The sequence below is a fragment of the Streptomyces sp. NPDC057253 genome (genome assembly GCF_042669125.1).
Lineage (GTDB): Bacteria > Actinomycetota > Actinomycetes > Streptomycetales > Streptomycetaceae > Streptomyces.
On the sequence record NZ_JBHUXV010000050.1, the window covers coordinates 1 to 56,187 of the forward strand.

General features: G+C 71.2%; 50 protein-coding genes and 1 pseudogene (1 of these 51 only partly in view). 21 read left to right on the top strand and 30 right to left on the bottom strand.

The window, feature by feature from the left end; all coding sequences use genetic code 11:
* Positions 1-93: 93 nt before the first annotated feature.
* Both ACFULQ_RS25780 and aspS read right to left on the bottom strand, forming a co-directional pair.
* Positions 94-1,056, bottom strand: a complete 963-nt coding sequence (locus tag ACFULQ_RS25780) for an intradiol ring-cleavage dioxygenase (RefSeq protein ID WP_383547664.1) — start codon at positions 1,054-1,056, stop codon at positions 94-96.
* A gap of 114 nt (positions 1,057-1,170) precedes the next feature.
* Positions 1,171-2,934: an aspartate--tRNA ligase gene (gene aspS, locus ACFULQ_RS25785; RefSeq protein WP_383547666.1), complete on the bottom strand. Its 1,764-nt coding sequence runs from the start codon at positions 2,932-2,934 to the stop codon at positions 1,171-1,173.
* 144 nt (positions 2,935-3,078) lie between these two features.
* Between aspS and ACFULQ_RS25790 the strand changes: the two genes are divergently transcribed.
* Both ACFULQ_RS25790 and ACFULQ_RS25795 read left to right on the top strand, forming a co-directional pair.
* The gene (locus tag ACFULQ_RS25790; RefSeq protein ID WP_383547669.1) at positions 3,079-5,235 is read left to right on the top strand and encodes a SpoIIE family protein phosphatase; all 2,157 of its coding nucleotides are present in this window, start codon (positions 3,079-3,081) and stop codon (positions 5,233-5,235) included.
* 139 nt (positions 5,236-5,374) lie between these two features.
* Positions 5,375-6,109 (top strand): hypothetical protein, encoded by a 735-nt coding sequence (locus ACFULQ_RS25795; protein ID WP_383547671.1) that lies wholly within the window; start codon positions 5,375-5,377, stop codon positions 6,107-6,109.
* A gap of 35 nt (positions 6,110-6,144) precedes the next feature.
* On the opposite strand, the gene ACFULQ_RS25800 is transcribed toward ACFULQ_RS25795, so the two are convergent.
* The 3 genes from ACFULQ_RS25800 to ACFULQ_RS25810 all read right to left on the bottom strand — a co-directional run bounded on the left by ACFULQ_RS25800 (position 6,145) and on the right by ACFULQ_RS25810 (position 9,908).
* Entirely contained in the window at positions 6,145-7,116 is a 972-nt protein-coding gene (locus tag ACFULQ_RS25800) for a pirin family protein (RefSeq protein WP_383547673.1), read from the bottom strand.
* Positions 7,117-7,230: 114 nt separating this feature from the next.
* Entirely contained in the window at positions 7,231-9,177 is a 1,947-nt protein-coding gene (locus tag ACFULQ_RS25805; RefSeq protein ID WP_383547676.1) for a YncE family protein, read from the bottom strand.
* Positions 9,178-9,431: 254 nt separating this feature from the next.
* A complete protein-coding gene (locus ACFULQ_RS25810; RefSeq protein ID WP_330265677.1) occupies positions 9,432-9,908 on the bottom strand; it encodes an SseB family protein in 477 nt (158 codons plus the stop codon).
* Positions 9,909-10,027: 119 nt separating this feature from the next.
* Between ACFULQ_RS25810 and ACFULQ_RS25815 the strand changes: the two genes are divergently transcribed.
* The 6 genes from ACFULQ_RS25815 to ACFULQ_RS25840 all read left to right on the top strand — a co-directional run bounded on the left by ACFULQ_RS25815 (position 10,028) and on the right by ACFULQ_RS25840 (position 16,079).
* Positions 10,028-10,852: an intradiol ring-cleavage dioxygenase gene (locus ACFULQ_RS25815; protein ID WP_383547679.1), complete on the top strand. Its 825-nt coding sequence runs from the start codon at positions 10,028-10,030 to the stop codon at positions 10,850-10,852.
* Between the two features lie 129 nt (positions 10,853-10,981).
* The gene (locus ACFULQ_RS25820) at positions 10,982-12,808 is read left to right on the top strand and encodes an acyl-CoA dehydrogenase (RefSeq protein ID WP_383547681.1); all 1,827 of its coding nucleotides are present in this window, start codon (positions 10,982-10,984) and stop codon (positions 12,806-12,808) included.
* Between the two features lie 110 nt (positions 12,809-12,918).
* Positions 12,919-14,214: a M18 family aminopeptidase gene (locus ACFULQ_RS25825; protein ID WP_383547684.1), complete on the top strand. Its 1,296-nt coding sequence runs from the start codon at positions 12,919-12,921 to the stop codon at positions 14,212-14,214.
* A gap of 110 nt (positions 14,215-14,324) precedes the next feature.
* Positions 14,325-14,573 carry a DUF6458 family protein gene (locus tag ACFULQ_RS25830; RefSeq protein WP_123761997.1) on the top strand — a complete coding sequence of 83 codons (249 nt, stop codon included), beginning with the start codon at positions 14,325-14,327 and terminating at the stop codon, positions 14,571-14,573.
* Positions 14,574-14,861: 288 nt separating this feature from the next.
* Complete coding sequence (locus ACFULQ_RS25835; protein WP_383547803.1) at positions 14,862-15,902, top strand: glycosyltransferase; 1,041 nt, start codon at positions 14,862-14,864, stop codon at positions 15,900-15,902.
* A gap of 18 nt (positions 15,903-15,920) precedes the next feature.
* The gene (locus ACFULQ_RS25840) at positions 15,921-16,079 is read left to right on the top strand and encodes a hypothetical protein (RefSeq protein WP_383547688.1); all 159 of its coding nucleotides are present in this window, start codon (positions 15,921-15,923) and stop codon (positions 16,077-16,079) included.
* 93 nt (positions 16,080-16,172) lie between these two features.
* Here ACFULQ_RS25840 and ACFULQ_RS25845 read toward each other — a convergent pair whose 3' ends face one another.
* A complete protein-coding gene (locus tag ACFULQ_RS25845; protein WP_383547691.1) occupies positions 16,173-16,565 on the bottom strand; it encodes a cupin domain-containing protein in 393 nt (130 codons plus the stop codon).
* Between the two features lie 52 nt (positions 16,566-16,617).
* Here ACFULQ_RS25845 and ACFULQ_RS25850 point away from each other — a divergent pair, with 52 nt between their 5' ends.
* Together ACFULQ_RS25850 and ACFULQ_RS25855 are read left to right on the top strand one after the other, a co-directional pair.
* Entirely contained in the window at positions 16,618-17,601 is a 984-nt protein-coding gene (locus ACFULQ_RS25850; protein WP_383547693.1) for a GlxA family transcriptional regulator, read from the top strand.
* The gene (locus ACFULQ_RS25855) at positions 17,598-18,095 is read left to right on the top strand and encodes an LURP-one-related/scramblase family protein (protein WP_383547696.1); all 498 of its coding nucleotides are present in this window, start codon (positions 17,598-17,600) and stop codon (positions 18,093-18,095) included. The genes ACFULQ_RS25850 and ACFULQ_RS25855 overlap by 4 nt, the downstream gene beginning before the upstream one ends.
* 37 nt (positions 18,096-18,132) lie before the next feature.
* Here ACFULQ_RS25855 and ACFULQ_RS25860 read toward each other — a convergent pair whose 3' ends face one another.
* Positions 18,133-18,906, bottom strand: a complete 774-nt coding sequence (locus ACFULQ_RS25860; protein ID WP_383547699.1) for a carbon-nitrogen family hydrolase — start codon at positions 18,904-18,906, stop codon at positions 18,133-18,135.
* 186 nt (positions 18,907-19,092) lie between these two features.
* Between ACFULQ_RS25860 and ACFULQ_RS25865 the strand changes: the two genes are divergently transcribed.
* Entirely contained in the window at positions 19,093-19,917 is an 825-nt protein-coding gene (locus tag ACFULQ_RS25865) for a maleylpyruvate isomerase family mycothiol-dependent enzyme (RefSeq protein ID WP_383547702.1), read from the top strand.
* A gap of 184 nt (positions 19,918-20,101) precedes the next feature.
* Here the strand turns inward: ACFULQ_RS25865 and ACFULQ_RS25870 are convergent, their stop codons facing one another.
* Both ACFULQ_RS25870 and ACFULQ_RS25875 read right to left on the bottom strand, forming a co-directional pair.
* Complete coding sequence (locus tag ACFULQ_RS25870; protein WP_383547704.1) at positions 20,102-21,400, bottom strand: nitrate/nitrite transporter; 1,299 nt, start codon at positions 21,398-21,400, stop codon at positions 20,102-20,104.
* Positions 21,397-22,047, bottom strand: a complete 651-nt coding sequence (locus tag ACFULQ_RS25875) for a GntR family transcriptional regulator (protein ID WP_383547708.1) — start codon at positions 22,045-22,047, stop codon at positions 21,397-21,399. The genes ACFULQ_RS25870 and ACFULQ_RS25875 overlap by 4 nt, the downstream gene beginning before the upstream one ends.
* A 211-nt stretch (positions 22,048-22,258) precedes the next feature.
* Here ACFULQ_RS25875 and ACFULQ_RS25880 point away from each other — a divergent pair, with 211 nt between their 5' ends.
* Together ACFULQ_RS25880 and ACFULQ_RS25885 are read left to right on the top strand one after the other, a co-directional pair.
* Positions 22,259-23,158: a D-alanyl-D-alanine carboxypeptidase family protein gene (locus ACFULQ_RS25880; protein ID WP_383547710.1), complete on the top strand. Its 900-nt coding sequence runs from the start codon at positions 22,259-22,261 to the stop codon at positions 23,156-23,158.
* A 213-nt stretch (positions 23,159-23,371) separates the two neighbouring features.
* Positions 23,372-24,272: pseudogene (locus tag ACFULQ_RS25885) on the top strand (BRO family protein).
* A gap of 88 nt (positions 24,273-24,360) precedes the next feature.
* Here the strand turns inward: ACFULQ_RS25885 and ACFULQ_RS25890 are convergent.
* From ACFULQ_RS25890 to pdhA (ACFULQ_RS25900), 3 genes are read right to left on the bottom strand one after another with little or no spacing between them, the layout of a single operon-like run.
* A complete protein-coding gene (locus ACFULQ_RS25890) occupies positions 24,361-25,779 on the bottom strand; it encodes a dihydrolipoamide acetyltransferase family protein (RefSeq protein ID WP_383547712.1) in 1,419 nt (472 codons plus the stop codon).
* Between the two features lie 10 nt (positions 25,780-25,789).
* Positions 25,790-26,770, bottom strand: coding sequence for an alpha-ketoacid dehydrogenase subunit beta (locus ACFULQ_RS25895; protein WP_383547715.1), 981 nt, complete (start codon positions 26,768-26,770; stop codon positions 25,790-25,792).
* A 2-nt stretch (positions 26,771-26,772) separates the two neighbouring features.
* The gene (pdhA, locus tag ACFULQ_RS25900) at positions 26,773-27,921 is read right to left on the bottom strand and encodes a pyruvate dehydrogenase (acetyl-transferring) E1 component subunit alpha (RefSeq protein WP_383547718.1); all 1,149 of its coding nucleotides are present in this window, start codon (positions 27,919-27,921) and stop codon (positions 26,773-26,775) included.
* 500 nt (positions 27,922-28,421) lie between these two features.
* On the opposite strand from pdhA (ACFULQ_RS25900), the gene ACFULQ_RS25905 reads away from it, so the two are divergent.
* Positions 28,422-29,441 (top strand): phosphotransferase, encoded by a 1,020-nt coding sequence (locus ACFULQ_RS25905; RefSeq protein WP_383547721.1) that lies wholly within the window; start codon positions 28,422-28,424, stop codon positions 29,439-29,441.
* Positions 29,442-29,538: 97 nt separating this feature from the next.
* Here ACFULQ_RS25905 and ACFULQ_RS25910 read toward each other — a convergent pair whose 3' ends face one another.
* Both ACFULQ_RS25910 and ACFULQ_RS25915 read right to left on the bottom strand, forming a co-directional pair.
* Positions 29,539-31,101, bottom strand: coding sequence for a protein kinase (locus ACFULQ_RS25910; RefSeq protein WP_383547724.1), 1,563 nt, complete (start codon positions 31,099-31,101; stop codon positions 29,539-29,541).
* A 440-nt stretch (positions 31,102-31,541) separates the two neighbouring features.
* On the bottom strand, positions 31,542-32,084 hold the full coding sequence (locus ACFULQ_RS25915) for a bacterial proteasome activator family protein (RefSeq protein ID WP_383547727.1): 543 nt from the start codon (positions 32,082-32,084) through the stop codon (positions 31,542-31,544).
* A gap of 136 nt (positions 32,085-32,220) precedes the next feature.
* Here ACFULQ_RS25915 and ACFULQ_RS25920 point away from each other — a divergent pair, with 136 nt between their 5' ends.
* Positions 32,221-33,021: a hypothetical protein gene (locus ACFULQ_RS25920; RefSeq protein ID WP_383547730.1), complete on the top strand. Its 801-nt coding sequence runs from the start codon at positions 32,221-32,223 to the stop codon at positions 33,019-33,021.
* Here ACFULQ_RS25920 and ACFULQ_RS25925 read toward each other — a convergent pair.
* A complete protein-coding gene (locus ACFULQ_RS25925; RefSeq protein WP_383547733.1) occupies positions 33,018-33,998 on the bottom strand; it encodes an NAD(P)H-quinone oxidoreductase in 981 nt (326 codons plus the stop codon). The genes ACFULQ_RS25920 and ACFULQ_RS25925 overlap by 4 nt on opposite strands.
* A 171-nt stretch (positions 33,999-34,169) precedes the next feature.
* On the opposite strand from ACFULQ_RS25925, the gene ACFULQ_RS25930 reads away from it, so the two are divergent.
* Together ACFULQ_RS25930 and ACFULQ_RS25935 are read left to right on the top strand one after the other, a co-directional pair.
* On the top strand, positions 34,170-35,165 hold the full coding sequence (locus ACFULQ_RS25930) for an ATP-binding cassette domain-containing protein (RefSeq protein ID WP_383547736.1): 996 nt from the start codon (positions 34,170-34,172) through the stop codon (positions 35,163-35,165).
* The gene (locus ACFULQ_RS25935; protein WP_383547739.1) at positions 35,162-36,010 is read left to right on the top strand and encodes an ABC transporter permease; all 849 of its coding nucleotides are present in this window, start codon (positions 35,162-35,164) and stop codon (positions 36,008-36,010) included. The genes ACFULQ_RS25930 and ACFULQ_RS25935 overlap by 4 nt, the downstream gene beginning before the upstream one ends.
* A gap of 27 nt (positions 36,011-36,037) precedes the next feature.
* Here the strand turns inward: ACFULQ_RS25935 and ACFULQ_RS25940 are convergent, their stop codons facing one another.
* From ACFULQ_RS25940 to pdhA (ACFULQ_RS25965), 6 genes are all read right to left on the bottom strand, one after another.
* A complete protein-coding gene (locus ACFULQ_RS25940) occupies positions 36,038-37,144 on the bottom strand; it encodes a potassium channel family protein (protein ID WP_383547741.1) in 1,107 nt (368 codons plus the stop codon).
* On the bottom strand, positions 37,141-38,586 hold the full coding sequence (locus ACFULQ_RS25945; protein ID WP_383547744.1) for a molybdopterin molybdotransferase MoeA: 1,446 nt from the start codon (positions 38,584-38,586) through the stop codon (positions 37,141-37,143). Before ACFULQ_RS25945 ends, ACFULQ_RS25940 begins: the two co-directional genes overlap by 4 nt.
* A complete protein-coding gene (locus tag ACFULQ_RS25950) occupies positions 38,583-39,527 on the bottom strand; it encodes an NTP transferase domain-containing protein (protein WP_383547746.1) in 945 nt (314 codons plus the stop codon). Before ACFULQ_RS25950 ends, ACFULQ_RS25945 begins: the two co-directional genes overlap by 4 nt.
* A gap of 107 nt (positions 39,528-39,634) precedes the next feature.
* Positions 39,635-40,969, bottom strand: a complete 1,335-nt coding sequence (locus ACFULQ_RS25955) for a dihydrolipoamide acetyltransferase family protein (protein WP_383547749.1) — start codon at positions 40,967-40,969, stop codon at positions 39,635-39,637.
* Positions 40,969-41,973: an alpha-ketoacid dehydrogenase subunit beta gene (locus ACFULQ_RS25960; RefSeq protein ID WP_383547752.1), complete on the bottom strand. Its 1,005-nt coding sequence runs from the start codon at positions 41,971-41,973 to the stop codon at positions 40,969-40,971. Before ACFULQ_RS25960 ends, ACFULQ_RS25955 begins: the two co-directional genes overlap by 1 nt.
* Positions 41,970-43,115, bottom strand: coding sequence for a pyruvate dehydrogenase (acetyl-transferring) E1 component subunit alpha (pdhA, locus tag ACFULQ_RS25965; protein ID WP_383547755.1), 1,146 nt, complete (start codon positions 43,113-43,115; stop codon positions 41,970-41,972). Before pdhA (ACFULQ_RS25965) ends, ACFULQ_RS25960 begins: the two co-directional genes overlap by 4 nt.
* Before the next feature lie 190 nt (positions 43,116-43,305).
* Between pdhA (ACFULQ_RS25965) and ACFULQ_RS25970 the strand changes: the two genes are divergently transcribed.
* Positions 43,306-43,791, top strand: a complete 486-nt coding sequence (locus ACFULQ_RS25970) for an Lrp/AsnC family transcriptional regulator (protein WP_383547806.1) — start codon at positions 43,306-43,308, stop codon at positions 43,789-43,791.
* 2 nt (positions 43,792-43,793) lie between these two features.
* Here ACFULQ_RS25970 and ACFULQ_RS25975 read toward each other — a convergent pair whose 3' ends face one another.
* Positions 43,794-44,384 (bottom strand): TetR/AcrR family transcriptional regulator, encoded by a 591-nt coding sequence (locus tag ACFULQ_RS25975; RefSeq protein ID WP_383547758.1) that lies wholly within the window; start codon positions 44,382-44,384, stop codon positions 43,794-43,796.
* Positions 44,381-45,898 carry a 3-hydroxyacyl-CoA dehydrogenase gene (locus tag ACFULQ_RS25980; protein WP_383547761.1) on the bottom strand — a complete coding sequence of 506 codons (1,518 nt, stop codon included), beginning with the start codon at positions 45,896-45,898 and terminating at the stop codon, positions 44,381-44,383. Before ACFULQ_RS25980 ends, ACFULQ_RS25975 begins: the two co-directional genes overlap by 4 nt.
* Positions 45,899-46,058: 160 nt before the next feature.
* On the opposite strand from ACFULQ_RS25980, the gene paaN reads away from it, so the two are divergent.
* On the top strand, positions 46,059-47,750 hold the full coding sequence (gene paaN, locus ACFULQ_RS25985) for a phenylacetic acid degradation protein PaaN (RefSeq protein ID WP_383547764.1): 1,692 nt from the start codon (positions 46,059-46,061) through the stop codon (positions 47,748-47,750).
* Here paaN and ACFULQ_RS25990 read toward each other — a convergent pair.
* From ACFULQ_RS25990 to ACFULQ_RS26000, 3 genes are read right to left on the bottom strand one after another with little or no spacing between them, the layout of a single operon-like run.
* On the bottom strand, positions 47,747-48,493 hold the full coding sequence (locus tag ACFULQ_RS25990; protein ID WP_383547767.1) for a TrmH family RNA methyltransferase: 747 nt from the start codon (positions 48,491-48,493) through the stop codon (positions 47,747-47,749). The genes paaN and ACFULQ_RS25990 overlap by 4 nt on opposite strands.
* Positions 48,490-49,764, bottom strand: coding sequence for an HTTM domain-containing protein (locus ACFULQ_RS25995; RefSeq protein ID WP_383547770.1), 1,275 nt, complete (start codon positions 49,762-49,764; stop codon positions 48,490-48,492). The genes ACFULQ_RS25990 and ACFULQ_RS25995 overlap by 4 nt, the downstream gene beginning before the upstream one ends.
* A complete protein-coding gene (locus ACFULQ_RS26000; protein WP_383547773.1) occupies positions 49,761-50,837 on the bottom strand; it encodes a DUF5819 family protein in 1,077 nt (358 codons plus the stop codon). Before ACFULQ_RS26000 ends, ACFULQ_RS25995 begins: the two co-directional genes overlap by 4 nt.
* A gap of 321 nt (positions 50,838-51,158) precedes the next feature.
* On the opposite strand from ACFULQ_RS26000, the gene ACFULQ_RS26005 reads away from it, so the two are divergent.
* Complete coding sequence (locus ACFULQ_RS26005; RefSeq protein WP_383547776.1) at positions 51,159-52,301, top strand: acyl-CoA dehydrogenase family protein; 1,143 nt, start codon at positions 51,159-51,161, stop codon at positions 52,299-52,301.
* A 70-nt stretch (positions 52,302-52,371) separates the two neighbouring features.
* Complete coding sequence (locus ACFULQ_RS26010; protein WP_383547778.1) at positions 52,372-52,554, top strand: hypothetical protein; 183 nt, start codon at positions 52,372-52,374, stop codon at positions 52,552-52,554.
* A 224-nt stretch (positions 52,555-52,778) separates the two neighbouring features.
* Here ACFULQ_RS26010 and ACFULQ_RS26015 read toward each other — a convergent pair whose 3' ends face one another.
* The 4 genes from ACFULQ_RS26015 to ACFULQ_RS26030 form a co-directional block, all read right to left on the bottom strand.
* The gene (locus tag ACFULQ_RS26015) at positions 52,779-53,108 is read right to left on the bottom strand and encodes a rhodanese-like domain-containing protein (RefSeq protein WP_383547809.1); all 330 of its coding nucleotides are present in this window, start codon (positions 53,106-53,108) and stop codon (positions 52,779-52,781) included.
* Positions 53,109-53,164: 56 nt separating this feature from the next.
* A complete protein-coding gene (locus tag ACFULQ_RS26020) occupies positions 53,165-53,980 on the bottom strand; it encodes a J domain-containing protein (RefSeq protein ID WP_383547781.1) in 816 nt (271 codons plus the stop codon).
* A gap of 152 nt (positions 53,981-54,132) precedes the next feature.
* On the bottom strand, positions 54,133-55,584 hold the full coding sequence (locus ACFULQ_RS26025) for a DUF2252 domain-containing protein (protein ID WP_383547784.1): 1,452 nt from the start codon (positions 55,582-55,584) through the stop codon (positions 54,133-54,135).
* 166 nt (positions 55,585-55,750) lie between these two features.
* Positions 55,751-56,187, bottom strand: the 3' portion of a protein-coding gene (locus tag ACFULQ_RS26030; protein WP_383547787.1) for a phospholipase. Its footprint extends 16 nt past the window's final position; 437 of the gene's 453 nt are visible here — the last part of the coding sequence; its start codon lies off the right edge, out of view; the stop codon is at positions 55,751-55,753.

The following is a 56,187-nucleotide window of genomic DNA, read 5'->3' on the forward strand; positions in this document are numbered from 1 at the left end:
CGGCACGTCGTCCAGGGGGCTGCTGCGGATGCGCTTGGCCCGCTTGGCCCGCTGATAGGTGATGGCGAAGCGGTGCGCCTCGTCGCGAGAGGTTCAGATCGACGTGCCCTCGTTCGTCGTGTCCGGGTCCACGCCCATCGTGATCGAGCCGATCACGCCCTTGGCGATGTTCTTCTTGTTGTACTTCAGCTTGAGCAGGCCGCCCGTGGTGCCGCTCTGGTCGTAGATCGTGTCCTCGGTGAGCGTGGTGCGCTCGGTGGTGCTGGTGGAGTACGGGTCGACCTCGGCGGAGGCCAGGACGGACTCCTCGTCGAAGAAGAACTGGCCGGTGTGGCAGGTGTGGCCGCCCTCGTAGCCGGCGTCCGTCCAGGTGCCGTCCACGTGGACCTTGGTGTGGATGTGCACGGTACGGCCCCGGTACCAGCCCGGGAAGATCGTCTTGAAGGTGACCCGGCCCTGCCGGTCGGTCTTCCAGGTGCCGCGCAGATAGCGCTCGTCGTCGGTGGGCTCCTCGTGGACCCCGCCCCCGGTGCCTCCGGAGGGCGCCCCGGACGGCGGCTCACCGGTGGGGACGTCCGTGGGGGTGCCGCTCGGCGCGTCCGTCGGCGCGGTGCCGCCGCCTCCCGTCGACAGGCTCTCGTAGCCCGAGTAGATGCCGAGCGCGTCGCAGTGCCAGATGTCGACGGCCGCGTTGGCGACGGGCTTGCAGGTCTCGGAGTCGATCACCTTGAGCTGGAGGGTGAGGGGGATGCCCTCCTTGTCCTCGGTGATGTCCTGGCGGATCTTGTCCGCGTCGATGTAGTACGGCCCCTCGGTGGTCTCCGAGGTGAGCTTGTAACAGGCCTCGGCGGCGGTGGAGGTGCTGCTCGCGGAGGCCTTCGTGCTGTTCTCGCCCGCGAAGGCACCCGACGCGGCGAGCGTGCCCGCCGCGCCCACCGCCACGGCCGCGCCCGCTCCGGCCACGACGACCTTGCGCCGCGTCAGGTCCTTCTTGTGTTTCGGCCCGTGGGCCCGCTGCTGGAGTTCAGGCTGGTTTCCCGGCTCATTTCCCGTCATGGACAAGGAAGTTAGGTAAGAAGGCTGTCATGGGCGTGGGAGCGGACTGTGGTTCCCCACAGGGAAGTGGCCCGGAACCGACACCGGCTCCGGGCCACCCCTTCGGATCACCGCCTACTTCGGCTGCGGCTTGCGCACCGACAGGTGCAGCTCCCTCAGCCGGGCCTCCTCCAGCTCCGTCGGCGCGCCCATCATGAGGTCCTGGGCGTTGCCGTTGAGCGGGAAGGCGATGGTCTCGCGGATGTTGGGCTCGTCCGCGAGGAGCATGACGATGCGGTCCACGCCGGGGGCGATGCCGCCGTGCGGCGGGGCGCCGAAGCGGAAGGCGCGCAGCATGCCGGCGAACTTGTCCTCGACGGTCTCCCGGTCGTAGCCCGCGATCTCGAAGGCCTTGAGCATGATGTCCGGCTCGTGGTTCCGGATCGCGCCGGAGGACAGCTCGACGCCGTTGCAGACGATGTCGTACTGCCAGCCCAGGATGTCCAGCGGGTCCTGGGTCTCCAGGGCCGTAAGGCCGCCCTGCGGCATGGAGAACGGGTTGTGCGAGAAGTCGATCGCCCCGGTCTCCTCGTCCTTCTCGTACATCGGGAAGTCGACGATCCAGCAGAACCGGAAGACGCCCTCCTCGAAGTGCCCGGCACGCTTGGCGGCCTCGACGCGGACCGCGCCCATGATCTTGGAGACCTCGTCGAACTCGCCCGCGCCGAAGAACACCGCGTGCCCGGCGGCCAGGGAGAGCCGCTTGGTCAGCTCGGCGACGTTCTCCTCGGTGAGGAACTTCGCGATCGGGCCGGACAGCGAGCCGTCCTCGGCCACGCGGACCCAGGCCAGGCCCTTGGCGCCCTGCGAGACCGCGTAGTCGCCGAGCTGGTCGAAGAACTTCCGGGGCTGGGCGGAGACGTCCGGCACCGCGAGCGCCCGCACGTGCTTGCCGGCGAACGCCTTGAACTCCGAGCCCTCGAAGACGTCGGTGATGTCGACGAGCTCCAGCTGAGCGCGCAGGTCCGGCTTGTCGGAGCCGTACTTCAGCATCGCCTCACGGAACGGGATCCGCGGGAACGGCGAGGTGACATGACGGCCGTTGCCGAACTCCTCGAACAGCTCGGTCATGAGCTTCTCGATCGGCTGGAAGACGTCCTCCTGCTCGACGAAGCTCATCTCGACGTCGAGCTGGTAGAACTCGCCCGGCGAACGGTCCGCGCGCGCGTCCTCGTCACGGAAGCAGGGCGCGATCTGGAAGTAGCGGTCGAAGCCGGAGATCATCAGCAGCTGCTTGAACTGCTGCGGCGCCTGGGGGAGGGCGTAGAACTTGCCCGGGTGCAGGCGGGAGGGCACCACGAAGTCGCGGGCACCCTCGGGGGAGGTCGCCGACAGGATCGGCGTCGCCATCTCGTTGAAGCCGAGGGCGACCATCTTCTTGCGGATCGAGGCGATCACCGACGACCGCAGCATGATGTTCCTGTGCATGCGCTCGCGGCGCAGGTCGAGGAAGCGGTACTCCAGGCGCCGCTCCTCGTTGACCCCGTCCTCAGTGTTGATCGTGAACGGCAGCGGGGCGGCCGCGCCGAGCAGCTCGACCTCGCCGACCTCGACCTCGACCTCACCGGTGGGCAGCTCGGAGTTGATGTTCTCGGCGCCCCGGGAGACGACCTTGCCGTCGATCCGGATCGTGGACTCCTTGGAGACCTTGTCCAGGGCCTCGTAGGCGGCGGTGCCGGGGCGGGCGACCAGCTGCGTGATGCCGTAGTGATCGCGCAGATCGATGAAGAGGATGCCGCCCAGGTCGCGCCGATTGTGCAGCCAGCCACTCAGTCGGACGTCGGTGCCGACGTCAGAGGAGCGGAGCTCGCCGCAGGTGTGGGACCTGTACCGATGCATCGTCGTTCATCCAGCCTTCGCGGATCGGGGTATGTTTCACGTGAAACTGAGCCCCAGCCTACCGGGGACCCCGAGATCGCCTCCCCACCATTACGACTCGGCCAACAGTGGCACTCCTCGATCCCCTGTTCTTAAAGTGGGGCAATGCGCACTGGTGAGCCTCTGCCCGCCGTGGGGGAGGTTCTCACCGCCCTCGCGACCGGCCTGTGGCACTGGGACACCGCCACCGAACTGGTTTCGGTCGACGCGGAGGCCGCCCGCCTGCTCGGACTGCCCGCCGAGCCGGCCACCCTCACGGAGGCCCAGGCCCGGGCCCGGCTGCACCCCGTCGACTGGAACGAGATCATCAGCGTCGTCGGGCTCGCCGTCGCCGAGGACACCCTCGCCGAGGTCCGGATCAGGATCATGAACGAGCGGGGCGAGGTGATCCGTACCGTCCGCAGCCGCTCCCAGCCGTCGTACGACCGGCAGAAGAAGTCGTTCCGGCTGATCGGCACCCTCCAGGAGGTGACCGAGCCGACCCCCGGCACCCCCGCCGGACGCACCGCGGTCACCGGTGACTGGCGGCGCTCCCGCGAGGCCTTCCTGCTGGACGCGGGCCGTGCGCTCGCCGAGGCCCGCTCCACCGCCGAGGTCCTGCGGGTGGCCGCGGGCCTGTCCATGCCCGGCTTCAGCCCCGACGGCCTGGCCGTCTTCGGCGTCGAGGGCGACCGGCTGACGATCATCGGCCACCACGGGCAGCAGCCCGGTGACGAGAGCCCCTTCTCCCACATGTCCCTGGAGACCGACTATCCGGCCGCCGAGGTGGTCCGCACCGGCCGCGCCGTCTACCTCTCCAGCCCCGAGGCCTACCGCTCCCGCTACCCGGCCACCTGGCCGCTGGCCCAGCGCTTCGACCGGCAGTCCTGGGCGTTCCTGCCGCTGACGGTGGCCGGCCGGACCATGGGCGCGTGGATGGCGGGCTTCGCCTACCCGGTCGCCTTCACCCCCGACGAGCGCTCGGTGCTGACGACCGTGGCCCGGATGCTGGCCCAGGCGCTGTCCCGCGCGGGCGTGGCCGAGTCCGAGCGGGAACTCACCGACGGCCTCCAGCGGTCCATGCTCCCGAGCCTCGGCCCCGAGATACCGGGCATGACGGTCGCCGCCCGTTACGTCCCCACCGGCGGCGGCCTCCAGGTCGGCGGCGACTGGTACGACATGATCCCGCTGCCCGGAGGCACCTCGCGCGCGGGCGCCGGGGGCGGCCGCTTCGCCCTGGTCATCGGGGACGTCCAGGGCCATGACGTACGGGCGGCCGGCCTGATGGGGCAGCTTCGCATCGCGCTGCGCGCCTACGCCTCCGAGGGCCACCGCCCCGACGCGGTCCTCTCCCGCGCCTCCCGCTTCCTCAACGGCATGACGTACGGCGCCGGCGGGCACGGCGATCCCACCGACTCCCGGTTCGCGACCTGCCTGTATCTCGAGGTCGATCCGGCGAGCGGTGCCCTGGAGGTGGCCCGGGCCGGCCATCCCGAGCCGGCGATCCGCCTCACCGACGGCACGGTCCTGGCCCGCACCACGAGCGGCGGCCTCCCCCTGGGCATCGACCCGGACGCCGACTACCCCACGACCCGGATCGTCCTCCAGCCCGGCGAGACGCTGATGCTCTGCACGGACGGGCTGATCGAGACCGGCGGCCATGACTTCGAGACCGGCTGGAAGCGCGTCCGCGCGATCCTGGAGACCCACGACGGCGACCTGGAGGAGCTCGCCGACGCGCTGGTCCAGGCCGTCCACGGCCCCTCCTCCCACCACACCACCGGCCCCCTCGCCGACCGCCGCGAGGACGACATAGCGGTCCTCCTGCTGCACCGGCAGTCGGAGACCGGCGAGGACCAGGCCGCCCCGCGGCCCGCCGTCCGGCGCACGATGCTCTCGGTGGCCCAGGCGGAGCCGGAACGGATCGCGGTGGCCCGCCGGCAGCTGCGCGAGCTCCTGCACGACTGGCCCTCCGCCGACCAGGTCGACTCCGCGGTCCTGCTGCTGTCCGAGACGCTGACGAACGTCCTGGTCCACACCGACGCGGACGCACTGCTGCTCGCCGAGGTCCGCGGCGAGCCCGGCGACCGCCGGATGCGCGTCGAGGTCACCGACACCAGCGACGACCTGCCCCACAAACGCCGCCCGGGCGAACTGGCCTCCTCGGGCCGCGGCCTGATGCTGATCGAGCTCCTCGCCGACCTGTGGGGCGTCGACCCGCGGGGCGAGGGCAAGAGCATCTGGTTCGAGCTGTACGAGTCCTCGGGCGAGACCTCCGCATAGCACGGGACAGCAGGCAGGCGTCACCACTCGCCACACCGTCACCCTTTCAGGTGTGCACCCGGCGACTCGCGGCGACGGTCGCCGCACCCCCTGCACGATGTGTGCCCTGGCCGTGACCGACCGCACGCAAGGAAGCCGCATGGGCAAGTCCGCATCCCCGAAGGACCGTGGCAAGGGGTCCTCGTTCTCGCTGTCGTACGAAGGCGCCCAGCGCGAACCCGCCAACCACATCACGGTGGGGAAGGGCGGCTTCTCGTTCAAGGGCTCGGCCATAGCCCTGGTGGCCCTCGCCGCGCTGACCGCGGCCGGCGTGGCGGCCTACGGGGCGCTGTCCGGTCAGAACCAGGGCAACCCGAGCACGACACCGAGCGCGAGCACGGGTGCGACCTCGGGTGCGACCTCACATGGAGCCGGCGCCGCCGCGGCGACGGGGTCCGGCCCGTCGACGTCGGGGACGCCGGATGTCACTCAGGAGGCCGGCGCGCAGCCGGCGGCGGTACGCGAGCACCGCAAGGTCGTCCTGCGGTCCGGCTCCAACGTGGACCTGGACTTCACCAACGGCTCCCCCGACATCATCTTCTCCCTGCCGGCGAACGCCGACGACGGCTACACCCTCGCCGGCGAGAACGGCGACCTCGCCACCGTCGACGGCGCCGCGACCGCCGAGAGCTGCGCTGCGGCGACCGCCTTCGGGTTCACCATCGACCAGAAGAACATCCGCAGGGGACTCACGGCGTGCGTGCTCACCGACGAGAACCGGGTCGCCGCCATCACCGTCCTCGGCTGGCAGGCCGACGACGTGAACTACGCCGGCGGCCTGTCGTCCGTCACCATGGACGTCACCACCTGGGAGAAGCCCGACGGCTCGGCCTGACGCCCGGGCCGGCCTGACGCCCGGGCTCCCGCGTCCTACAGCCCGCCCTCGGTCATCCCGTGCACGGCCGGGATCGTGCCCAGCCGGCCCTTCTGGAAGTCGTCGAACGCCTGCTGGAGTTCCTCGCGGGTGTTCATGACGAACGGGCCGTAGTGCGCCATCGGTTCGCGGATCGGCTGTCCGCCCAGGAGCACGACCTCCATGTCCGGCGTGTGGGAGTCCTGCTTCTCGTCAGCGCGGACCGTCAGGGAGCCACCGGCACCGAAGACCGCCGTCTGGCCGAGGTGGATCGGACGGCGCTCGGCACCGACGCTGCCGCGCCCTGCCAGCACGTACGCCAGACCGTTGAAGTCCTCACGCCAGGGCAGCGTGATCTCCGCGCCCGGCGCCAGCGTGGCGTGGATCATCGTGATCGGGGTGTGGGTGATGCCGGGACCCTGGTGGCCGTCCAGCTCACCCGCGATGACGCGCAGGAGCGCCCCACCGTCGGGAGTCGACAGCAGCTGCACGCTGCCGCCCCGGATGTCCTGGTACCGCGGGGCCATCATCTTGTCCTTGGCCGGCAGGTTCACCCACAGCTGGAGGCCGTGGAAGAGGCCGCCGGACATCACGAGGGCCTCCGGCGGCGCCTCGATGTGCAGCAGACCCGAACCGGCGGTCATCCACTGGGTGTCGCCGTTGGTGATGGTGCCGCCGCCGCCCTGACTGTCCTGGTGATCGAAGATGCCGTCGATGATGTAGGTGACGGTCTCGAAGCCCCGGTGCGGGTGCCAGGGGGTGCCCTTCGGCTCCCCGGGCGCGTAGTCGACCTCCCCCATCTGGTCCATCATGATGAACGGATCCAGGTGCCGGTAATGGATTCCGGCGAACGCCCGGCGCACCGGGAAACCCTCGCCCTCGAAGCCACTCGGCGCGGTCGTCACACCGAGGACGGGACGGGCCACCGCGTCCGCCGTCGCGGCCACGCGCGGCAGGGTCAGCGGGTTGTCGACAGTCACTGCAGGCATGTCGGTACCTCCTTGTGGTTCGAGTTTAGTTGAGCGTTGAACTTTCTGCCACCTCTAACGGCAGAAGCCCGGAGGGCATTCCCTCCGGGCCGTCTGCGTTCGGGCCGTACCGCGTCAGTTGCTGAAGTACAGGTACTTCCATGCCCCGTACGTCGTCGAGTTCACCGTGTCGCCGGACGAGCCGTTGACGTACACCGGCCGGATCCGCGCCTTGAGGCCGGACTCACCGGGCGCGCCGAGGCTGACCGCCGACTTCCCGTTCGTACCGAGCGAGAAGTACTGCGAGTCCGAGGAGCGCCACGCGCCCGCGTAGTAGACCTCGAGGTCGAGGCGCTGCTGACGGCCCGGGTAGTAGGTCATCGTGGTGGTGATCACCGGGGACGTGTTCTTGTGGAACCAGTAGTACGAGGTCGAGCCGATCTTCGCCCGCTTGTAGTGCTTGGAGACGGCGGAGGAGACCTTGACCCGGGCGTACGCCGTGGACTTCACCGTCCTGGGCTTGTACCGGGAGTCGCCCGTGAAGACCGCGGTGACCGTGGTGTCCCGGGTCATGTCCACCACCGCGGTGACGTTGCCGTCGGCGTTGACGTTGGCGGTCTTGATCAGCTTCTTTCCCCGGTCGCCGCCGAAGGGGTCCGCGTAGATCGAGACCGAGCGGTTCTTGTAGGTCTTGCCGAGGTGCGCGGTGAACTTCACGTCGGTGCCGTAGTTGTACAGCTTGCCGTTGTTGTTGAGGCTCAGGGACGTGGCCGCGCGGGAGACGTCGACCTTGTCGGAGGTGCTGACGGCCGCGTGCCCGGCGTCCCCCGCGTACTTCACCGTGTACGTGACCTTGCCGCCGGCCGGCGGGGTGTTGGTGAAGGAGTAGGTGCCGTCGGCCTTCACCGTGACGTCGGGCAGCGCCTTGCCGTTCGGGCTCTCCAGGTCGGTGCGGGTGACCGAGAGCCGGACCCCGGCGGGCAGCGGCACCGTCGCCGAGAGCTTGCCCTTGACGGTGAGCGACTTGGCGCGGGTGGCCGTGGCGGGAGCGTTGACGGTGAGGCTGGGGACGTTGAGGGTGGGGCCGGTGAGCGCCTTGACCGTGTAGCCTCCGCTGCCCGCGACGAGGGCGAAGACCCGGGAGGAGTCGCCGGCCCAGGCCACGTCGGCGGCCGGCTGGCTGCCGGTGCCGTAGGTGCGGAGGGGTCGTGTGGCGTTCGGCCGGTAGATCGCGATCTTGGTGCCGGCGACCTGGGCGATCAGGCCGCCGGGTCCGACGTCGGCCCCCTGCCCGGCCGGGTAGGCGCCGGCCTTGCTGAAGCTGCCGTTCGCGTAGGCGTCCCGGTCGGTGCCGTTGACGAGCACCTGGTCGGCGCCGGCGACGAGGTCGATGTCCGAGATGCCGCTGTTCAGCGTGTAGTCGCCGAAGTACCAGGCGGTGAGCCCGGGGGTCCCGCCCGACACGTCCAGGACGGCCATCGAGTCCGTGGAGATGCCGGTCTCGCCGACGGCCAGCACGCCCGGCCGCAGCGGGTCGGTGTCCAGCAGGGCCGGACCCCACACACCGACCGAGGTCCCCTCGGTGGGGAACTGGGCCAGCCGCACCGGGTCGGTCCCGCTCGCCGGGTCCACAGCCGGGTCGACCGAGCCCAGGTCGCCGTCCCACTGGTCGCCGTAGGTGAACCAGACCTTGCCGGCGGAGAAGGCGACGTGGCGCGGGCCGGTGTCGGTGGCGACGGGGTAGCGGGCCTTGACCTTGAGGTCGGTCGCGTTCAGGGCGACGATCTCGTGGCTGTCGGCGAGGGCGGCGTAGAGGGTGGTGCCGTCGTCGGACACGGCCAGGTCGGTGGCGTCGCCGAGACCGGTGGCCCGGGCGACGAGGGTGCCGTTGTAGTCGGTGGCCAGGATCCGGCCGTCTGCCTGGTCGCTGACGAAGACCCGTCGCAGGGCGTCGTCCACGACGAGGCCGCCGGGGCTGCTGACCACGGCGGAAGCGGCCGAGGCGGTGCCGGCGGCGGCGACGCTCAGCGCCACCGAGCTGAAGAGGACCGCGAGCGCCGTCGCGGCCGAGGTGCTGCGCATGCGCACAGTGATGAACCCCCACAGAAGATCCCGGGGTCGCCGGGAGATGAGAGCGCCGCGCGGCGCCCGCACGCGGACCGCCGGAGAGCGGTGGCGTGCGGGGCGCGGCTGCCGGAGGGAACTCTATGGCATGGCTGTGACAAGCAAGGGGGGAATTTCCCGCCGCGGAGCGACGCACAGGGGGCCCGGTCCCCGGTAGCGACGCACAGGAGGCCCGACCCGGCCGGCGACGAACAGGGCCCGGCCCGCGCGGCTTACCCGTACATCCGCCGCATCGCGAACTCGACCATCTGCTCCACGGCCTTCGCGTCGAAGACGATCCGGTGCTCCCCCTCCATGTCGAGGACGAACCCATAACCCGTCGGCAGCAGGTCGAGGACCTCCGCGCCGGTGATCACGAAGTACTTGGACTCCTTGCCCGCGTACCGCCGCAGCTCCTTGAGCGTGGTGAACATGGGGATCACCGGCTGCTGGGTGTTGTGCAGGGCGAGGAACCCGGGGTTGTCACCGCGCGGGCAGTAGACCTTGGACGTGGCGAAGACCTGCTGGAAGTCCTCGGCCGCCATCTGCCCGGTGGTGAAGGCCCGCACCGCGTCCGCGAGGGAGGGCGGGGACGGCTCGGGGTACAGCGGCGGCTGCTGGCCGTACCCGCCCACACCGCCGGCCATGGGCTGCTGCGGCGGGACGCCGTACTGCTGCTGGGCACCAGCGTTCTGGTCGTAGCCGTACATGGGCGTAAGCGTACCGAGGGGGGTGGGGGCGGCGGGCAGCCACCGGCCCCGGAAACCGACAGTGACCTGACAGCGGCCGGCCCTGGGTTTCCGGTGGGGGCCGCTCGTAGCGTCGGTCCATGAGCAGACAACACGACGACGAGACACATGAGCACGACCGGGGGCTCTCCTACGACCTTCCCGTGCTCGCCCGCCGACGGATGATCCGGCTCATGGCGGGGACGGGGGCGGGCCTGCTGCCCCTGATGGGCTGCACCGGTTCCTCTTCTCCCACGGCCGTGACGTCACCGTCGGCCACGGGCACGGGCACGGCCTGCGCCGCCATCCCCGAGGAGACCGCCGGCCCCTACCCCGGCGACGGCTCGAACGGCGTGAACGTGCTGAAGGAGAGCGGGGTCGTCCGCACCGACATCACCAGCAGCTTCGGCGACTCCGCGGGCGGCACCGCCGAGGGCGTGCCCCTGACCCTGACGCTCACGGTCGTGGACGCCGCCTCCGGCTGCGGGACCCCGCGGAAGGGGGCCGCCGTCTACGTGTGGCACTGCGACCGGGAGGGCGGCTACTCCCTGTACACCGACGGCGTCACCGAGGAGAACTACCTGCGGGGCGTCCAGGAGACGGACGACAAGGGGCGGGCCACCTTCACCAGCGTCTTTCCGGGCTGCTACCCGGGGCGCTGGCCGCACGTCCACTTCGAGGTCTACGGCAGTCTCCAGGACGCTCTCGGCGCCACCGCGATCACCAGCACCTCGCAGCTCGCGTTCCCGAAGGACGTGTGCGACACGGTGTACGCCACCGAGGGCTACGACGCCAGCGTGGCCAATCTGCGCCGGCTCTCCCTGGACACGGACCTCGTGTTCCGCGACGGGCACGACCAGCAGCTCGCCTCGGTGAAGGGGAGCGTGCAGGAGGGGCTCACCGCCTCGCTGACCGTCGCGGTGTGACTCCTCACAGATGGCCGGATCGGGGTTGCGACTTATTACCGACGGGTAGCATCATCGTAGCTACTTGTTGGTATGTGAACGGGTGCGAGGAACCAGGTGCCTCGCCGATCTCTTGACGGAGCCATCGCCATGGGGCACTACAAGTCCAACCTCCGCGACATCGAGTTCAACCTCTTCGAAGTACTCGGACGCGACAAGCTGTACGGCACGGGTCCGTTCGCGGAGATGGACGTCGACACCGCGAAGAGCATCCTGGAGGAGCTGACCCGCCTCTCGGAGAACGAGCTCGCGGAGTCCTTCGCGGACGCCGACCGCAACCCGCCGGTCTTCGACCCGGAGACCAACACCGCGCCGGTCCCGGCGTCCTTCAAGAAGAGCTACAAGGCCTTCATGGACTCCGAGTACTGGCGTCTCGGCCTGCCCGAGGAGATCGGCGGCACCACCTCGCCCCGCTCCCTGATCTGGGCCTTCGCCGAGCTGATCCTGGGCGCCAACCCGGCCGTGTGGATGTACTCCTCGGGCCCCGCGTTCGCCGGCATCCTCTTCGAGGAGGGCAACGAGGTCCAGAAGAACATCGCCAAGGTCGCCGTGGAGAAGCAGTGGGGCTCCACGATGGTCCTCACCGAGCCCGACGCGGGCTCCGACGTCGGCGCCGGCCGCACCAAGGCGATCCAGCAGGAGGACGGCTCCTGGCACATCGAGGGCGTGAAGCGCTTCATCACCTCCGGTGAGCACGACATGGAGGAGAACATCCTCCACTACGTCCTCGCCCGCCCCGAGGGCGCGGGCCCCGGCACCAAGGGCCTGTCCCTCTTCCTGGTCCCGAAGTACCTCTTCGACTTCGAGACCGGCGAGCTGGGCGAGCGCAACGGCGTGTACGCCACCAACGTCGAGCACAAGATGGGCCTGAAGGCCTCCAACACCTGCGAGATGACCTTCGGCGACCGCCACCCCGCCAAGGGCTGGCTGATCGGCGACAAGCACGACGGCATCCGCCAGATGTTCATGATCATCGAGTTCGCCCGCATGATGGTCGGTACGAAGGCGATCTCCACGCTGTCGACGGGCTACCTGAACGCGCTGGAGTACGCCAAGGAGCGCGTCCAGGGCCCCGACCTCGCGAACTTCATGGACAAGACCGCGCCCAAGGTCACCATCACGCACCACCCGGACGTGCGCCGCTCGCTGATGACGCAGAAGGCGTACGCGGAGGGCATGCGCGCCCTGGTGCTGTACACGGCCTCCATCCAGGACGAGATCCAGGTCAAGGAGGCGGCGGGCGAGGACGTCAAGGCGCTGGAGGCGCTGAACGACCTGCTCCTGCCGATCGTGAAGGGCTACGGCTCGGAGAAGGGCTACGAGCAGCTCGCCCAGTCGCTCCAGACCTTCGGCGGCTCCGGCTTCCTCCAGGAGTACCCGATCGAGCAGTACATCCGGGACGCCAAGATCGACACCCTGTACGAGGGCACGACCGCCATCCAGGGCCAGGACTTCTTCTTCCGGAAGATCGTCCGCAACCAGGGCGCGGCCCTGAACTCGCTGGCCGAGGACATCAAGAAGTTCCTGGCGGTGGGCACCGGCGGCGAGGAGCTCGCGGGCGCCCGTGAGCACCTGGCCAAGGCGGCCGTCGAGCTGGAGGCCATCGTCGGCCTGATGCTGACCGACCTCGCGGCCACCGAGCAGGACGTCAAGAACATCTACAAGGTGGGCCTCAACACCACCCGCCTGCTGATGGCCTCCGGTGACGTGGTCGTCGGCTACCTGCTCCTCAAGGGTGCCGCGATCGCCGCCGAGAAGCTGGAGACGGCGTCCGCCAAGGACAAGCCCTTCTACACCGGCAAGATCGCGGCGGCGAAGTTCTTCGCGGCCAACGTCCTGCCCGGCGTGACCCTGGCCCGCAAGGTCGCCGAGGGCGTGGAGCTGGACCTGATGGACCTCGACGAGGCCGCGTTCTAGGACACACCCGTACAGCTGCACGCAGTCCCCACGAGGGCCCGTTCCCATCGCCCGGGAGCGGGTCCTCGTACGTCGTCAACGGGTCCTCGTACGTCGTTAAGGTGAACCCCATGAGCGCACCCCACCGCCTCGATCGCGGCCACACCGACGACCTCATGTCCTTCCTGGCGGCGAGCCCCACGCCCTACCACGCGGTGGCGAACGCCGCCGAGCGGCTGGAGAAGGCAGGCTTCCGCCAGGTCTCGGAGACGGACGCCTGGGAGGGGTCGAGCGGCGGCAAGTACGTGCTGCGCGGCGGCGCGATCATCGCCTGGTACGTCCCCGAGGGCGCGGCGCCCCACACGCCGTACCGCATCGTCGGCGCGCACACCGACTCCCCGAACCTGCGGGTCAAGCCGCTGCCGGACAGCGGGGCGCACGGCTGGCGCCAGGTCGCCGTGGAGATCTACGGCGGTCCCCTGATGAACTCCTGGCTCGACCGTGACCTGGGGCTGGCCGGCCGGCTGACCCTGCGGGACGGCTCGACGCGGCTGGTGAACGTGGACCGGCCGCTGCTGCGGGTGCCGCAGCTCGCCATCCACCTGGACCGCGCGGTGTCCTCGGACGGCCTCAAGCTCGACAAGCAGCGGCACCTCCAGCCCATCTGGGGACTCGGCGACGACGTGCGCGACGGCGACCTGATCGCGTTCCTGGAGGAGGAGGTCGGGCTCGGCGCGGGCGAGGTGACCGGCTGGGACCTGATGACGCACTCCGTGGAGGCGCCCGCCTACCTGGGCCGGGACAAGGAGCTGGTGGCCGGGCCCCGGATGGACAACCTGCTGTCCGTGCACGCGGGAGTGGCCGCGCTCGCCGCGGTCTCCTCCGCCGCCGAACTGCCGTACATCCCGGTGCTCGCCGCCTTCGACCACGAGGAGAACGGCTCGCAGTCGGACACCGGCGCGGACGGGCCGCTGCTCGGCGGGGTCCTGGAGCGCTCGGTGTTCGCGCGCGGCGGGTCCTACGAGGACCGGGCGCGGGCCTTCGCGGGGACGGTCTGTCTGTCCTCCGACACCGGGCACGCGGTGCACCCCAACTACGCGGAGCGGCACGACCCGACGCACCACCCGCGGGTCAACGGCGGGCCGATCCTCAAGGTCAACGTCAACAACCGCTACGCCACGGACGGTTCGGGCCGGGCCGTGTGGGCCGCGGCCTGCGAGAAGGCCGGGGTGCCCTTCCAGTCCTTCGTCTCCAACAACTCCATGCCCTGCGGCACGACGATCGGCCCGATCACCGCGGCCCGGCACGGCATCAAGACCGTCGACATCGGTGTGGCGATCCTTTCGATGCACAGCGTCCGGGAGTTGTGCGGCGCGGACGACCCGCATCTGCTGGCCAACGCTCTGGTGGCGTTCCTCGAAGGGTAGTTCGCACCTCTCGAAAGGCTGCCCGGGCTCCTCGAAGGGTAGTTCGCGAGAAGTGGGGGTACCCGGGATTCCGGACCGGAACGACCGGACCGGACAGGGAGGCGACACTCATGGGCCTCGGCGGGTGCATCATCCTCATCGCCGTGGGAGCAATCCTCACGTTCGCCACCGACTGGCACATGCAGGGGGTCAACCTCGATCTGGTCGGTGTGATCCTGATGATCGTGGGGCTGATCGGCGTGACGACATTCAGCAGCATCGCCCGACGGCGGCGCGTGGTGGTACCGCCCACCACGCCGACCGTCGTCGAGGAGCCGCACGGTCGCCGTGACGGATACTCCGACGGATACGGCGTGTAAGGGACATCGACGGAACGACGGACGCACTGGGCGACGACAGACAACCGTGAGCAATCCGTAATCACGGTTGTCTTGTCCGGTTGTGTGGAAATAGTGAATGCTGAGGGCCTTGAGAGCCCGGGGGGTTGGCAGTAGCCGGGCGTGGCCCGACAGCACACCCGGGGGCTCCCCGTGCACCACCCTGCGACGACGGTCGCGGCTCCCACCGCGCATCCTCCGCGCCCCCGCCGGCACGCCGCGCGGCGCGCGCACGCCGCACCCGACGACCTCGACGGCCCGTTGCGCCTGGTGGTGCTGATACCGGCTCACAACGAACAGGACCGCATCGCCGACGCGATCCAGGGCCTGTGGCGGCAGACCCGGCGCCCCGACCTGATCGTGGTGGTCGCCGACAACTGCACCGACGCCACCGCCGAGATCGCCGTCGCGCACGGCGCCCAGGTCTTCGCGACCCAGGGCAACACCCACAAGAAGGCCGGCGCCCTCAACCAGGCCATCGCCTGGGTACTGCCCCATCTCGAGGACCGCGACCTGCTGTTGGTGCAGGACGCCGACACCGTCCTCAACCCCTGGTTCAGCGAGACGGCCATCGGCACCTTCAACCGCAAGGTCGGCGCCGTCGGCGGGGTCTTCTACGGCGAGGACGGCGGCGGGCTCCTCGGCCTGCTCCAGCGCATGGAGTTCCACCGCTACGCCTGGGAGCTGGAGCGCTCCGGCGGCAAGGCCCAGGTGCTCACGGGCACCGGCACCATGTTCCGCGCCCGCGTCCTGCGCGAGGTGCGCGCCGCCCGCCGCGACGGAGTGCTGGGCGGCGGGAACGCCTACTACAGCCTCGCCTCGCTCACCGAGGACGACGAGATGACCAAGGCGGTCAAGACCCTCGGCTACCGGGCCATGTCGCCGGCCGGCTGCGAGGTCACCACCGAGGTCATGCCCACCCTGGGCAAGCTCTGGCACCAGCGGCTGCGGTGGCAGCGCGGAGCGCTGGAGAACCTGCGCGACTACGGCTGGACACGTGTCACCGCCCGCTACTTCACCCAGCAGTTCCTCATGGGGTTCGGTGCGCTGTCCTTCCTCGTCTACCTCACCTACATGGCCACCTACACCACGTTGTACGGCTGGCCCGGCTTCTCGCCCTTCTGGACCGCGATCGGACTGATCTTCCTGGTCGAGAAGACGGTCTCGGTACGGCGGGCGGGGCCGCGGGCCGTACTGGTGGCGGCGCTGATGATCCCCGAGATGCTCTACGACCTTTTCCAGCACGCCGTCTACTTCACCTCGCTGTGGGGGCTGTTGCGCCGCAGCGAGGAGAAGTGGGTCGCAACATAACCCTCTAGGAGAGACACCATGTACGGACGAGTGATCGGCGCCGGGACGACCGGCGCCGGGGGTGCCACGCTGGCCGCCACCGGGATGTGGCTGAACAGCATGGCGATGCTGGTGGCCGCCACGACGTTGGTGGCGGCCGGGGTCGCGCTGTTCAAGCTGGTGCCGCGTCGGCGGTAGTCGCGCGTCGAGGGTGCGGGGGAGCTCTGTCCCCGGCACCCTCGCCGTCGTTCAGCGCCCGGGACCAGGCCAGAGGGACCGGCCGGCCTGCCGTCACCCGAGCGCGTGCCCCGTCGTCACGTCCACGTGGGCCGGGATCTCGTCGTGGCGGTCGCCGACCGTGGAGGTGCCGGTCGGTTCGAGCAGGAGGATGTCGGTCGGGACGGGGGCGTAGGGCTTGTGCTCGACGCCTCGGGGGACGGTGAAGACGGACAGCCTCGGCAGGACGACCGTGCGCTCCCCGGCCGGCTCGCGCAGCGAGATGTGCAGTTCGCCGTCGAGGACCAGGAAGAACTCGTCGGTGTCGTCATGGACGTGCCAGAGGTGCTCGCCCTCGACATGGGTGACCCGGACGTCGTAGTCGTTGACGGCGGTGACGATACGGGGGCTCCACTGCTCGGTGAAGGAGGCCAGGGCGGTGGGCAGGGAGACGGGTTCGGTTGCCATGGGGTCATCGTGCGGGGTGGCCAGGGGGCCGTGCGAGTGCTAGGAATCGCATATGCCGCAAGGATCCTCTCACCGTGTCGCCCTCGTCGTGGACGAGAACTCGAACCCGTTCGAGATGAGCTGCGCCATCGAGATCTTCGGGCTGCGGCGGCCCGAACTGGATCGTGAGCTCTACGACTTCACGCTGTGCGCCGCCGAGCCGAGCACCCGAATGCGGGACGGCTTCTTCACGCTCACCGGTGTCGCCGGTCTGGAGGCGGCGGAGTCGGCGGACACCCTGATCGTGCCGAACCGGCCGGACACCGACACCCCGCGCTCGCCCCGCGTACTGGACGCCGTACGCCGGGCACACGCGCGCGGCGCCCGGCTCGTCGGCTTCTGCTCGGGCGCGTTCACGCTGGCGGAGGCCGGGCTGCTGGACGGGCGGCGGGCCGCCTGCCACTGGATGTGGACCGAGTCGTTCCGGGCCCGCTTCCCGCGCGTCCGGCTGGAGCCCGACGTCCTCTTCGTCGACGACGGCGACATCCTCACGGCGTCCGGCAGCGCCTCGGCGCTCGACCTGGGGCTGCACCTGGTCCGCCGGGACCACGGCGCCGAGATCGCCAACCACGTCTCCCGCAGGCTGGTGTTCGCCGCCCACCGCGACGGCGGGCAACGGCAGTTCGTGGAGCGGCCCCTGCCCGACGTACGGGACGAGTCGCTCGGCCCGCTGCTCGCGTGGGCGCAGGAACGGCTGGGGGAGACGCTGACCGTGGCCGACCTGGCGGACCGTGCGGCCGTCTCCCCCGCGACCCTGCACCGCCGCTTCCAGTCGCAGCTCGGCACGACACCGCTCGCCTGGCTGACGGCGGAACGGGTGGCGCTCGCCTGCCGGCTCATCGAGCGCGGGGAGGAGCGGCTCGACGTGGTGGCCGCCAGGAGCGGCCTCGGTACGGCGGCCAACCTCCGCGCGCGCGTGCGGCGCGAGACGGGGCTCAGCCCGTCGGCCTACCGGCGGCGTTTCGGACCGGGCGCCGGGGAAGCGGTAAGGGCATGAGATTTCTCGTACGCGACCGGCTCCTCGGCTTCGGTGAGGACTACTGGATCGAGGACGACCACGGAAACAAGGTGTTCCTGGTCGACGGCAAGGCCATGCGGCTGCGGGACACCTTCGAGCTGAAGGACACCCGCGGACGCGTCCTGATCGACATCCGCCAGAAGATGTTCGCCCTGCGCGACACCATGCTGATCGAGCGGGACGGCGAACCGCTGGCCACGATCCGGCGCAAGCGGCTGTCGCTGCTGCGCAACCACTACCGGGTGGCCCTCGCCGACGGCAGCACCGAACTCGACGTCAGCGGAAAGATCCTCGACCGGGAGTTCGCCGTCGAGTACGACGGCGAACTGCTCGCGGTCGTCTCGCGGCGGTGGCTGCACGTGCGGGAGACCTACGGCGTCGACATCGTCCGCGACGACGCGGACCCGGCGCTGCTCATCGCGGTGGCGGTGTGCGTGATCCACCTCGCGGAGAAGGAGCGCGAGGACGACTGACCCTCGCGGTTCCCGGGGTGTCCCGGCACCCCCGGGATCAGAGCACCCGGTCCTTCAGGGCCGGGAACTGCTCCCTGGTCGCGGCCACCTTCCCTGGGTCGAACTCCACCGTGAGGACCTCCTCGCCGGCGCCCGCCTCGGCCAGCACCTCGCCCCACGGATCCACCACGATCGAGTGACCCGCCTGCGGAACCCCCGCGTGCGTCCCGGCCGTTCCACAGGCGAGCACGAACGCCTGGTTCTCGACCGCCCGCGCCTGGGCCAGCAGCGTCCAGTGCGCCCGGCGGCGCTCCGGCCAGCCCGCCGGGATCACCAGGGTCTCGGCGCCCGCGTCGACGAGACCGCGGAAGAGTTCGGGGAAGCGGAGGTCGTAGCAGGTGGCGACGCCCACCGTCGTCCGGGGCAGCCGGACCGTCACCAGGTCCTCGCCCCGGCCCATCAGCACGGCCTCGCCCTTGTCGAAGCCGAAGCGGTGGATCTTGCGGTAGCCGGCGGCCAGTTCACCGGAGGGTGAGAAGACGAGGGAGGTGTTGTAGAGGGTGCCGTCGGGATCCCGCTCGGGGATCGAGCCCGCGTGCAGCCAGGCGCCCGTTTCGCTCGCCGCCTTCGCCATGGCCTCGTACGTCGGCCCCCGCAGCGGTTCGGCCTCGCGCCCGAACTCCTCGAAGGCGAACGCCCCGGTGGTCCACAGCTCCGGCAGCACGACGAGATCGGCACCGGCCTGATCCCGTACCAGCGAGGCCACCCGCCCCCGACGCGATTCGACCGATTCGTCCTCATCCACGGCGATCTGGATCAGAGAGGCGCGCACACTACCACCGTCCTGGCATTCGAGCCGTCCATTACGGGCCTACGATCGTCACACGAAAGCACTGCCGGGGTGCCTCACAGCAGCGTAACTTAGCGTTCCAAGACACCCGCCGACAGCCACCGCCGCCTCCCACTGGCAACGACGCCATCACCAGCCCGTGCTCCGACCGCCGAGGGGTCCCGTTCCGTGAGTCTGCATCCCACCCTCCAGCCCTACGCCGACGCCTGGACCCACTCCATCGAAGCAATATCCGAGCTGGTGACGCCGCTTGTGGAGGGAGAGTGGAATCGCCGCACCCCCTGCCCCGGCTGGTCCGTGCGGGACGTGGTCTCCCATGTCATCGGCCTGGACTGCGAGATGCTCGGCGACCCGCGCCCGATCCACACCCTCCCGCGCGACCTGTACCACGTCACCAACGACATCCAGCGGTACATGGAGATGCAGGTCGACGTGCGGCGCCATCACACCGCGCCGGAGATGACCTCCGAGCTGGAGTACGTCATCATCCGCCGCAACCGCCAGCTGCGGAACGAGTCCCGCGACCCGGGCACGAAGGTGCGCGGTCCGCTCGGAACCGAACTGACGCTCGTGGACGCCATGCGCCAGCACGCCTTCGACGTCTGGGTGCACGAACAGGACCTGCGCACCGCGCTCGGCCGCCCCGGCAACCTCGACTCCCCCGGCGCGCACATCGCCCGTGACGTCCTGCTCGCCGCGCTCCCCGACATAGTGGCCGACAAGGCCGACGCCCCCCGCAGTTCGGCGATCGTCTTCGACGTCCACGGCCCCATCGAGTTCCTGCGGACCATACGCGTCGACATCCAGGGCCGCGGCACCCTGGAGACGGCCCCCGCCCTGGGTCCGGCCGCCACCCTCACCCTCGACTGGGAAACCTACGTCCGCCTGGCCTGCGGCCGCGTCCCCCTGGAATCCGTCACGGACCGCGTCAAGGCAGAGGGCGACCCGGAACTGACGGCAGCAATCCTGAGGAACTTCACGGTCACGACTTAGGGGGCGGGCCGACGGGGGCTGCTGTAGCGGGTGGGCCGACGGGGTTGCCGTAGCGGGTGGACCGACCCGGCCGGGGTCGCCCTAGTGGACGGGCCAACCTGAGCCACCGGGGCGCCCTGGGCTTCTCGCCTACCTCACCCTCGTGTCCCGACCCGCTGACCCCCACTCACCCCGTCGCCCCCCCTCACGCAGGCACATGCACCGTCTCCACCCGGCTCGCCACCAGCCGCTCCCGCTCCCGCCGCGCCGCCCGCCCACGCAGCCGCAGGATCTGGCTCACGCCGAGGGCCTGGAGGACGAAGACGGAGGAGAAGGCGATGGTGTAGTTGTCGCCGGTCGCGTCGAGCAGGACGCCCACGGCGAACAGGGTCGTCATCGACGCGACGAACCCGCCCATGTTCGTGATGCCCGACGCGGTGCCCTGCCGCTCCGGCGGGTTCGCCGGGCGCGCGAAGTCGAAGCCGAGCATCGAGGCCGGTCCGCAGGAGCCGAGCACCACGCACAGCACGATCAGCAGCCACATCGGCGCACGCTCACCGGGGTAGACCAGCGTGGCCGCCCACAGCAGCGCCGTCGCCCCGACCGTCCCGAGCGCGAGCGGCAGCCGCGCCTCGTGGTGCCGGGCGACGATCTGGCCGTAGACGAGACCGACGACCATGTTGGACAGCACGACGAGCGTGAGCAGTTCGCCCGCCACCGCCCGGGACAGCCCCTGTGCCTCGACGAGGAAGGGCAGGCCCCACAGCAGCAGGAACACCATCGCCGGGAACTGGGTCGTGAAGTGCACCCACAGACCGAGCCGGGTGCCGGGCTCTCGCCAGGACGCGGCGATCTGACGCCGTACATAGGCCGCCCCCCGGTGCGGGAACGGCTCCGGCTCGTGGCCCTCGGGGTGGTCCTTGAGGAAGAGGAGCAGCAGGACGAGTACGACGACCCCGGCGAGCGCGCTGCCCGCGAAGGCCGCCGTCCAGCCGACGCCGTGCAGCAGCCGGGCCAGGAGCAGCGTGGAGACCAGGTTGCCCGCCATGCCGGCGAGCCCGGCGAGCTGTGCGACCAGGGGCCCTCGCCGGGCCGGGAACCAGCGGGTGCCCAGGCGCAGCACGCTGATGAAGGTCATCGCGTCGCCGCAGCCCAGCAGGGCGCGCGAGGCGAGGGCGGTGCCGTACGACGGGGAGAACGCGAAGCCGAGCTGTCCCGCGGTGAAGAGCACCACGCCCAGGGTCAGCACCTTCTTGGTACCGAGCCGGTCCACGAGCAGACCGACCGGGATCTGCATGCCCGCGTAGACGAGGAGCTGGAGGATCGAGAAGGTCGACAGGGCCGAGGCGTTCACATGGAAGCGGTCGGCCGCGTCGAGGCCGGCGACTCCGAGGGACGTACGGAAGATGACGGCGACGAAGTACACGGAGACGCCGATGCCCCACACGGCCATGGCGCGCCGGCCGCCCGGCGGGTCTCCGGGAAGGACAGTGGCGCGGCTCATCGCACCTCTCCCCGCGCGAGATGGGAGAACCACTCGACATGCCCGTGGATCAGGCCCACGACCGCCTCCGCGTCGCCGGAGCGCAGCGCCTCAAGGATCTGCTCGTGCTCGGCGAGGGTCTTGGTGATGCGGTCCGGGTGGGCGTGCATCACGGCGACGCCCATCCTGAGCTGCCGGTCGCGGAGTTGGTCGTAGAGCCGGTTGAGGATCTCGTTGCCGCCGCTGCGGACGATCTCGGCGTGGAAACAGCGGTCGGTGACGGCGGCGCCGGCCAGGTCCCCGGCGGCGGCCTGCGCCTTCTGCTGGGCGAGCAGCTCCTCCAGGCGGGCGATGAGCTGCGGGGACGCCGGCACGGCCTTGCGCACGGCGTGACTCTCGACGAGCTGGCGCGTCTCGACGACGTCCGCGATCTCCTGGGCGGAGACGGGCAGGACCAGCGCTCCCTTTTTCGGGTAAAGCTTGATCAGCCCCTCGACCTCCAGCCGCAGCAGCGCCTCCCGCACGGGAGTGCGGGACACCCCCACGGCCTCGGCGAGCTCACCCTCGGTCAGCAGACTCCCGCCCTCGTAACGGCGGTCCAGTACCCCCTGCTTGACGTGGGCGTAGACACGGTCGGCGGCGGGGGGCTGTTTCACGGCCAGGGTCATGCCCACAGCTTAGATACAACACGTACGCATGTCGGGTCCCGTCCAGCATGCGGACCCCCGCCCGCCACCCTCATCGCGGAAAGCGACACCCGCCCCAGCGACTGCACAACCTTCCGTGCTATCTACGTGTCAGACACATGCGGCCCCCACCTCTTTCCCCACTCAACTCGGCCGCACTTCAGGGGCATTCGACGTATTCGGGGTATTTCAGTTGATTACCGCCACCAAGGGCCTCCGCGTCCGCAGAGCCGCAGCCGTCGCGATCACGACCGGCGCAGTGCTCGCCACCGGAGCTCTCACCGCGGCACCCGCGCAGGCGCTCACGACGCCGACCATCACCGCCAAGGGCGGTTTCCTGATGAACAGCGCGACCGGGGCGACCCTCTTCAGCAAGTCGCCCAACACCAAGCGGCTCACCGCTTCCACCACGAAGATCATGACCGCGAAGGTCGTGCTCTCGCAGTCGAACCTGAACCTGGACGCCAAGGTCACCATCAAGAAGGCGTACAGCGACTACATCGTCTCCCGGGGCGCCTCGTCCGCCCATCTGATCGTCGGCGACAAGGTCACCGTCCGTCAGCTGCTCTACGGGATGATGCTGCCGTCCGGCTGCGACGCCGCGATGGCCCTGGCCGACAAGTTCGGTACCGGCTCGACGGTCTCCGCGCGCACGAAGTCGTTCATCGCGAAGATGAACACGACCGCGAAGAACCTCGGCATGACGAACACGAAGTTCGACTCGTTCGACGGAAACAGCAACGGCGCCAACGCGTCGACGCCGAAGGACCTCACGCTGCTCGCCCGCAACGTGATGAAGAACTCGACCTTCAAGACGGTCGTCAAGACCAAGAAGTACACGGCGAAGACCATCACGAAGACCGGCAGCACCCGCACCATGGGCGCCTGGACAAACACCAACACCCTGCTCGGCTGGAACGGCACGCTCGGCATCAAGACCGGCTCGGGCACCCAGTCCAAGTACTGCCTCGTCTTCGCCGCGACGAAGAACGGCGAGTCCGTCATGGGCGCCGTCATGACCGCCCCCGATGCGGCCAGCCGCACGGCCGACGTGAAGAAGCTCATCAACTACGGTTACGCGAAGATCAGCTGACACCCGCACCTTCCGAGGGGCCTGCCACCGCACCAAGGGCAGGCCCCTTCGCCATGCAAGCAGAACCTGGTGATTTACCTCGAATCGGCGAATAGCGTTACGTCAGTTGGCATATCCGATCTTCTTCGCCCTAGGTTCCGCAGCGGAGGTGGTTCGCATGAACGAAGCCGGCAAGCGGGCAAGGGGCATGAGGCGATCGATGTCGGTGACTTCGTGTACGCGGCTACGGGAGACCGCGTCCGGAGGCTGACCATGCCGGACGGGAAGCATTGGTTTCCGGCGGTGGATGTGTGCACACTCGAATCCGCAGAAGGCTCTCTCCGACCATGTCCCGGCAGAGCACCGAGACATTCTTGAGACCCTAACTGGAGGTTACGGTCTCAGCGTTCCCGCAGGTAGAGAGTGGCGACGAGACCTGAACGTCATCTCTCTCCAGGGTCTGATCCTGCTCGTCAACGCCTGCACCAAGCCCTCGTGTGCCCCCTTCAAAGAGTGGGCCGCCGAAGTGATCGAGACCATCCAGCGAGAAGGCTCCTACACCCTCGAAGAGGCCGAGGTGCAGCCTTCCGAGCCGGGAGCCCCCATCGCCTACGCCATGCCGGAACAGGTCGCCGAGGCCATCGTCCGGCTTGAGGAACGCAACCTCCAGGCTGACGAACAACTCGCTGTCGCCCAGCACAAGTCGATCGCACTGCAAGAGGCGATCCTGGAATCACAGCGAGAGATGCTCGAGACGCAGCGTGCCGGGCTCGCCGCCCAACAGGCCATCGCCCTCGCCATGGAGCGCATCGCGGACCGGCTCGACGCCCTCGCTCTCGAACGGCCCTCGCACACCGCCGACTTGTCCGCCCAGCCGACGACGGAATCCGTCCTGGCCGACTGGCGGCGGCGGTTGTCCGTGACGGAGGACGTCTGGACCGTGGCCGTCGTCATCGCGCCGGTGCTCGTCGAGGAGGGTGAGCTGCGGCAGCCGCTCGAATCGATCGCGGCCCGGACGGGACTGTCCGTGCATCGCGTCAACGAATGCCTACGACTCCTGCGCAAGCACGCCTGCATTCGCTCTCAGGGAGCCACGGAGGCCGGCGCTCCGGTGTACGTGCTCAACCGGTCCTGACCCACCCCGTGAAGGGATGAAGGGGCGGCCGCAACCAGAACTTGCGGCCGTCCCTTCAGTGTTGAGCAACTGCTCCGCTGCCCGCGGGTCACGCCCAGGTGATGAGTTTCTTCGGTTGTTCCAGGATCGCCGCCACGTCGGCCAGGACCTTGGAGCCCAGTTCGCCGTCCACCAGGCGGTGGTCGAAGCTGAGGGCCAGGGTGGTGACCTGGCGGGGCTTGACCTTGCCCTTGTGGACCCAGGGCTGGAGTTTGATCGCGCCGACGGCCAGGATCGCGGACTCGCCGGGCGGCAGGATCGGGGTGCCGGTGTCGACGCCGAAGACGCCGACGTTGGTGATGGTGAGCGTGCCGCCCTGCATCGCGGCCGGGGAGGTCCTGCCCTCCTTGGCCGTGGACACCAGCTCACCCAGCGACTCCGCCAGCTGCGGCAGCGTCTTGGTGTGGGCGTCCTTGATGTTCGGGACGATCAGGCCGCGCGGGGTGGCGGCGGCGATGCCCAGGTTGACGTAGTGCTTGACCACGATCTCCTGGTTCGCCTCGTCCCAGGAGGCGTTGATGTCCGGGTTCCGCTTGATCGCGACCAGCAGAGCCTTGGCGATGAGCAGGAGCGGGTTGACGCGCAGGCCCGCGAAGTCCTTGTCCTGCTTGAGTTCCTCGACCAGCTTGAGCGTGCGGGTGACGTCCACCGTCACGAACTCGGTGACATGCGGGGCGGTGAAGGCCGAGCCGACCATCGCCTGGGCCGTCGCCTTGCGGACACCCTTGACCGGGATACGGGTCTCACGGGCCGCGTCATAGGAGGCGGCCGGCGCCGCCGGAATCACCGGGGCCGGGGCCTGGGCCTGTGTCACCGGGGCGGGCGCGGGCGCCTCGACCGAGGTGACCGCCGCGTGCACGTCCTCACGCGTGATGATGCCGTCCGGGCCGGACGGGATCACCGTGGTGAGGTCGACACCCAGGTCCTTGGCGAGCTTGCGCACCGGCGGCTTGGCCAGCGGACGCGACGTCGCCGCGGCGGCCGGCGCGGTGGGGGCCGGAGCATGGCCGTTCAGCTCGGTCTGGACCGCCACGACCGCCGGGGCCTGTTGGAAGGGGACCTCGGGGCCCTTGCGGGGGCGGCGCTTGGTGGAGGAGGCAGCCACGCCGTACCCGACGAGGACCGGCTGACGACCCTCGGGCTTCTTCTCCGGCTCCGCCTCGGGCTCGGCCGCCGCGGTCACGGTCTCCTCCTCGGAGGCCGCCCCGCCGCTCACGTCGACCGCGATGATCGCCGTGCCCACATCCACCGTGGTGCCCGCGGGAAAGCGCAGTTCGCGTACCACCCCGTCGTAGGGGATGGGCAGTTCGACGGCCGCCTTGGCCGTCTCCACCTCGCACACCACCTGACCGTCGCTGACCGTGTCACCGGGCTTGACGTACCAGGTCAGGATCTCGGCCTCGGTCAGGCCCTCGCCCACGTCGGGCATCTTGAACTCACGCACGGACGCATCCGTCATCGTCGTCACGACCCTCTCCTCAGTACGCCAGGACACGGTCGACGGCGTCCAGCACCCGGTCCAGACCCGGCAGGTACTCCTCCTCCAGACGCGCCGGCGGATACGGGGCGTGATACCCGCCCACCCGCAGCACCGGCGCCTCCAGATGGTAGAAACACCGCTCGGTGATCCGGGCGGCGATCTCCGCGCCCGAACCGAAGAACACCGGCGCCTCGTGCACCACCACCAGCCGGCGGGTCTTCTCCACCGACGCCTGGATCGAGTCGAAGTCCAGCGGCGAGACCGAGCGCAGGTCCACGACCTCCAGCGACCGGCCCTCCTCGGCGGCCGCCTCGGCCACCTCCCGGCACAGCTTCACCATCGGACCGTAGGCCACCAAGGTCAGATCGGTGCCCTCCCGCACGACCCGCGCCTTGTGCAGCGGGCCCGGAATGGCCTCGGTGTTGACCTCGCCCTTGTCCCAGTACCGCCGCTTGGGCTCGAAGAAGATCACCGGGTCGTCGCTCTGGATGGCCTGCTGCATCATCCAGTACGCGTCCGACGCATCCGAGGGCGAGACCACCTTCAGCCCCGCCACGTGCGCGAACAGCGCCTCCGGCGACTCCGAGTGGTGCTCGACCGCGCCGATGCCGCCGCCGTAGGGGATCCGCACCACCACCGGCATCTTGACCTTGCCCAGCGAGCGGGCGTGCATCTTCGCCAGCTGGGTGACGATCTGGTCGTAGGCCGGGAACACGAACCCGTCGAACTGGATCTCCACCACCGGCCGGTAGCCGCGCAGCGCCAGACCGATCGCGGTGCCCACGATGCCCGACTCGGCCAGCGGGGTGTCGATCACCCGGTCCTCGCCGAAGTCCTTCTGCAGGCCGTCGGTGACCCGGAAGACGCCGCCGAGCTTTCCGACGTCCTCGCCCATGACCAGGACCTTCGGGTCGGTGTCCAGGGCACGCCGCAGCGACTCGTTGATCGCCTTGGCCACAGCCATCTTCTCCGCTGCCATGATCAGGCCCCTTCCCCATCCGCGAACGACGCCTGGTACGCGGCGAACGCGGCCCGCTCCTCGTCCACCAGCGCATGCCCGTCCGCATACGCATGCTCGAAGATCGCGAAACGGTCCGGATCCGGCATCGCCCGCACCACCTCACGCACCCGCCTGCCCAACGCCTCCGACTCCGCCTCCAGTTCCGCGAAGAATCCCTCGTCCGCGTGGTTTGAGGACTCCAGGTACCGGCGCAGCCGCAGGATCGGGTCCTTCGCCTCCCACGCCTCGCGCTCCTCGTCGGCCCGGTACTTGCTCGGGTCGTCGGAGGTGGTGTGGGCGCCCATGCGGTAGGTGTACGCCTCCACCAGCGTCGGGCCCTCGCCCGCACGGGCCCGCTCCAGCGCCCACTTGGTGACCGCCAGGGACGCGAGCACGTCGTTGCCGTCGACCCGCACGCCCGGGAAGCCGAAGCCCTGCGCGCGCTGGTAGAGCGGCACCCGGGTCTGCCTCTCGGTCGGCTCGGAGATGGCCCACTGGTTGTTCTGGCAGAAGAACACGACCGGGGCGTTGTAGACGGCGGAGAAGGTGAACGATTCCGCCACGTCGCCCTGGCTGGAGGCGCCGTCGCCGAAGTAGGCGATGACCGCCGAGTCCGCGCCGTCCTTGGCGACGCCCATCGCGTAGCCGGTGGCGTGCAGCGTCTGGGAGCCGATGACGATCGTGTAGAGGTGGAAGTTGTTGCTGTTCGGGTCCCAGCCGCCGTTGTTCACCCCGCGGAACATGCCGAGCAGGTTGGTCGGGTCGACCCCGCGGCACCAGGCCACGCCGTGCTCACGGTAGGTCGGGAAGACGTAGTCGTCGTCGCGCAGGGCCCGGCCGGAGCCGATCTGGGCGGCCTCCTGGCCGAGCAGCGAGGCCCACAGGCCCAGCTCGCCCTGACGCTGGAGGGCGGTGGCCTCGGCGTCGAAGCGACGGGTGAGCACCATGTCGCGGTAGAGGCCGCGAAGCTCTTCGGGGGTGATGTCGGCGACGTACTTGTCGTACTCGGCGTTCTTGACGCGCTTGCCCTCGGGCGTCAGCAGCTGAACCAGTTCGGGCTTGGTGCTCGGGGACTTCCTCGTCCCGGCGCTGCGTCGCGGCTTGCGCGCGGCAGTGCTCTCCACGGTCACGTGTGCTCCTCCGTCGGTCCGGCCCCCGGGGTTGCCGGGTGTACCAGTGCGGCTCACCTGTTCCCGACTCCCGTGCCACGGGGTGGGTGCCACTCGGCCGGAACAGGCGTGACAGGTGCCCCGGCGAGCGCCCTGCAAGAATCACGTTACCCAGTGCTCCACATTTCTGTGAAACCCCCTTTGACCTGCGATTTTGCTTGGATTTCCAAGTAAATCGGGAAAGACTCGAAGGGGTGCTGGTCACAGCCTTGCAGGAGGCCGGAGCAACGGCACGTTATCCCGTCTACCCAGGTCACCGGAAGAGTTTCCGTGTCCGACTTGCCGAGGGCACGAAGGGTCGTAAAGCAGGGCATTTCTCCTGGACGACGAGTCTCCGGCCCGGAGGGTCACTTCCTGTGCCCACCCTGAACGAATATGACTATCTGTGACAACGCCCAGCTCAGCGCGGTGGCTCGTGCCCTAGCATCTGGCGCGTGCCGCGCTCTTCTGTACCACCCCTGATGCCTCACGCGCCCCCACTGGGCGCCCTCCTCCGTCGCTACTCCGCCGGATCCGCCCTCACCTGCGACCCCGTCGACCAGGGGCTCCTGAACCGCGGCTACCGGCTGTGCACGACCCGCGGCCGCTCCTTCCTCAAACACCATTTCGACCCCGAGACCGCCGCCCCGGAGGCGATCGCCCGCCAGCACCGCGCCACCCAGCGCCTGGCCGACCTCGGTGTCCCGGTCGCCCCACCGCTCCCCGCCCGCGACGGCCGCACGGTCGCGGTCATCGGCGGCCACGCCTACGCCCTCCACCCCTGGATCGAGGGCCGTCACCGCCACGGCGCCCAGCTCACCACCGCGCAGTGCGCCCGCCTGGGAGCGCTGCTGGGGGTGGTGCACGCGAGCCTGGAGCGGGTGATGCCGGTCGGCCGCGCCGCGCGGGCGCAACGCGCCACCCCTGCCTCCTCCCTCGCCGCCGACCCCGTCGTCACCTTCGCCGTCATCGACGACCTTCTCGCGCGCGTGCGCCGGCACCGGCCCGCCGACTCGTTCGACGAGCTGGCCCGGCACCGGCTGCTGGAGCGACGGGCGCTGCTGGAGCAGCACCTGGGGCGGCGGCCCCAGCAGGGCGGCCCGGTGGGGTGGGTGCACGGGGACTTCCACCCCTTCAACCTGCTCTACCGGGGCGACGCGCCCGCCGCGATCGTCGACTGGGACCGGCTCGGCGTGAAGCCCCGCGCCGAGGAGGCCGTACGCGCCGCCGCGATCTTCTTCGTACGGCCCGCGGGGACCCTCGACCTGCCGAAGGTGCGGGCGTACGCGCGCGCGTACCGGCGTACCGCGGGGGCCACGCCCTCGGAACTCGCGGCGGCCGTGCACCGCGTGTGGTGGGAGCGCCTCAACGACTTCTGGATGCTGCGCTGGCACTACGAACGCGGCGACACCCGCGCCGACCCCCAGTTCCCGGCGGCCTCCGCGCTGGTCGTGTGGTGGACCCGGGAGTACGACGCGGTGTGCGACGCGTTCGCCGGCTGACGTCGAGGCGGCGAGTCGTAGGGCCCCGGGAAACGGCACGCGCGCGTGAGGTCCGTTTCAAGGACTCACGCGCGCGTGAAGGAAGAGCCGCGGTCGCTCAGGAGACTCCGCCTCCGCCGGTGGGCCCTTCGATGACGCCACCGCCCCCGGTCGGCTCCGCCGTGTCCGTCGGCTCGGCCGTCTCCGTCGGCTCCGCGGTGTCCGTCGGCTCCGTCGCCGTCTCGGTCGGCTTGGTGGGCGTGGGCGAAGGCGTGTACGAGGGCGTGTACGACGGGGTGTAGGACGGCGTGTAGTTGGAGCCGCCCGAGCCGCTGTCGTCCGTGGACGTGTCGGTGGAGTCGTCCGTCGCCGTCTCGCTCGGCGTCTCGCTGGCCGACTGGTCGTCGGTGGACTTCGAGGTGCTCGCCGTAGGGCTGGTGTCGGTGCCGCCACCGCCGCCGCCCCCGCCGCCGTTGAGCGCCAGCGCGACACCCGCCGCGACCGCGATCACCGCGAGGACGGCCAGGATCCACAGCTTGCCGCGGCCGCTGCCCCGGTTGCCGTGGCCCTCGAAGCCGCCGTCGTCCCCGCCGCCGTAGCCGCCCGGCAGGATCGGCTGCGGGATCTGGGTGGTGCCGGAGGCGGCGCCGGGGTGCGGAAGCACGCTGGTGCTCGCGAAGCCCGCGGCGGGCATGCCGCGGCCGTCGTGCGCCGTCACCGGGCCGGTGTTCCAGGTGCCGGTGTGGCCGCCCTGGTCGTACAGCATCTGAAGGCCGTACTGGACGAGCCCGCGCATCTCCTCGGCCGTCTGGAAGCGGTCGTCCGGCTCCTTGGCGAGCGAGCGCATGACCAGGCCGTCGAGCTCCGGCGGGACCGAGTCGGAGACCTGGGAGGGGGGCGTCGGGATGTCCTGGACGTGCTGGTAGACGACGGAGAGCGGGGTCTCGCCGGTGAACGGGGGCCTGAGGGCGAGGAGTTCGTAGAGGAGACAGCCCGTCGCGTACAGGTCGGAGCGGTGGTCGACCGCCTTGCCGAGCGCCTGCTCCGGGGAGAGGTACTGCGGGGTGCCCATGACCATGCCGGTCTGCGTCATCGTGGTGGACGCGCCGTGCAGGGCGCGGGCGATGCCGAAGTCCATCACCTTGACCGCGCCGTTGTGCGTGATGATCACGTTGGCGGGCTTGATGTCGCGGTGCACGATGCCGTGCTGGTGCGAGTAGGCGAGCGCCTCCAGGACCCCGGAGACGATGATCAGGGCCTGCTCGGGCCCGGGCGCCTCGGCGTTGATGAGCAGGTCGCGGATCGTCCGTCCCTCGACGATCTCCATGACGATGTACGGCACCGACTGGCCGCCCACGTAGTCCTCGCCGGAGTCGTACACGGCGACGATCGCGTGGTGGTTGAGGCCGGCCACGGACTGGGCCTCGCGCGTGAAGCGGGCCTTGGAGGTCGGGTCCTCGGCGAGGTCGGCACGGAGCAGCTTGACCGCCACGGTGCGTCCGAGCCGTACGTCCTCGGCCGCGAACACCTCGGCCATACCGCCCCGGCCGAGTCTGCGGGTCAGCCGATATCGGCCGTCCCCGACCAGCCCGCCGTTACCCCACAGCTCCGGCGCATCTGACATTCCGCCGCCAGTCGCCTCGGGGTCGGACGGGCCCTGAGCGCGCTGCTGCTGTGCCATCGGTCCTCGCCGTCGTTTCTGCCCGCGGTGCGCGCGGTGTTGTTACGGTCTCCGTCGGCCACGCTACAGCCTTCGCGCAAGCCGCCGGTCCGGGATGAGCCCGGGGACCGGCCCGAGACGGACCGGTCATCAAACCTGTAATACGTCTCGGCGTGCAAATCCTGTGTACCGGCCGTGGGGACCCTGTAACGCCCGCGCGACCTTTCTTTCTCGTACGGCCACGGAACGGGCACCGCGTCCGACGGGTCGGCGGACCGGTCGTCGGGCGGGGGTCCGTGTCAAAGGTCACGGAAGAAGAACCCGAACGAGCGTTTCTCACCGGTGACATGACAGGGGTGGCGTGACAGGGGTGGCATGACAGACGTGACATGACCGAGGTGACATGAAAGGCCCGGCAGCGTCGGCTGCCGGGCCCATGTCGGATCGGGATCTACAAGGATCTACAGGTACGGTCCGCCCGAGCGGCCGCCCGCGCGCGGGTCGCCGCCGTCCTCGTGGCCGCCGACGCCGGGGGGCAGTGCGCGGCGCATCGACTCCAGTTGGGCCCGCGCGGCCATCTGCTGGGCGAACAGGGTGGTCTGGATCCCGTGGAAGAGACCCTCCAGCCAGCCCACCAACTGGGCCTGCGCGATGCGCAGTTCCGCGTCGCTCGGGGTCTGGTCGTCGTTGAAGGGCAGGGAGAGCCGCTCCAGCTCCTCCACGAGCTCGGGGGCCAGACCGTCCTCCAGCTCCTTCACCGAGCTGGAATGGATCTCCTTGAGACGGGCCCGGCTGGCCTCGTCGAGGGGAGCCGCGCGCACCTCCTCGAGCAGCTGCTTGATCATGCTGCCGATCCGCATGACCTTCGCGGGCTGCTCGACCATCTCCGTGACCGGCACCTCCCGGGAGTCCTCGTCACCTCCGCCGCCCAGCGCCATCCCGTCCTGACCCACGACCAGGATCTGGGGGCTTTCCGGCGAACCTTCGTTCCTCGGCATCTCCATACGGCCATTCTCTCGCACCCCTGCATCTCACCAGTGGGGTGCCCCCGGTGTGCGCTGATCCACCGTTCCCTCAGCCGATCGACACCGGCGCCTCATCCGGAATGCCGGTTGGTTCCCGAAATGCCAGTCTTGTTCCGTGACTCCCTGGCTGCACGCGACGGTACTGGCCCTCGTGGTGGGATCGAGCACGGCCGTCCTGCCGCCCGGAGAGTGGCCCACGAGCACGATCCAGCCGTACGACACCGAGCCCCGGCCGCTCCGCTCGGCGAGCACCTATGGGCTCGCACCCGGACCGGCCGGACCGGCTCAGCCGCCGACGCGGGCCCTGAGCGCCTCCCCGTCGAAACCGTCGTGGGGCCTTCTCGCTGCGCACGCGCTGCCCCTCACCCCCACGAGCCCACCACCCCCGCCGGCCGACCACCCCACCACCGGCTCCGCGCATCCCCACGGCGGCCCTCACCTCGGTTCCCCTTCACCCTCGGCGTCCGACCCGCCCCCGGACAACGGGCCGCGGCACACCCCCACGAGCCCCGGCCGCCCCTCGGACTCCGAGGCGGCCCATGGTCCCCGGCGTGCCTCCGCCTCGCCCTCCACCGCTCCCTCTCCCTCCGCCGCCACCCCCTCCCGCGCCGGCAGCCGCGCGGGTGAGGGTCGGGAGCGGCCGGGGCGGCTGGAGGAACCGACGGCGGAGGACGACGGCTCCACCAATACAGACAGCACCGACACCGGGACCGACACCGACACCGGTACGGACACCGATGACGGTGACCTCGCCGCCGTATCGGAGCCGCCGCACGAGACCGCCGCCGCGTCCGCGCCGCAGGGGGCTGCGCGGACCGCGGCCAAGGTGTTCATCCTGCCGCTCGGCACCGGCCTGGTGCTGATCGGTCTGGGGCTGTGGCTCGCTCTGTTCGCCCTGCGGCTGCGCCGCGGTTAGGGCCTGACCAGCAGGACCTTCCCGATGTGCCCGCTCTCCTCGACGACCCGGTGCGCGGCGGCCGCGTCGCTCATGGGCAGCTCCCGGTCGACGACGGGACGGATGTGCCCGGCCTCCAGCAGCGGCCACACATGCTCCCGTACGGCCGCCACGATCGCCGTCTTCTCGGCCGCCGGCCGCGCCCGCAGCGAGGTCGCGCTGATCGCGGCCCGCTTGTTCAGCAGCGCGGCGATGTTGAGCTCGCCCTTGATGCCGCCCTGCATGCCGATGATCGCGAGCCGTCCGTTGACGGCGAGGGCATTGACGTTGCGGTCGAGGTACTTCGCACCCATGTTGTCGAGGATGACGTCGGCCCCGGCCCCGTCGGTCGCCTTCTTGATCTCCTCGACGAAGTCCTGCTCGCGGTAGTTGATCAGGATGTCCGCGCCGAGCTCGGCACAGCGGTCCAGCTTCGCCCGCGTGCCCGCGGTCAGCGCGACCTTGGCACCCACGGCCTTCGCGAGCTGGATCGCCATCGTGCCGATGCCGCTGGAGCCGCCGTGCACGAGGAGCGTCTCGCCGGGGCGCAGGTGGGCGATCATGAACACGTTCGACCAGACCGTGCAGACCACCTCGGGCAGCGCGGCCGCCTGCTTCAGGTCGACGCCCTTGGGCACCGGCAGCAGCTGACCGGCCGGCACGGCGACCTTCTCGGCGTAACCGCCGCCCGCGAGCAGCGCGCACACCTCGTCGCCGACGGCCCAGCCGGAGACCCCGGGGCCGATCTCGGCGATCCGTCCGGAGCATTCCAGGCCGGGGTAGGGGGAGGCGCCGGGCGGGGGGTTGTAGAAGCCCTGGCGTTGCAGGATGTCGGCGCGGTTGACGGCACTGGCCACCACCTCGACCAGCACCTCGCCCTCGCCGACCACGGGATCCGGCACCTCGCTCCAGACCAGCGCCTCGGGCCCACCGGGTTCGGGAATCGTGATCGCATACATGGGCCCGACGCTACCCCTCGGTCCCCGGTCGGAGACCTCTCCGCCCCGGGACGGGCTCCCGGATCCGTCCTTGGACCGGTCTGCCGGAAAATCTCGTGCGTCACCGATGAGTTCGCGCGACGGTAAAGGTCTCCCCATGCGTAGCCCAAGCACGCGGAAGGAACCCCGCCCATGAGCCAGCACACGTCACCCCTGGCGATCGAGACCGCGGGCCTCGTGAAGACGTTCGGTGAGACCAGGGCCGTCGACGGAGTCGACCTGGCGGTGCCGGCCGGCACGGTCTACGGCGTCCTCGGCCCGAACGGCGCCGGCAAGACCACCACCGTGAAGATGCTCGCCACCCTGCTGCGACCGGACGGCGGCGAGGCCCATGTCTTCGGCCACGACGTGGTCCGCGAGGCCGACGAGGTCCGCGGCCGGGTCAGCCTCACCGGCCAGTACGCCTCCGTCGACGAGGACCTCACCGGCCTGGAGAACCTGATCCTGCTCGGCCGTCTCCTCGGCCACCACAAGAAGGCCGCACGCGTGCGTGCCGGTCAGCTCCTGGAGGCCTTCGGACTGACAGAGGCCGCCGGAAAGCAGGTCAAGCACTACTCGGGCGGCATGCGGCGCCGGATCGACATCGCCGCGTCCATCCTCAACACCCCCGAGCTGCTCTTCCTCGACGAACCGACCACCGGGCTCGACCCGCGCTCGCGCAACCAGGTCTGGGACATCGTGCGCGCGGTCGTCGCCCAGGGCACCACCGTGCTGCTGACCACGCAGTACCTGGACGAGGCCGACCAGCTGGCCTCCCGGATCGCCGTCATCGACCACGGCAAGGTGATCGCCGAGGGCACCAAGGGCGAGCTGAAGGCCTCCGTGGGCGCCGGAACCGTCCATCTGCGACTGCGCGACGGCGAGCGGCGACCCGAGGCGGCGGAGATCCTACGACGGTCCCTGGACGCCCGGGTGCAGCTGGAACCGGACTCGGTCGCGCTGACGGCCCGGCTCGGCTCGGCGGCCGGTGACACGGCGGCCGAGCAGGCCTCCCGGGCCCTCGCGGAACTGGCCCGCACCGGCATCACCGTCGACAACTTCTCGCTGGGCCAGCCCAGCCTGGACGAGGTGTTCCTCGCCCTCACCGGACACCCCACCGACGACGACGCCGAGGAGATGGCGGCATGAGCACCGTGACCCAGACAGAGGCGAAGGACCTCGCCCCCGTCAGCGCAGAGTCGCTGGCCGCGCTGCTGGTCGCCGGGGACCGGCCGCCGCGCCCGAGCGCGCTGTCGGCCTCGCTGACCTTCGGCTGGCGGGCCATCCTCAAGATCAAGCACGTGCCGGAGCAGCTCTTCGACGTCACCGCGTTCCCGATCATGATGGTGCTGATGTACACGTACCTGTTCGGGGGTGCCCTGGCCGGGTCCCCGAAGGAGTACATCCAGTTCCTGCTGCCCGGCATCCTCGTCATGTCGGTCGTGATGATCACGATGTACACCGGAGTCTCGGTCAACACCGACATCGAGAAGGGTGTCTTCGACCGGTTCCGCTCGCTGCCCATCTGGCGGCCGTCGACGATGGTCGGCTATCTCCTCGGCGACGCCCTGCGCTACACCATCGCGTCCGTCGTGATGCTCGTCGTCGGCCTGGCCATCGGCTACCGCCCGGACGGCGGCGTCGGCGGAGTGCTCGCCGGGATCGCGCTCCTGGTCGTCTTCTCGTTCGCGTTCTCGTGGATCTGGACGATGTTCGGGCTGCTGCTGCGCACCGAGAAGTCGGTGATGGGCGTCAGCATGATGGTGATCTTCCCGCTGACCTTCCTGTCCAACGTCTTCGTCGACCCGAGGACCATGCCGGGCTGGCTCCAGGCCTTCGTCAACAACAGCCCGATCACCCATCTGTCCTCGGCGGTGCGCGGCCTGATGGCGGGCGACTGGCCCGCCGACGAGATCGCCTGGTCGCTGGGGTGGGCGGGACTGTTCATCGCGGTCTTCGGGCCGGTCACCATGCGGCTCTACAACCGCAAGTGATCAGCTCGAAGGCCCGACTGCCGGTGGTCAGCCGGACGGCATGGGCGGGAGCGGGCGCGCGTCGGGTGCCACCTGGGCCCCCGGCGTCGCCCGCACGATCGTGATCAGCCGGTCCGTCAGCTCCAGCGTCCCGATGGACGGATCGTCGTAGCCGAGCACCCGGTGCCCGCGCAGCACGCTCACCACCAGGTCGTCCGTCTCCCGCGGACTCCGGCCCACCTCGGCCTTTATGACGGGCCGTTCGACGATGTCGAGCCCGCTGCCCTGCTGGATCAGGTCCTCCATCACCATGCCGGCCGCGGGACTGAGCACCGACAGACCGAGAAGGCGGCCGGCCGCGCTGGCACTGGTGATGACCGCGTCCGCGCCCGACTGCTTGAGCAGCGGCGCGTTCTCCTCCTCGCGCACCGCGGCCACGATCTTCGCGGCCTTGTTGAGCTGCCGGGCCGTCAGCGTCACCAGCACCGCCGTGTCGTCCCGCTGGGTCGCGATGATGATCTTCCGGGCCTTGTGCACCTCCGCCCGCTTGAGCACCTCGCTGCGCGTCGCGTCCCCGACGACACCGGCATAGCCCTCCGCGGTCGCGGCCTCTATCGCCTTGCCGCTGGGGTCGACCACCACGACCTGTTCCTTCTTCAGACCCGTCGCACAGACGGTCTGGATCGCGGAGCGGCCCTTGGTTCCGAAGCCGATCACGACGGTGTGGTCGCGCAAGGTGGACCTCCAGCGGTTGAGTCGCCATTCCTCCCGGGTGCGTTCGGTGAGAACTTCCAGCGTCGTGCCGACCAGGATGATCAGGAACAGCACACGCAGGGGCGTGATGACGAAGATGTTGGTGAGCCGGGCGGTGTCGCTGACCGGGGTGATGTCGCCGTATCCGGTGGTGGAGAGGGTGACGGTCGCGTAGTACCAGGCGTCGAGGAAGTCGACGGACTGGTCGGAGTTGTCGTTGTAGCCGTCGTGGTCGGCGTAGACGATCAGGGCGGTCGCCGCCAGGACCAGCAAGGCCATCAGCACCCGCTTGGCGACCTGCCGGAACGGATGCTCCACCACCTTGCGCGGCAGTTTCACCTTGTGGGTCACGAGATGCTCGTCCGCCTGGCGGGCGATCGCGTCATGGCCCGGCAGTTTCACGTGAAACACACCCCGATTCCGGCGGACGCCCAGGGCAGATCGAGCAGTTCGGCCTCCTGCCCCGGCCGGGCGCCCCCGGGCGGTACGACGGCCAGGGCGTCGGCGGCCGCGATGCCCCGCAGCATGGCCGGGCCGTTGTAGTGCAGCGGGACCGCGCTGTCGCCGCGCAGGACGACCGGGATGAGCCGGGTGTCGTACGGGTGGCCGTGCGCCTCGTCCCGCAGGGGCAGGGTGTACGGCTCCGGGGCCGGGCGGGCGGCCAGGGTGCGCAGCAGCGGCTCGGCGAGCGTGAGCAGGCCGGAGACGGCCGCCAGGGGGTTGCCGGGCAGCCCGACGAGGTGCTGGTTCTCCTTGGTGCGGGCCAGCAGCATGGGATGGCCGGGGCGCACCTTCACCCCGTCGACCAGGAGCTCGGCGCCGATCCGCTCCAGGGTGGGGTGGACATGGTCGACGGGTCCGGCCGCGGTGCCGCCGGTCGTGATGATCACGTCGGCCTGGGACCCGGTGACGGCCTTGTGCAGCGCCTCGGCGGAGTCACCGAGCCGCCGTACGGCGGTGACCTCGGCGCCGAGCGCGCGCAGCCAGGGCGGGAGCATCGGGCCGAGGGCGTCCCGGATCAGGCCGCCCCGGGGGGTGCCCTCGGTGAGCAACTCGTCGCCGAGGACGAGGACGTCGACACGGGGGCGGGGGATGGCGGTCAGGGTGTCGTACCCGGCGGCCGCGGCCAGGCCCAGGACGGCCGGGGTGACGAGGGCGCCGGGCGGCAGGAGCTGGTCGCCGCTGCGGCACTCCTGGCCGCGCGGGCGGATGTCCTGGCCGTGCGCCACCTCGCGGGTGGCGTGCAGCCGGCCCTTCTCGTCCAGGTGTCCGTGCTCGCTGCGCAGGATGGCCGTGGTGTCCGGGGGGACGCGGGCGCCGGTCGCGATCCGGGCCGCCTCGCCGTCGGCCAGGGGCTCCGGCTCGGCGTGCCCGGCCAGCACGCCCTCGTCCCGTACGGCCCAGGGGCCGGGTCCTGAGACCGCCCAGCCGTCCATGGCCGAGGTGTCGAAGGAGGGGAGGTCCGTGAGGGCGTCGAGGGGGGCGGCCAGGGTGAGGCCGAGGGCGTCGTCGAGCCGTACGGACACGGGTGCGCGGCGGGCGGTGCGGGTGAGGGCGCGGGCGGCCCGGGCGGCGGTCGCGCGGGCCTCGGGCCAGGGGGTGGCCTTGTGGTGGGCGTCGGGGCGGTGCGCGGTCGGCGGCCGCTGCTCGGGTCCGGGCGCGCCGTGTCCTGGTGTGTGCCGCGGCCCGTGCCCGGCGGATGCGCCGCCCGGCGCGGGCACGTGGTCGCCCGGGGTGCGGTCGTGGTCGTCCCTCACGAGGGCCAGCGCCTCCTCGACGTCGAGCTCGTCGGCGTCTTCGGCCTGCCCGGCGCTCCCGCCGGTGCGCAGGGACCGGGCGGTCATCCGGCGTCCGGGCGGGCGTCGGGGCCGGCGCCGGGCTGGGTGCCGGGGTCCTCGGCCTCGTCGGCCCAGCGCAGGGCCAGGGCGGCGGCCTTGCGGGAGGCCTCGGCGACCGCCTCCGGGTCACCGCCCGCGCGGGCGGCCGCGTAGCCGACGAGGAAGGTGGTCAGCGGGGCCGCCGGCCTGGCCACGCCGTGCGCGGCGTCCCGGGCGAGGTCGAGCAGTACGCCGGTGTCGACGTCGAGGTCGATGCCCAGCTCGTCCTTGACTGCGGAAATCCATTCATCCAACACGTGCCCATGCTCCCTGATGCGTGCCCTGGCGGTGGCGATGTCGTCCCAGGTGTCGCAGTCGAAGGACGCGACGGGGTCGGGGACGCGGGTGAGGTCGAGCGCGCCGGTCAGTCGGCGCAGGGGGAGGCCGGCGAGGGTGCCGTGCTCCTTGGTGAGCGCGGCGAGTTCCACGCGCAGCGAGGGCGCGCGATACGCGGCCACCAGCGGCTGGTCGCGGCCGTCGGCGTCGGTGAGCAGCACTCCGTCGGCGCCGCCGGTGCGCAGGACGGTCAACAGCACCCGTACGGTGCCCTCCTGGAGGAAGGGCAGGTCGGCGGAGAGCACCAGGACGTGCCGTGCCGTGGTGTGCCGCAGACCGGCGTCCAGGGCAGCCAGCGGGCCGCCGCCCGGCGGGTCCTCGCGGACCCAGGTGATCTCCCTGGCCGAGGGGCGGGGGTCGGCCACGACGACGGTGGTGCGGGCGTCGGCGCAGGCGGCGAGGACACGGTCGAGCAGGGCGCGCCCGCCCACCCGCACACCGGGCTTGTCGGCGCCGCCGAGCCGCCGGGCGGCGCCTCCGGCGAGCACGACCACGTCGTAGGCGGCTTCGGTCCCGGGGGTGCCCGGTGGGCCCTGGGTGTCCTGGGCGTCCGGGGGCTCGTACGCGGTCACCCCCCGAGTATGCGGGCCGCCGCGATCACAGGGAACGATCGGGCGGCGCCGTGATCCTCGTGTACGGCCGCCGGGCCGCGCTCACCGGGTGTGCGAGAGGCCCGCGCTCACAGGGTGCGCAGCAGGACCGCGGGCTGTTCGACGCAGTCCGCCACGAACCGCAGGAAGCCGCCCGCGGTGCCGCCGTCGCAGACCCGGTGGTCGAAGGTGAGCGAGAGCTGGACGACCTGGCGCACCGCCAGCTCGCCCTCGTGCACCCAGGGCTTGGGGACGATACGGCCGACGCCGAGCATGGCCGCCTCGGGGTGGTTGATGATCGGCGTGGATCCGTCGACGCCGAACACGCCGTAGTTGTTCAGCGTGAAGGTGCCGCCGGTGAGTTCCGCCGGGGTGAGGGCGCCGGTGCGGGCGGCCTCGGTGAGCCGGGCGAACTCCGCGGACAGCGACTCGGCGTCCCGTGTGTGCGCGTCCTTCACGACCGGCACGACCAGTCCGCGCTCGGTCTGCGCGGCGAACCCGAGGTGCACGGCGTCCAGCCGCACGATCTCCCTGGCCGCGGTGTCCACGGTGGAGTTGAGCTCGGGGAACCGGGCGAGGGCGGCGGTGCAGATCCGGGCGAGCAGCGCGAGCAGGGAGATCTTCGGTCCCCCGGCGGCGTTCATCGCGGTGCGGGCCCGCATGAGTTCCGTCGCGTCGGCGTCCACCCAGCAGGTGGCGTCGGGGATCTCGGTCCGGCTGCGGGAGAGCTTGTCGGCGACGGCGCCCCGGACGCCCTTGAGGGGGACCCGGGTCCCTCCGGCGGATGCCGCGGGAACCGCGGGAGCCGGTGCCACGCCGGCGGCCGGTTCGGGCGCGGTGCGCGCGGGTCCGGCGGCGGCACGCAGGGCGTACTCGACGTCGGCCCGCAGGATCAGTCCGTCGGGGCCGGAGCCGGTGAGCTCTCTGAGGTCGAGGCCGTTCTCGCGGGCGAGGCGGCGGACGAGCGGCGAGATCACGGGGACGGGACCCTCGACCACCTCGGGAGGTTCGGGTGGCGCCGACCGGCCGTCCACCGGCACGAGGACCTGCTGCTCCCGCCGCACCCGCCGCCGGCGCGCGGGCGCCTCCGAAGTGCCGTATCCGACCAGGACGTTGCCCGAGCCGTTGGTCTGCGAGCCGCCGCTCTCCGGAGCCGGGCTCGAAGCGCCGGGGGCCGGCGCTCCCACGGCCACCGTGATCAGTGGCGCCCCCACGGGGAGCTCGCTGCCCTCCTCGCCGTAGCGGGCGGTGACGACGCCGGCGTAGGGGCAGGGGACGTCGACCATCGCCTTGGCCGTCTCGACCTCGACGACCGGCTGGTCCACCGCGACGACGTCGCCGACCTCGACCAGCCAGCGGACGATCTCCGCCCCGGTCAGGCCCTCGCCGAGGTCCGGCAGCCTGAACTCCAGCACCTGCGCCATCAGTTCTCCGCCTCCCATTGCAGACGCCCCACCGCGTCCAGGATCCGGTCCACGCCGGGCAGGTGGTGACGCTCCAGCATCGGCGGCGGGTAGGGGATGTCGAACCCGGCCACCCGCAGCACCGGCGCCTCCAGGTGGTGGAAGCAGCGCTCCGTCACCCTGGCCGCGATCTCCCCGCCCGGTCCGCCGAACCCGCCCGACTCGTGCACGACGACCGCCCGCCCGGTCCGCCGTACGGAGGCCGCGACCGTCTCGTCGTCGAACGGCACCAGGGAGCGCAGGTCGACCACTTCGAGGTCCCACCCCTCCTCCCGCGCGGCCTCGGCGGCTTCGAGGCACACGGGCACGGACGGCCCGTACGTGATGAGTGTGGCGCTCCGGCCGGGGCGCCGCACCACCGCGCGGCCTATCGGTTCAACGGTCTGCGGGTCCTCCGGGTTCCAGGAGTCCTTCGACCAGTACAGCCGCTTGGGCTCCAGGACCACGACCGGATCGTCGGAGGCGATGGCCGCACGCAGCAGGCCGTAGGCGTCGGCGACGGTCGCCGGAGTGACGACATGGAGGCCGGGGGTGGCCATGTAGTACGCCTCGGAGGAGTCGCTGTGGTGCTCGACGCCGCCGATCCCGCCGCCGTAGGGGACCCGGATGGTGATCGGGAGCGGCATCGCCCCGCGGGTGCGGTTGCGCATCCTCGCCACATGGCTGATGAGCTGCTCGAACGCCGGGTAGGCGAAGGCGTCGAACTGCATCTCCACGACCGGGCGCAGCCCGTACATCGCCATGCCGACCGCGGTGCCGAGGATGCCGGCCTCGGCGAGCGGGGTGTCGGTGCAGCGGTCCTCGCCGAACTCCTTGGCGAGCCCGTCGGTGACCCGGAAGACACCGCCGAGGGTGCCGACGTCCTCGCCCATGACGTGCACGGTGGGGTCGGCGGCCATCGCGTCGCGCAGCGCGCGCGTGAAGGCCTGCGCCATGGTGGCCGGCTTGAGGGCGACGGTGGTCATCGGTGCGCACCCCCGTGGGAGTCGTGCTCGGCGTCCAGCTCGGCGCGCAACTGGGCCTGCTGCTCGCGCAGTTGCGGGGTCGGCTCGGCGTAGACGTGCGCGAACAGGTCCATGGGGTCGAGGACCGGGTCCTGGTTCATGCCGTCGCGCAGCGCCGCGGCGAAGGCCTCGGCGTCCTGGCGTACGGCTTCCAGGCCCGCCTCGTCGATCAGTCCGCGCTCGGTCAGTTCGTGCTCCAGGAGGGCGATCGGGTCGTGTCCGCGCCAGGTCTCGACCTCGGCGTCGCCGCGGTAGCGGGTCGCGTCGTCGGCGTTGGTGTGGGCGTCCACGCGGTAGGTGATCGCCTCGACCAGGGTGGGGCCGCCGCCCGCGCGGGCGTGGCGTACGGCGGCGGTGAGGACCTCGTGCACGGCGACCGCGTCGTTGCCGTCCACCAGCCGGCCGGGCATGCCGTAGCCGACGGCCTTGTGGGCCAGCGACGGGGCCGCGGTCTGCTTGGCGAGCGGGACGGAGATCGCGAAGCCGTTGTTCTGGACCAGGAAGACCACCGGGGCCTGCCAGACGGCGGCGAAGTTCAGCGCCTCGTGGAAGTCGCCCTCGCTGGTGCCGCCGTCACCGACCATGGCGAGGGCGACCACGTCGTCGCCCTTGAGGCGGGCCGCGTGGGCGAGGCCCACGGCGTGCGGGAGCTGGGTGGCGAGGGGGGTGCACAGGGGGGCCACGCGGTGCTCGTGCGGGTCGTAGCCGGTGTGCCAGTCGCCGCGCAGCAGGGTCAGCGCCTGGACGGGGTCGAGGCCCCTGGCGACGGCGGCGAGGGTGTCGCGGTAGCTGGGGAAGAGCCAGTCGCGGTCCTCCAGGGCGAGCGCGGCGGCGACCTCGCAGGCCTCCTGGCCGGTGCTGGAGGGGTAGACGGCGAGCCTGCCCTGCTTGGTGAGGGCGGTGGCCTGCGCGTTGTAGCGGCGGCCGCGGACCAGCTCGGCGTGCAGGCGGCGCAGCAGGGCCGGGTCGGCCTCGGCGGCCGCGTCGGTGCCGAGGACGCGACGGGGTTCCGCGTCGGGCAGCAGGGGCGCGGGGTCCGTGCGGGGCTGCCAGGCGGGCGGCGGGGATGGCCGGTACGCGCCCCGCTGCTCCATGACCGTCATGACGGCACCTCCTCGTGGGAGACGGCTTCGGACGCACCACGGATGTGAGGCGCCTCACCTACCGATTGTTCGGTCGTCGGCACATTTTGGCTACAGGCCCCCTTAGGCTGTGGACAAACGGTTCTCCACAGCCTGAGATGGACGCAGTACGTCCATGGCAGGGAGGCGGGGGGACATGGCACCTGAACAAATGGCCGAAGACCCGGAGGGCGGGGTCCCCCTCGCGCCCCCTCGTCCGCTCGACGCCATCGATCAGGACATCCTCCAGATGCTCCAGGCGGACGGCCGCGCGTCGATACGGTCCGTCGCCGAACGGGTCCATGTCTCGCGCGCCAACGCCTACGCCCGCATCAACCGCCTCGTCGAGGACGGCGTCATCCGCGGCTTCGGCGCCCGCGTCAACCACGAGCGCGCGGGCCAGGGCACCTCGGCCTACATCACCCTGAAGATCGTCCAGAACTCCTGGCGCACGGTCCGCGAACAGCTCAGACAGCTGCCGGGGGCCTCGCACATCGCGCTGGTCGGCGGCGACTTCGACGTCCTGCTGCTCGTCCACACCCCGGACAACAGGTCCCTGCGCGAACTGGTCCTCACCCGCCTCCAGGCCATCCCCGAGGTGCTGAGCACCCGCACCCTGCTGGTCTTCGAGGAGGAGGACCTGGAGCCGCAGGGCTGAGGTCAGGAGGCCTTCCGCAGGCCTCCGAAGATCAACTGGGCCACGGCGTCCGACACCTCGCGCTCGTTCATGCCGCGGCCGTCGGGGCGGTACCACTCCACGATCGAGTTGATCATCCCGAAGACCAGGCGGGTCGCCAGGCGCACCTCCACGTCACCGCGTACGTCGCCGTCCGCGGCCGCCGCCTTCAGCAGTTCGGCGACCCGGTGGTCGAAGTCTCGGCGGCGCTCCAGCGCCCAGCGCTCGGTGCCGGTGTTGCCCCGCACCCGCAGCAGCAGGGTGACGTAGGGCAGTTCGGCGATCAGCACCTCGACCATGCGCCGCACCACGTACTCCAGGCGGTCCAAGGCCCGCCCCACGCGCGCGTGCTCCTCGTCGAGGATGCCGAACAGGCCGTCCAGGGCCCGGCTGACGGCCCGGCGCAGGAGCTCCTCCTTGCCGGTCACATGGTGGTAGATCGACGACTTGGAGATGCCGGCGGCCTTGGAGAGGTGCTCCATGGAGGTGCCGTCGTAGCCGCGCTCGATGAAGACCTGGACGGCGACGGACAGCAGCGTCTCGGGGGTGTACGTGTCCCGCTTGGCGGTCGTCATGAGGTGCTGCCCTCCCGCTTGTCGGAGGCGTAGGCGTGCCGGTACAGCGCGAGCGAGGGAGCGTACCGCCCGGAGGGGTCGCGCAGGTGCAGGTCGTCGAGGAGGCTGTAGGCCCAGTTGCGGCCGAGCCGGCGGCTCCACTCGAAGGGGCCGAGCGGGTAGTTCACCCCGAGCCGCATCGCGGTGTCGATGTCCTCCTCGGTGGCCACGCCCTTGGCGACCGCGTCGTGCGCGAGGTCGACGATCCGGGCGACCGTACGGGCGACGATCATGCCGGGCACGTCACCGATGACGCTGACGTCCTTGCCGAGCGCCTGGAAGAGCCCCACGGCCTCGGACAGGGTCTGCTGCGCGGTGTCCTGGGAGGCGGACAGGGCGATGCGGGTGGCCCTGCGGTAGTCCAGGGCGAGGTCGAAGTAGACGACGTCCCGGAACTCCACCGAGGTCTGCCCGTCGGCGAGCGCGAGCTGTCCGCCGCTCGGCAGGACCAGCCGGGTGCCGTGGTCCTCCTCGTCCTCGCGGACCGGGATGCCCGCCTCGCGGATCAGCGCGAGCAGTTCGGACGCGGGGCCCAGGTCGCCCTCGACGACGACATGGGCGGGGGCCGGGGCCGGCTCCGCGGTGTGCGGCTCGTCGCGCTCGGCGCCCTCCGTGTAGTCGTACCAGCCCTGTCCGCTCTTGCGGCCGAGCCGGCCCGACTCGACCAGGCGCTGCTGGGCGAGGGAGGGCGTGAAGCGCACGTCCTGGAAGAAGGCCCGCCACACCGAGTGCGTGACCGATTCGTTGACGTCCTGCCCGATCAGGTCGGTCAGCTCGAAGGCGCCCATCTTGAAGCCGCCGCACTCGCGCAGCACGGCGTCGATGGTGGCGGGCTCGGCGCCCTGGGCCTCGTGGACCGCGAAGGCCTCGGCGTAGAAGGGCCGCGCGATGCGGTTGACGATGAAACCGGGGGTGTCGGCGCAGGCGACCGGTGTCTTGCCCCACGCGCGGGCCGTCTCGTACGCGCGCGTGGCCGAGGAGACGTCGGTGGCGAACCCGGAGACGACCTCGACCAGCGGCAGCAGCGGAGCGGGGTTGAAGAAGTGCAGGCCCACGAACCGGCCCGGGTTGCGCAGGGCGCCGGCGATGGCGGTCACCGACAGGGAGGAGGTGTTGGTGGCGAGCAGACAGTCCTCGTCGACGATGTCCTCGAGCTGCCGGAACAGCTCCTGCTTGACCTCCAGCCGCTCCAGGACGGCCTCGACGACCAGGGTGCAGTCCGCGAGGTCGGCGAGCTGCTCCGCGGCCATCAGGCGGGTGCGCGCGGTGTCCCGGTCGGCGGCGGTGAGCCGGTCCTTCGCGACGAGCCGGTCCAGGCGGGCACCGATCGCGTCGGCCGCCTCCCGGGCTCGGCCGGGAAGGGCGTCGTAGAGCCGCACGGGATGGCCGGCGACCAGCGCGACCTGGGCGATGCCCTGGCCCATGGTGCCGGTGCCGACGACGGCCACGGGGCTGCTGAGGTCGAGTGCTGTCATGTGCGCGATCCTCCCGCACGGGGTTTTCCACAGATGCGGCGGACCCCCTTGTACCGACCGATCGTTCGGTTACTCTAACTCTGACTGGCTGTTCCTGCCCCTGTTTCTGCCCAGGTCATGGACTCGACGAAGAGTTCGCAAGACGAGGAGTTGGTCCCGCATGGCCGCCGAACTGACCGCCCACGAGCTGATCGCCGCGCACCGGCCCACCCTCGACCAGGCGCTGGAGGCGATCCGCACCCGCGCGTACTGGTCCCCGCACCCCGAGCACCCCAAGGCCTACGGGGAGCACGGCAGCCTCGACATGGCCGCGGGCAAGGCCGCCTTCGACGCCCTGCTGGGCAGCCGCCTCGACCTCGGCCAGCCCGGCACCGACGACTGGGTGGGCGGCGAGGTGTCGCCGTACGGCATCGAGCTGGGCGTCGAGTACCCGCACGCGGACCTCGACGTGCTGCTGCCCGCCATGAAGGCCGGTCAGCGGGCCTGGCGGGACGCGGGCGCGGAGATCCGCGCGGTGGTCTGCCTGGAGATCCTCAAGCGGATCAGCGACCGGACCCACGAGTTCGCGCACGCGGTCATGCACACCAGCGGCCAGGCCTTCATGATGGCGTTCCAGGCGGGCGGCCCGCACGCGCAGGACCGCGGCCTGGAGGCGGTGGCGTACGCGTACGTGGAGCAGGTCCGCACCCCCGACACCGCGGAGTGGACCAAGCCGCAGGGCAAGCGCGACCCGCTCGCGCTCACCAAGCGGTTCACGCCGGTCCCGCGCGGGATCGGCCTGGTCATCGGCTGCAACACCTTCCCGACGTGGAACGGCTATCCGGGCCTGTTCGCCTCCCTGGCCACCGGAAACGCCGTCCTGGTCAAGCCGCACCCGCGCGCGGTGCTGCCGCTCGCGCTCACCGTGCAGGTGGCGCGCTCCGTGCTCGCCGAGGCGGGCTTCGACCCGAACCTGGTCGCGCTCGCCGCCGAGCGCCCCGGCGAGGGCATCGCGAAGACCCTGGCGACCCGCCCGGAGATCCGGATCATCGACTACACCGGCTCCACGGAGTTCGGTGACTGGCTGGAGGCCAACGCCCGCCAGGCGCAGGTCTACACCGAGAAGGCCGGCGTCAACTCGGTCCTCGTCGAGTCGGCCGGGAACTACAAGGGGATGCTCGCCAACCTGGCCTTCTCGCTGTCGCTGTACAGCGGGCAGATGTGCACCACCCCGCAGAACCTGCTGATCCCCCGCGACGGCATCCGCACCGACGAGGGCCCCAAGACCTACGACGAGGTGGTCGCCGACCTCGCCCGCGCGGTCGACGGCCTCCTCGGCGACGACGCGCGCGCCAACGCCCTGCTGGGCGCGATCGTCAACCCGGACGTGAAGGCGCGGGTGGAGGCCGCGGCCGGACTCGGCGAGGTCGCCCTGGCCTCCCGGGAGATCACCAACCCGGAGTTCCCGGGCGCGGTCGTGCGCACCCCCGTCCTCGTCAAGCTGGACGGCGCCAAGCCGGACGACGAGGCCGTCTACATGAGCGAGTGCTTCGGCCCTGTGTCCTTCGCGGTGGCGGTGGACTCGGCCTCCGACGCGCTCGAGCTGCTGCGCCGGACGATCCGCGAGAAGGGCGCGATGACGGTCGGCGCGTACACCAGCGACGAAGAGGTTGAGCAGGCCGTCCAGGAGGTCTGTCTGGAGGAGGCCGCGCAGCTGTCGCTGAACCTGGTCGGCGGGGTGTACGTCAACCAGACGGCCGCGTTCTCCGACTTCCACGGCTCGGGCGGCAACCCGGCGGCCAACTCCGCGCTGTGCGACGGGGCGTTCGTCGCGAACCGCTTCCGGGTCGTCGAGGTGCGCCGGGAGGCCTAGGAGCCGCCGAGACTCCAGTGGTAGAGCGTCATCGCCACGCTCGTCGCCAGGTTGTAGCTGGAGACCTGGGGGCGCATCGGGAGCGCGACCAGATGATCGGCACGCGCGCGTACGTCGGGTGACAGTCCGCTGCGCTCCGAGCCGAAGGCGAGGACGGCGTCGTCCGGGAGCTTCAGGCCCCGGATGTCGTCGCCCTCCGGGTCCAGGGCGAACAGCGGTCCCGGCGGCAGTTCGGCGGCCGTCAGGCGCTCCACCGCGGTCGCGAAGTGCAGGCCCGCCCCGCCGCGCACGACCGTGGGGTGCCAGGGATCGAGCGGGCCCGTGGTGACCACCCCGGTCGCGCCGAAGCCCGCGGCCAGGCGGATCACGGCTCCGGCGTTGCCGAGGTTGCGCGGCTGGTCGAGGACCACCACAGGGGCGGTGCGCGGGGTGTGCGCCAGCTTCTCGAGGTGGGCGGCCCGGGGCGGTCGTACGGCCAATGCCGCCACGGCCGTGGGATGCGGGCGCGGCACGAGCGCCCGGTATGCCGGCTCCGGGATCTCCGTCAGCAGCGCCGCCAGGGTCTGCCGTACGTCCGGTGCGAGCTCGTCGGCCAGGGCGAGCGCGGCACTCCGGTCGGCGGTGACCGCCACCGGGACCTCGGCACCGAAACGCACCGCGTGCTTGAGGGCGTGGAAGCCGTCGAGCAGCACGGAGGTGTCGGCGAGCCGGTGCCACAGGCTCAGGGGATCGGTACCGGTCATGCGGGGAAGCCTACGTGCGCGGGATCGGGGTTCTCGGGGTTCTCCCGGCCCGGTTCCTTCGGTGCCCGCTGCTTCGGAGGCCCGGGGACCGGGGTGTCCGCGCCCGCCCGCCGCGTCCGGAGCCGCGACCGGAGCCGTGTCAGCAGCAGGGCACGCACGCGTACGGCGGTGTCGCCGAGGCGGCGCAGGAACGACGTCGGCAGGAAGACCGAGTCGGCGGCGATCATCGCCAGCGAGAAGAACGGCAGACCCAGGACGACCGCGATCACCGCGTGCTCGGTGATCATGGCCGCCAGCAGGACGTTCTTGACGCGCCGGTTGAACAGGGTGAACGGGAAGGCGACCTGCACGGCGACCGTGCCGTACGTCACCAGCATCACCATGAGGCCGTTCGCCGACAGCAGGTCGGCGAGGGCGGGCCACGGTGAGAAGGACTCCAGGTGGAGGGGGTAGTAGACGGCGGTGCCGTCCTGCCAGCGGGAGCCCTGGATCTTGTACCAGCCCGCGGTCGCGTAGATCAGACAGGCCTCGGCCATGATCACGAACAGCGCGCCGTTGTGGACGATGTTGCCGATGACGTCGAGCATGATCCGCGACTGACCGGACCGGCCGAGGCGTCCGACGGCCCACCACAGGGCCTGCGCCAGCCACAGGCCCCACAGCAGCACCGGGACGACCAGGTCGCCGTCCAGCCTGCCCAGGAGGGTCGCCGACACCAGCACGAGCCCGAGGACGCCCCACAGCGCCGGGCCGGCCCGGTCGACGACGTGCTCCCCACGCGCGTGTGCCTCGCGGGTGCGCCGGGCCCGTCGCTCGTCCAGCGACCAGACCTGGCCGCAGCGGGTGAGGACGAGGTAGAGGGACATCAGGTGCAGGACGTTGTCGCCGCCGTCGCCCATGAAGACGCTGCGGTTCTGGAGCGAGAGCACACCGACCATGAACAGGACGGACATCGCGCGGGTGTGCCAGCCGAGCAGCAGCAGGAGGCTCGACAGGACGGCCAGCGCGTAGACGGTCTCGAACCAGAATTGTCCGTTGAACCACATCAGGGTGGTGAACGCGCCATTGGTCGAGATCAGCTGCTCGGCGAGGTTCCAGTTCCAGGGCCCGTCGGGGCCGTAGAGCTCCTGGCGGTGCGGGAGCTCGCGCAGCAGGAACAGCAGCCAGGTCGCGCTGAAGCCGATGCGGATCATCGCGCTCTGGTAGGGGCCGAGGGCGGTCTCGGTGACCCTGGCGATCGCGTGCGACACCGCGAGGACGAATCGGTTCACCGGACGCTCCCCTCGGTGTCGTCCGCCGTCACGGGCCACCAGGACAGCTCCCGGTAGACCGGCTGCACCGAGACCTTCTCCTCGCTCCACTTCGGCGGCGGGACGTTGGAGGTCCTGGAGCGCACCTGGACGCTCACGAGGACGTCGCCCTTCGCGGTGGCCTTCTCGCGCTCGATGCGCAGCACCACGATGCGGCGCAGATACGTCTCGGACAGGGTGCCGCGCAGGCCGATCGGACGGTTGTTCGTGTCATGGGTGGCGACGAAGAGGTCCCAGGAGCGGCGCAGCTCGTTCTGCTGGGTGTGGCTGGGCAGCGGATTGCCGTCTATGGCCCGGCCGTCCTGGGCGGAGAGGTCGTACCAGCCCGTCGTACGGCTGCCCCCGTCGGCCCCGCGGATCCGGGCCCGGACCTGCACCGCGATGTCCTGTTGCAGCGGGTTCGGGGCGAACAGCTTCCAGTTCTGCTCGAACTCCGGGTAGATCCAGTCGTCGACCGCCCTGCCGTGCTGCTTGGTCACGGTGTTCGTCGGCGCGACGTGCAGGAACACCATCCCGATGTGCACACAGACGGCGACGGCCACGAGGGCCAGCGCCAGGGCGACGCCGATCTGGTAGCGGAGGGAGAGGGCGGCTATGCCGGTGCGGGGGTCGGGGTCGGGGGGTGGGGTGGGGGCGGGGAGGGGCGGGCGTATCGGGGTGGGGGCGGGCGTGAGTTCGGGGGCGGGGGCGTGGGGTGAGGCGGGCGCCGGGGCGGGGCGGGGGTTGGGGAGGCGAGGGGGCGTGGACTCGGCCGCACCGGGCGGCTCGGCCGGTCCGGCGGGGGCGGGCGGCTCGGCGGCGGGGCTGGCGGGGGCGGGCGGCTCGGCGGCGGGGCTGGCCGGGGCGGGCGGCTCGGCCTGTTCGCTCGGCTGAGTGGGCCTGGCTGGATCCGTCGGTTCGGTCGGGTCGGCGGGGCTGGTGGCATCGGTCGGCTCGACGGAGTCGGTTGGAGCTGTCGGCTCGGGGGTGTGGCTCGGGTCGCTCGGGGCGTCCGGGTTTCGCCGGGCGTTCGAGCCTCCGTCGTACGCGTCCATTCCGCCCCGTTCCCGATTCCGGTCCATCCCGCAGCCGCACCGGCACGGTACTCAGGCCCGACCGCCCCGCACAGCCCTTGCGGGAAGCCCCCACCGTGGCCGTTCTCACTCCCGGCCCGGTTTTCCACAGGCGGCGGCCGTGGGTTTTCCACAGCGGTGGACACCTTACGGCCCCTCGCGCACCATGGATGGGCAGGAACCGAACGATCGGTCGGCGTCCGGCCGTTCCCTTCTTCTAGAACCTGTTCTATCTTGACGGACCGTCAGATCAGCTGACCCGATCTGCCGACCCGATCTGCCACCGTCGGAAGGACAGGGACCGTGGACTTCACCTTCAGCGAGGAGCAGCAGGCGGCGGCCGAGGCGGCGCGGGGGGTGTTCGCCGACGTCGCCCCGGACGCGGTGCCGTCCCCCGCGCTCACCACAGGCGCCGTGGCCGACGAGTTCGACCGCGCGCTGTGGGCCAGGCTCGCCGACGCGGACCTGCTGAGCCTGCTGGTGGCACCGGAGTACGGCGGATCGGGCCTGGACGCCGTCGCGCTGTGCCTGGTGCTGCGCGAGTCGGCCAAGGTGCTGGCACGGGTGCCGCTGCTGGAGAACAGCGCGGCCCTGGCCGCCGTGCAGGCCTACGGCGGGCAGGAGCTGAGGGCGGCTCTGCTGGAGCGGGCCGGGCGCGGGGAGGTCGTGCTGACCGTCGCCGCGAGCGGCCGCACCGGCCACGACCCCGCCGAACTCGCCGTCACCGCGCGGCAGGGGGAGGGCGAGGGCGCCGGCTGGGTCCTGGACGGGGTGCAGACGGCGGTGCCGTGGGCGTACGACGCGGACTTCGTCGTCGTCCCCGCACACACCGCGGCCGACCGGACCGTCCTCGCGCTGGTGCCCCGGGTCCATGACGGGGTCGCGCTCGGCGAGCAGTTCTCCACCAGCGGGGAGCGGCTCGGCGAGCTGCGGCTGGACTCGGTGCGGATCGGCGCGCGGGACGTGATCGACGTCGAGGGGGCCTGGGAGTGGCTGCGGGACCTGCTGACCACGGGGACGTGCGCGCTGGCGCTCGGTCTGGGCGAGCGGGTGCTGCGGATGAGCAGTGAGTACACCAGCAAGCGCGTGCAGTTCGGGTTCCCGGTCGCCACCTTCCAGGCCGTCGCCGTGCAGGCCGCCGACCGGTACATCGACCTGCGCGCGATGGAGGTCACGTTGTGGCAGGCCGCGTGGCGGCTCTCCTCGGGGGCGCGCGGTGCGCTGCCGGTCGCGGGGGACGTCGCCGTGGCGAAGATCTGGGCCTCGGAGGGGGTACGGCGGGTGGTGCAGACGGCACAGCATCTGCACGGCGGCTTCGGCGCCGACGTCGACTACCCGCTGCACCGCTACCACGCCTGGGCCAAGCATCTGGAGCTGTCCCTGGGCCCGGCGGCGGCGCACGAGGAGGCGTTGGGGGATCTGCTGGCGGCACATTCTCTGGCGTAGGTGAAACCGCGGGGCCCTTGATCGGCGACTGAGAGGATGACGGAACCGCTCCGAACCAAGGAGGCCGAGCATGATGCTGCTCGCCCTGTCCGGCATCCTCGTGCTCACCGTCGGGGGATGTGTCTGCGTGTGGTGGGCGGCCCGGGGCGGCCCACGCTGGACCCGCGCGGTGTCGGCCGCGACCCTCGCGGCGGGCCAACTGGCCCGCCGAGCGAGCCGCTACGACCGGAACCCGAGCGGCCAGGACAACTGAACGCCGCCGCGCGGCACCGCCGGGGGGCTGCGCGGGATCGCCGGGCCGCTGCGCGGGATCGCCGAGGGCTGCGCGGAATCACCTGGCGCTCGGAACTCCCCGAGGCTGAGGCCGACCCGAGACTCAGACCCGCCGGAGACTCACGCCCTCCCGAGACACAGCCCCACCCGACACTCAGGCCGGCCCGAAACCCATGCCGACCCCGGCCCCGGTACCGCCGGAGGCTAAAGCACGAAGCCCGGGCGGCCGTCGTCCGTCACCACCGGGCGGCCCACCTCGGCCCACAGCTGCATGCCGCCGTCGACGTTCACGGCGTCGATGCCCTGCTGGGCCAGGTACATCGTGACCTGTGCCGAACGGCCGCCGGAGCGGCAGATCACATGCACGCGGCCGTCCTGCGGCGCGGCCTCGGTCAGCTCGCCGTAGCGGGCCACGAACTCGCTGATGGGGATGTGCAGCGCCCCTTCGGCATGCCCCGCCTGCCACTCGTCGTCCTCGCGGACGTCCAGCAGGAAATCCTCGTCCTTGAGGTCAGTGACCTGGACCGTGGGCACACCACCACCGAAATTCATGGAGTCGACGCTACCCGACGCCCCTCGGGCGCCGCCGGTCACTCCTGCGCGAGCAGCTCCGCGAGCTCCGCCTCGCGCGCCGAGACGTCGGCCAGGAGCTGCTCGGCGATCTCCTCCAGGAGCTGGTCGGGGTCGTCCGGTGCCATCCGGAGCATCGAGCCGATCGCGCTCTCCTCCAGCTCCCGCGCGACCACCGACAGCAGTTCCTTGCGCTGGGACAGCCATTCGAGGCGGGCGTAGAGCTCCTCGCTGGGCGTCGGGCCCTGCTCCGGGGGCTTGGGCCCGGCGGCCCACTCCTCGGACAGTTCCCGCAGGAGCGGCTCGTCGCCGCGGGAGTAGGCCGCGTTGACCCGGGTGATGAACTCCTCGCGCCGGGCCCGCTCGGCGTCGTCCTGGGCCAGGTCCGGGTGTGCCTTGCGGGCGAGCTCGCGGTAGAGCTTGCGGGCCTCGTCGCTGGGGCGCACCCGCTGCGGGGGCCGCACCGGCTGGTCGGTGAGCATCGCGGCGGCCTCCGGGAAGAGTCCCTCCCCGTCCATCCAGCCGTGGAACAGCTCCTCCACACCGGGCATCGGCAGCACCTGGGCGCGGGCCTCCTGCGCCTTGCGCAGGTCCTCGGGGTCACCGCTGCGGGCGGCCCGGGCCTCCGCGATCCGCGCCTCCAGCTCGTCGAGGCGGGCGTACATGGGGCCGAGCCGCTGGTGGTGCAGGCGGGAGAAGTTCTCCACCTCGATGCGGAAGGTCTCCACCGCGATCTCGTACTCGATGAGCGCCTGCTCGGCGGCCCGCACGGCTCGCTCCAGCCGCGCGGTGCCTGTGCCTGCGGCAGCTGTGCCGTCGGGTTCCGGGGACGTCATCCGGACAGCGTAACGGTGTGGGCGTGGGGCGAGCGCCAACCGGGTACCGGGCCGGGTTGTCGGGCGGGTGCGGGTGCGTCGTGGCTGGTCGCGCAGTTCCCCGCGCTTCTTCGGGGTGGGTGCAACAGCGCCTGTCGAAATGGGCCGTCTCCTCACACCCCCGTCTCCGCCGCCAGCCTCCCCGCCCTGACCGCCGTCACCAGTTCGCCGTGGTCCGCCTCCGTGCGGTCCGCATAGGTGACGGCGAACGTGGCGATCGCCTCGTCGAGTTCGTCGTTCTTGCCGCAGTAGCCGGAGATCAGGCGGGGGTCGGCGCTGTGGGAGTGGGCGCGGGCCAGGAGGGCGCCGGTCATGCGGCCGTAGTCGTCGATCTGGTCGGCGGAGAGGGCTGCGGGGTCGACGCTGCCCTTGCGGTTGCGGAACTGGCGGACCTGGAAGGGGCGGCCCTCGACGGTCGTCCAGCCCAGCAGGTTGTCGCTGACGACCTGCATCCGCTTCTGGCCCAGCACCACCCGGCGGCCCTCGTGCTCCACCTCCGGGACCTCGAAGCCCGCGGTGACCAGGTGGGGCAGCAGGGCCGAGGGCCTGGCCTCCTTGACCTGGAGGACCAGCGGTTCGCCCCGGTGGTCCAGCAGCAGGACGACATAGGAGCGGGTGCCCACACTGCCCGTGCCGACGACCCGGAACGCCACGTCGTGCACCGCGTGCCGGGCCAGCAGCGGCAGGCGGTCCTCGGAGAGCGTGGTCAGGTAGTGCTCCAGGGACGCGGCCACCGCCGCGGCCTCCGCGTCCGGCACCCGGCGCAGCACCGGCAGCGCCTCCACGAACCGCCGCCCGCCGTCCTCGGTCGGCTCCGTCGACCTGGCCGCGAAGCGCCCGCTGGTGTTGGCCCGCGCCTTCTCCGAGACCCGCTCCAGCGTGCCGACGAGGTCGTGGGCGTCGGTGTGCGAGACGAGTTCCTCGTCCGCGATGGCGTTCCACGCGTCCAGCACCGGCAGCTTGGCCAGCAGTCGCATGGTGCGCCGGTACGCGCCCACCGCGCCGTGGGCCGCCGCGCGGCAGGTGTCCTCGTCGGCGCCGGTCTCCCGGCCGGCGAGGACCAGGGACGCGGCGAGCCGCTTGAGGTCCCACTCCCAGGGGCCGTGGACCGTCTCGTCGAAGTCGTTCAGGTCGATGACCAGGTCGCCGCGGGCGTCGCCGTACAGGCCGAAGTTGGCCGCGTGGGCGTCACCGCAGATCTGGGCGCGGATCCTGGTCATCGGGGTGCGGGCCAGGTCGTAGGCCATGAGGCCCGCCGAGCCGCGCAGGAAGGCGAACGGCGTGGCCGCCATCCGGCCCACCCGCAGCGGGGTGAGCTCGGGGATGCGGCCGCGGCTCGACTCCTCGACCGCGTCGACCGCGCCGGGGCGGGAGATGTCGAGGTCGAGCGCGGCATGGGCGCTGCGCGGGACGCTCTCGCGCAGCGCCTTGCCCCGCTTCTTGGGCGAGTCCTGGTGCGCGCTCTCGGGCCACCGGGCGAAGCCGCGCACGACGGGCCGCCGGGCCGCACTTCCGGCGGACTCCGCCGCCGCTCCGGCCTGGGCTCCCGCACCGGTATCGGTCACACCGACCGCCTCCCCCGCAACTGGCTCCGCGCCGGTCCGGTGTCCGGTCCGCGCGTCAGGATCATCAACTCGTGCCGACCGTACAGCCACCAGCCGAAACGCGTCAGACCCTGTGGACAACTCCGCGGTTGTGGAGAAGCTCCGGGGGCGAGGGCGCCGTGCGGGCTCAGCCCAGCTTGTCCACCGCCTGGTAGTACGTCCACGCCAGCGCGTCGCACGACGTCTTCTTCACTCCGGAGTACGTGGCGCACACGCGCTTGAGGTCGGCGTAGAACGCGTTGTCCAGGCGGGCCTTGTTGGCCTGGAAGGTGCCGGCCGCCTCGTAGTTGCCGTAGCCGAAGTCATGGCGGACGCAGGCGTTCGCGAACGGGAAGCCGAAGGGGTTGTCGGGGGAGGTCGTGCAGTAGTCGGTCGACCAGTCGAAGCCGTACGCGCTCCAGGCGCCCTGGTTCGCTCGGGCCGCGATGAAGGCGTTGTAGCTGCTCGCGTCGGTCTGGGTCCAGCTGCTGAGCACGGCGGCCTTGTCGGCGGGGGCGGCCTGAGCGGTGGCCGCCGGCAGCAGGACGGCGGTCACGGCGAGGGCGGCGGTGAACAGAGGTGCGG

Excerpts from the sequence above, each read along its gene's own strand:
- ACFULQ_RS25970 (WP_383547806.1), top strand. The coding sequence starts at position 43,306 with ATGGCCGAAGACCCGGAGGGCGGGGTCCCCCTCGCGCCCCCTCGTCCG.
- ACFULQ_RS26020 (WP_383547781.1), bottom strand. The coding sequence starts at position 53,980 with ATGACGTCCCCGGAACCCGACGGCACAGCTGCCGCAGGCACAGGCACC.
- ACFULQ_RS25795 (WP_383547671.1), top strand. The coding sequence starts at position 5,375 with ATGGGCAAGTCCGCATCCCCGAAGGACCGTGGCAAGGGGTCCTCGTTC.
- ACFULQ_RS25845 (WP_383547691.1), bottom strand. The coding sequence starts at position 16,565 with ATGGCAACCGAACCCGTCTCCCTGCCCACCGCCCTGGCCTCCTTCACC.
- aspS (WP_383547666.1), bottom strand. The coding sequence starts at position 2,934 with ATGCATCGGTACAGGTCCCACACCTGCGGCGAGCTCCGCTCCTCTGAC.
- ACFULQ_RS25805 (WP_383547676.1), bottom strand. The coding sequence starts at position 9,177 with ATGCGCAGCACCTCGGCCGCGACGGCGCTCGCGGTCCTCTTCAGCTCG.
- ACFULQ_RS25930 (WP_383547736.1), top strand. The coding sequence starts at position 34,170 with ATGAGCCAGCACACGTCACCCCTGGCGATCGAGACCGCGGGCCTCGTG.
- ACFULQ_RS25990 (WP_383547767.1), bottom strand. The coding sequence starts at position 48,493 with ATGACCGGTACCGATCCCCTGAGCCTGTGGCACCGGCTCGCCGACACC.
- ACFULQ_RS25820 (WP_383547681.1), top strand. The coding sequence starts at position 10,982 with ATGGGGCACTACAAGTCCAACCTCCGCGACATCGAGTTCAACCTCTTC.
- pdhA (WP_383547755.1), bottom strand. The coding sequence starts at position 43,115 with ATGACGGTCATGGAGCAGCGGGGCGCGTACCGGCCATCCCCGCCGCCC.
- ACFULQ_RS25945 (WP_383547744.1), bottom strand. The coding sequence starts at position 38,586 with ATGACCGCCCGGTCCCTGCGCACCGGCGGGAGCGCCGGGCAGGCCGAA.
- ACFULQ_RS25825 (WP_383547684.1), top strand. The coding sequence starts at position 12,919 with ATGAGCGCACCCCACCGCCTCGATCGCGGCCACACCGACGACCTCATG.
- ACFULQ_RS25790 (WP_383547669.1), top strand. The coding sequence starts at position 3,079 with ATGCGCACTGGTGAGCCTCTGCCCGCCGTGGGGGAGGTTCTCACCGCC.
- ACFULQ_RS25910 (WP_383547724.1), bottom strand. The coding sequence starts at position 31,101 with ATGGCACAGCAGCAGCGCGCTCAGGGCCCGTCCGACCCCGAGGCGACT.
- ACFULQ_RS25895 (WP_383547715.1), bottom strand. The coding sequence starts at position 26,770 with ATGGCAGCGGAGAAGATGGCTGTGGCCAAGGCGATCAACGAGTCGCTG.
- ACFULQ_RS25980 (WP_383547761.1), bottom strand. The coding sequence starts at position 45,898 with ATGACAGCACTCGACCTCAGCAGCCCCGTGGCCGTCGTCGGCACCGGC.
- ACFULQ_RS25840 (WP_383547688.1), top strand. The coding sequence starts at position 15,921 with ATGTACGGACGAGTGATCGGCGCCGGGACGACCGGCGCCGGGGGTGCC.
- ACFULQ_RS25975 (WP_383547758.1), bottom strand. The coding sequence starts at position 44,384 with ATGACGACCGCCAAGCGGGACACGTACACCCCCGAGACGCTGCTGTCC.
- ACFULQ_RS25915 (WP_383547727.1), bottom strand. The coding sequence starts at position 32,084 with ATGGAGATGCCGAGGAACGAAGGTTCGCCGGAAAGCCCCCAGATCCTG.
- ACFULQ_RS26010 (WP_383547778.1), top strand. The coding sequence starts at position 52,372 with ATGATGCTGCTCGCCCTGTCCGGCATCCTCGTGCTCACCGTCGGGGGA.
- ACFULQ_RS25780 (WP_383547664.1), bottom strand. The coding sequence starts at position 1,056 with ATGACGGGAAATGAGCCGGGAAACCAGCCTGAACTCCAGCAGCGGGCC.
- ACFULQ_RS25830 (WP_123761997.1), top strand. The coding sequence starts at position 14,325 with ATGGGCCTCGGCGGGTGCATCATCCTCATCGCCGTGGGAGCAATCCTC.
- ACFULQ_RS25960 (WP_383547752.1), bottom strand. The coding sequence starts at position 41,973 with ATGACCACCGTCGCCCTCAAGCCGGCCACCATGGCGCAGGCCTTCACG.
- paaN (WP_383547764.1), top strand. The coding sequence starts at position 46,059 with ATGGCCGCCGAACTGACCGCCCACGAGCTGATCGCCGCGCACCGGCCC.
- ACFULQ_RS25855 (WP_383547696.1), top strand. The coding sequence starts at position 17,598 with ATGAGATTTCTCGTACGCGACCGGCTCCTCGGCTTCGGTGAGGACTAC.
- ACFULQ_RS25810 (WP_330265677.1), bottom strand. The coding sequence starts at position 9,908 with ATGTACGGCTACGACCAGAACGCTGGTGCCCAGCAGCAGTACGGCGTC.
- ACFULQ_RS25905 (WP_383547721.1), top strand. The coding sequence starts at position 28,422 with ATGCCTCACGCGCCCCCACTGGGCGCCCTCCTCCGTCGCTACTCCGCC.
- ACFULQ_RS25800 (WP_383547673.1), bottom strand. The coding sequence starts at position 7,116 with ATGCCTGCAGTGACTGTCGACAACCCGCTGACCCTGCCGCGCGTGGCC.
- ACFULQ_RS25870 (WP_383547704.1), bottom strand. The coding sequence starts at position 21,400 with ATGAGCCGCGCCACTGTCCTTCCCGGAGACCCGCCGGGCGGCCGGCGC.
- ACFULQ_RS25875 (WP_383547708.1), bottom strand. The coding sequence starts at position 22,047 with ATGACCCTGGCCGTGAAACAGCCCCCCGCCGCCGACCGTGTCTACGCC.
- ACFULQ_RS25955 (WP_383547749.1), bottom strand. The coding sequence starts at position 40,969 with ATGGCGCAGGTGCTGGAGTTCAGGCTGCCGGACCTCGGCGAGGGCCTG.
- ACFULQ_RS25815 (WP_383547679.1), top strand. The coding sequence starts at position 10,028 with ATGAGCAGACAACACGACGACGAGACACATGAGCACGACCGGGGGCTC.
- ACFULQ_RS25850 (WP_383547693.1), top strand. The coding sequence starts at position 16,618 with ATGCCGCAAGGATCCTCTCACCGTGTCGCCCTCGTCGTGGACGAGAAC.
- ACFULQ_RS26000 (WP_383547773.1), bottom strand. The coding sequence starts at position 50,837 with ATGGACGCGTACGACGGAGGCTCGAACGCCCGGCGAAACCCGGACGCC.
- ACFULQ_RS25925 (WP_383547733.1), bottom strand. The coding sequence starts at position 33,998 with ATGTATGCGATCACGATTCCCGAACCCGGTGGGCCCGAGGCGCTGGTC.
- ACFULQ_RS25935 (WP_383547739.1), top strand. The coding sequence starts at position 35,162 with ATGAGCACCGTGACCCAGACAGAGGCGAAGGACCTCGCCCCCGTCAGC.